At 55.9% G+C, this 55,247-nt stretch carries 61 protein-coding genes, 2 tRNA genes and 2 pseudogenes (2 of these 65 running past the window's edge); 35 read left to right on the forward strand and 30 right to left on the reverse strand.

The window, feature by feature from the left end:
* From N5098_RS10065 to N5098_RS10085, 5 genes are all read left to right on the forward strand, one after another.
* On the forward strand, positions 1-73 hold the 3' end of the coding sequence (locus N5098_RS10065) for an ABC transporter permease (RefSeq protein ID WP_267637740.1). 764 nt of this gene lie to the left of the window's left edge; the window shows 73 of its 837 coding nt (coding positions 765-837); the start codon falls outside the window, past its left edge; its stop codon occupies positions 71-73.
* 2 nt (positions 74-75) lie between these two features.
* Positions 76-951: an ABC transporter ATP-binding protein gene (locus N5098_RS10070; RefSeq protein ID WP_267637741.1), complete on the forward strand. Its 876-nt coding sequence runs from the start codon at positions 76-78 to the stop codon at positions 949-951.
* The gene (locus tag N5098_RS10075; protein WP_267637742.1) at positions 944-1,564 is read left to right on the forward strand and encodes a hypothetical protein; all 621 of its coding nucleotides are present in this window, start codon (positions 944-946) and stop codon (positions 1,562-1,564) included. Before N5098_RS10070 ends, N5098_RS10075 begins: the two co-directional genes overlap by 8 nt.
* A 2-nt stretch (positions 1,565-1,566) precedes the next feature.
* Positions 1,567-1,854, forward strand: a complete 288-nt coding sequence (locus N5098_RS10080; protein ID WP_267637743.1) for a transcriptional regulator — start codon at positions 1,567-1,569, stop codon at positions 1,852-1,854.
* 92 nt (positions 1,855-1,946) lie between these two features.
* Positions 1,947-2,573: a DUF309 domain-containing protein gene (locus tag N5098_RS10085; protein WP_267637744.1), complete on the forward strand. Its 627-nt coding sequence runs from the start codon at positions 1,947-1,949 to the stop codon at positions 2,571-2,573.
* A 1-nt stretch (position 2,574) separates the two neighbouring features.
* Here N5098_RS10085 and N5098_RS10090 read toward each other — a convergent pair whose 3' ends face one another.
* Positions 2,575-4,242 (reverse strand): GAF domain-containing sensor histidine kinase, encoded by a 1,668-nt coding sequence (locus tag N5098_RS10090; RefSeq protein WP_267637745.1) that lies wholly within the window; start codon positions 4,240-4,242, stop codon positions 2,575-2,577.
* Positions 4,243-4,565: 323 nt separating this feature from the next.
* Here N5098_RS10090 and N5098_RS10095 point away from each other — a divergent pair, with 323 nt between their 5' ends.
* The 3 genes from N5098_RS10095 to N5098_RS10105 all read left to right on the forward strand — a co-directional run bounded on the left by N5098_RS10095 (position 4,566) and on the right by N5098_RS10105 (position 10,045).
* Positions 4,566-7,091 carry a DNA topoisomerase I gene (locus N5098_RS10095; protein WP_267637746.1) on the forward strand — a complete coding sequence of 842 codons (2,526 nt, stop codon included), beginning with the start codon at positions 4,566-4,568 and terminating at the stop codon, positions 7,089-7,091.
* A gap of 123 nt (positions 7,092-7,214) precedes the next feature.
* Positions 7,215-9,152, forward strand: a complete 1,938-nt coding sequence (locus N5098_RS10100) for a HAMP domain-containing sensor histidine kinase (protein WP_267637747.1) — start codon at positions 7,215-7,217, stop codon at positions 9,150-9,152.
* A 26-nt stretch (positions 9,153-9,178) separates the two neighbouring features.
* Positions 9,179-10,045, forward strand: a complete 867-nt coding sequence (locus tag N5098_RS10105; RefSeq protein WP_267637748.1) for a transporter substrate-binding domain-containing protein — start codon at positions 9,179-9,181, stop codon at positions 10,043-10,045.
* A gap of 121 nt (positions 10,046-10,166) precedes the next feature.
* On the opposite strand, the gene N5098_RS10110 is transcribed toward N5098_RS10105, so the two are convergent.
* From N5098_RS10110 to N5098_RS17590, 4 genes and pseudogenes are all read right to left on the reverse strand, one after another.
* Positions 10,167-11,654 (reverse strand): MATE family efflux transporter, encoded by a 1,488-nt coding sequence (locus N5098_RS10110; protein WP_267637749.1) that lies wholly within the window; start codon positions 11,652-11,654, stop codon positions 10,167-10,169.
* A gap of 55 nt (positions 11,655-11,709) precedes the next feature.
* Positions 11,710-12,300, reverse strand: coding sequence for a TetR/AcrR family transcriptional regulator (locus N5098_RS10115; protein WP_267637750.1), 591 nt, complete (start codon positions 12,298-12,300; stop codon positions 11,710-11,712).
* A gap of 338 nt (positions 12,301-12,638) precedes the next feature.
* Positions 12,639-12,984 (reverse strand): annotated as a pseudogene (locus N5098_RS10120) (type II toxin-antitoxin system PemK/MazF family toxin).
* Between the two features lie 3 nt (positions 12,985-12,987).
* Positions 12,988-13,257, reverse strand: a complete 270-nt coding sequence (locus N5098_RS17590) for an AbrB/MazE/SpoVT family DNA-binding domain-containing protein (protein ID WP_368408015.1) — start codon at positions 13,255-13,257, stop codon at positions 12,988-12,990.
* 312 nt (positions 13,258-13,569) lie between these two features.
* Here N5098_RS17590 and N5098_RS10135 point away from each other — a divergent pair, with 312 nt between their 5' ends.
* The 5 genes from N5098_RS10135 to N5098_RS10155 all read left to right on the forward strand — a co-directional run bounded on the left by N5098_RS10135 (position 13,570) and on the right by N5098_RS10155 (position 16,825).
* Positions 13,570-14,022 carry an NUDIX hydrolase gene (locus N5098_RS10135; RefSeq protein WP_267637752.1) on the forward strand — a complete coding sequence of 151 codons (453 nt, stop codon included), beginning with the start codon at positions 13,570-13,572 and terminating at the stop codon, positions 14,020-14,022.
* A complete protein-coding gene (locus tag N5098_RS10140; RefSeq protein ID WP_267637753.1) occupies positions 14,019-14,444 on the forward strand; it encodes an adaptin protein in 426 nt (141 codons plus the stop codon). Before N5098_RS10135 ends, N5098_RS10140 begins: the two co-directional genes overlap by 4 nt.
* 132 nt (positions 14,445-14,576) lie before the next feature.
* Positions 14,577-14,807: a hypothetical protein gene (locus tag N5098_RS10145; RefSeq protein WP_267637754.1), complete on the forward strand. Its 231-nt coding sequence runs from the start codon at positions 14,577-14,579 to the stop codon at positions 14,805-14,807.
* 63 nt (positions 14,808-14,870) lie between these two features.
* Entirely contained in the window at positions 14,871-16,175 is a 1,305-nt protein-coding gene (gene aspS / locus N5098_RS10150; RefSeq protein WP_267637755.1) for an aspartate--tRNA(Asn) ligase, read from the forward strand.
* A 146-nt stretch (positions 16,176-16,321) separates the two neighbouring features.
* Positions 16,322-16,825, forward strand: coding sequence for a GNAT family N-acetyltransferase (locus tag N5098_RS10155; RefSeq protein ID WP_267637756.1), 504 nt, complete (start codon positions 16,322-16,324; stop codon positions 16,823-16,825).
* A 6-nt stretch (positions 16,826-16,831) separates the two neighbouring features.
* Here the strand turns inward: N5098_RS10155 and N5098_RS10160 are convergent, their stop codons facing one another.
* Entirely contained in the window at positions 16,832-17,338 is a 507-nt protein-coding gene (locus tag N5098_RS10160; protein WP_267637757.1) for a PIN domain-containing protein, read from the reverse strand.
* Positions 17,339-17,340: 2 nt separating this feature from the next.
* A complete protein-coding gene (locus N5098_RS10165) occupies positions 17,341-17,643 on the reverse strand; it encodes a ribbon-helix-helix protein, CopG family (RefSeq protein WP_267637758.1) in 303 nt (100 codons plus the stop codon).
* 200 nt (positions 17,644-17,843) lie between these two features.
* On the opposite strand from N5098_RS10165, the gene N5098_RS10170 reads away from it, so the two are divergent.
* The gene (locus N5098_RS10170) at positions 17,844-18,482 is read left to right on the forward strand and encodes a metal-dependent hydrolase (protein WP_267637759.1); all 639 of its coding nucleotides are present in this window, start codon (positions 17,844-17,846) and stop codon (positions 18,480-18,482) included.
* Positions 18,483-18,641: 159 nt separating this feature from the next.
* On the forward strand, positions 18,642-19,397 hold the full coding sequence (locus tag N5098_RS10175) for a creatininase family protein (RefSeq protein ID WP_267637760.1): 756 nt from the start codon (positions 18,642-18,644) through the stop codon (positions 19,395-19,397).
* 6 nt (positions 19,398-19,403) lie between these two features.
* On the opposite strand, the gene N5098_RS10180 is transcribed toward N5098_RS10175, so the two are convergent.
* From N5098_RS10180 to N5098_RS10190, 3 genes are all read right to left on the reverse strand, one after another.
* Positions 19,404-19,823 carry a DUF5790 family protein gene (locus tag N5098_RS10180; protein WP_267637761.1) on the reverse strand — a complete coding sequence of 140 codons (420 nt, stop codon included), beginning with the start codon at positions 19,821-19,823 and terminating at the stop codon, positions 19,404-19,406.
* Between the two features lie 67 nt (positions 19,824-19,890).
* On the reverse strand, positions 19,891-20,400 hold the full coding sequence (locus N5098_RS10185; RefSeq protein WP_267637762.1) for an Hsp20 family protein: 510 nt from the start codon (positions 20,398-20,400) through the stop codon (positions 19,891-19,893).
* Positions 20,397-20,555 carry a DUF7559 family protein gene (locus N5098_RS10190; RefSeq protein WP_267637763.1) on the reverse strand — a complete coding sequence of 53 codons (159 nt, stop codon included), beginning with the start codon at positions 20,553-20,555 and terminating at the stop codon, positions 20,397-20,399. The genes N5098_RS10185 and N5098_RS10190 overlap by 4 nt, the downstream gene beginning before the upstream one ends.
* 125 nt (positions 20,556-20,680) lie before the next feature.
* Here N5098_RS10190 and N5098_RS10195 point away from each other — a divergent pair, with 125 nt between their 5' ends.
* Both N5098_RS10195 and N5098_RS10200 read left to right on the forward strand, forming a co-directional pair.
* Complete coding sequence (locus tag N5098_RS10195; RefSeq protein WP_267637764.1) at positions 20,681-20,920, forward strand: PRC-barrel domain-containing protein; 240 nt, start codon at positions 20,681-20,683, stop codon at positions 20,918-20,920.
* Between the two features lie 4 nt (positions 20,921-20,924).
* Complete coding sequence (locus N5098_RS10200) at positions 20,925-21,383, forward strand: NOB1 family endonuclease (RefSeq protein ID WP_267637765.1); 459 nt, start codon at positions 20,925-20,927, stop codon at positions 21,381-21,383.
* A 24-nt stretch (positions 21,384-21,407) separates the two neighbouring features.
* Here N5098_RS10200 and N5098_RS10205 read toward each other — a convergent pair whose 3' ends face one another.
* The 5 genes from N5098_RS10205 to N5098_RS17595 all read right to left on the reverse strand — a co-directional run bounded on the left by N5098_RS10205 (position 21,408) and on the right by N5098_RS17595 (position 25,031).
* Entirely contained in the window at positions 21,408-21,560 is a 153-nt protein-coding gene (locus N5098_RS10205) for a CopG family transcriptional regulator (RefSeq protein WP_267637766.1), read from the reverse strand.
* Between the two features lie 57 nt (positions 21,561-21,617).
* Complete coding sequence (locus N5098_RS10210; RefSeq protein WP_267637767.1) at positions 21,618-22,397, reverse strand: CPBP family intramembrane glutamic endopeptidase; 780 nt, start codon at positions 22,395-22,397, stop codon at positions 21,618-21,620.
* A 120-nt stretch (positions 22,398-22,517) separates the two neighbouring features.
* On the reverse strand, positions 22,518-22,997 hold the full coding sequence (locus N5098_RS10215; protein WP_267637768.1) for a dihydrofolate reductase: 480 nt from the start codon (positions 22,995-22,997) through the stop codon (positions 22,518-22,520).
* Between the two features lie 59 nt (positions 22,998-23,056).
* The gene (locus N5098_RS10220) at positions 23,057-24,523 is read right to left on the reverse strand and encodes an MATE family efflux transporter (RefSeq protein WP_267637769.1); all 1,467 of its coding nucleotides are present in this window, start codon (positions 24,521-24,523) and stop codon (positions 23,057-23,059) included.
* A gap of 157 nt (positions 24,524-24,680) precedes the next feature.
* Positions 24,681-25,031 (reverse strand): YMGG-like glycine zipper-containing protein, encoded by a 351-nt coding sequence (locus N5098_RS17595; protein WP_497007451.1) that lies wholly within the window; start codon positions 25,029-25,031, stop codon positions 24,681-24,683.
* A 57-nt stretch (positions 25,032-25,088) separates the two neighbouring features.
* Here N5098_RS17595 and N5098_RS10230 point away from each other — a divergent pair.
* Positions 25,089-26,225 (forward strand): annotated as a pseudogene (locus tag N5098_RS10230) (prolyl oligopeptidase family protein); the annotation flags it as partial.
* Positions 26,226-26,381: 156 nt separating this feature from the next.
* Positions 26,382-27,122, forward strand: a complete 741-nt coding sequence (locus N5098_RS10235) for a prolyl oligopeptidase family serine peptidase (protein ID WP_267637886.1) — start codon at positions 26,382-26,384, stop codon at positions 27,120-27,122.
* A 15-nt stretch (positions 27,123-27,137) separates the two neighbouring features.
* Here the strand turns inward: N5098_RS10235 and N5098_RS10240 are convergent, their stop codons facing one another.
* Genes N5098_RS10240 through N5098_RS10250 form a run of 3 tightly spaced genes read right to left on the reverse strand, consistent with a single transcriptional unit; the run spans position 27,138 to position 28,260 of the window.
* Entirely contained in the window at positions 27,138-27,473 is a 336-nt protein-coding gene (locus tag N5098_RS10240) for a BsuPI-related putative proteinase inhibitor (protein WP_267637770.1), read from the reverse strand.
* A gap of 6 nt (positions 27,474-27,479) precedes the next feature.
* Positions 27,480-27,728: a hypothetical protein gene (locus N5098_RS10245; RefSeq protein WP_267637771.1), complete on the reverse strand. Its 249-nt coding sequence runs from the start codon at positions 27,726-27,728 to the stop codon at positions 27,480-27,482.
* A gap of 49 nt (positions 27,729-27,777) precedes the next feature.
* Positions 27,778-28,260 carry a GNAT family N-acetyltransferase gene (locus N5098_RS10250; protein WP_267637772.1) on the reverse strand — a complete coding sequence of 161 codons (483 nt, stop codon included), beginning with the start codon at positions 28,258-28,260 and terminating at the stop codon, positions 27,778-27,780.
* 177 nt (positions 28,261-28,437) lie between these two features.
* Between N5098_RS10250 and N5098_RS10255 the strand changes: the two genes are divergently transcribed.
* Both N5098_RS10255 and N5098_RS10260 read left to right on the forward strand, forming a co-directional pair.
* Positions 28,438-28,508: transfer RNA gene (locus tag N5098_RS10255), tRNA-Gly, on the forward strand.
* Between the two features lie 212 nt (positions 28,509-28,720).
* On the forward strand, positions 28,721-29,566 hold the full coding sequence (locus N5098_RS10260; RefSeq protein ID WP_267637773.1) for an RNA ligase family protein: 846 nt from the start codon (positions 28,721-28,723) through the stop codon (positions 29,564-29,566).
* 44 nt (positions 29,567-29,610) lie between these two features.
* Here the strand turns inward: N5098_RS10260 and N5098_RS10265 are convergent, their stop codons facing one another.
* Together N5098_RS10265 and N5098_RS10270 are read right to left on the reverse strand one after the other, a co-directional pair.
* Complete coding sequence (locus tag N5098_RS10265) at positions 29,611-29,820, reverse strand: DUF8015 family protein (protein WP_267637774.1); 210 nt, start codon at positions 29,818-29,820, stop codon at positions 29,611-29,613.
* Positions 29,821-29,822: 2 nt separating this feature from the next.
* Positions 29,823-30,023, reverse strand: a complete 201-nt coding sequence (locus tag N5098_RS10270) for a hypothetical protein (protein WP_267637775.1) — start codon at positions 30,021-30,023, stop codon at positions 29,823-29,825.
* Between the two features lie 143 nt (positions 30,024-30,166).
* Here N5098_RS10270 and N5098_RS10275 point away from each other — a divergent pair, with 143 nt between their 5' ends.
* Together N5098_RS10275 and N5098_RS10280 are read left to right on the forward strand one after the other, a co-directional pair.
* The gene (locus N5098_RS10275; RefSeq protein WP_267637776.1) at positions 30,167-31,198 is read left to right on the forward strand and encodes a type II glyceraldehyde-3-phosphate dehydrogenase; all 1,032 of its coding nucleotides are present in this window, start codon (positions 30,167-30,169) and stop codon (positions 31,196-31,198) included.
* A gap of 412 nt (positions 31,199-31,610) precedes the next feature.
* The gene (locus N5098_RS10280) at positions 31,611-32,540 is read left to right on the forward strand and encodes a sulfide-dependent adenosine diphosphate thiazole synthase (protein WP_267637777.1); all 930 of its coding nucleotides are present in this window, start codon (positions 31,611-31,613) and stop codon (positions 32,538-32,540) included.
* Between the two features lie 19 nt (positions 32,541-32,559).
* Here N5098_RS10280 and N5098_RS10285 read toward each other — a convergent pair whose 3' ends face one another.
* The gene (locus N5098_RS10285) at positions 32,560-35,067 is read right to left on the reverse strand and encodes a thermonuclease family protein (protein WP_267637778.1); all 2,508 of its coding nucleotides are present in this window, start codon (positions 35,065-35,067) and stop codon (positions 32,560-32,562) included.
* A 548-nt stretch (positions 35,068-35,615) separates the two neighbouring features.
* Between N5098_RS10285 and N5098_RS10290 the strand changes: the two genes are divergently transcribed.
* From N5098_RS10290 to N5098_RS10305, 4 genes are all read left to right on the forward strand, one after another.
* Positions 35,616-36,494, forward strand: a complete 879-nt coding sequence (locus tag N5098_RS10290) for a helix-turn-helix transcriptional regulator (RefSeq protein ID WP_267637779.1) — start codon at positions 35,616-35,618, stop codon at positions 36,492-36,494.
* Between the two features lie 108 nt (positions 36,495-36,602).
* Positions 36,603-37,793: an ABC transporter substrate-binding protein gene (locus N5098_RS10295; protein ID WP_267637780.1), complete on the forward strand. Its 1,191-nt coding sequence runs from the start codon at positions 36,603-36,605 to the stop codon at positions 37,791-37,793.
* 6 nt (positions 37,794-37,799) lie between these two features.
* On the forward strand, positions 37,800-38,909 hold the full coding sequence (locus N5098_RS10300; protein ID WP_267637781.1) for a FecCD family ABC transporter permease: 1,110 nt from the start codon (positions 37,800-37,802) through the stop codon (positions 38,907-38,909).
* Complete coding sequence (locus N5098_RS10305; protein ID WP_267637782.1) at positions 38,909-39,829, forward strand: ABC transporter ATP-binding protein; 921 nt, start codon at positions 38,909-38,911, stop codon at positions 39,827-39,829. The genes N5098_RS10300 and N5098_RS10305 overlap by 1 nt, the downstream gene beginning before the upstream one ends.
* 101 nt (positions 39,830-39,930) lie before the next feature.
* On the opposite strand, the gene fer is transcribed toward N5098_RS10305, so the two are convergent.
* The 3 genes from fer to pth2 form a co-directional block, all read right to left on the reverse strand.
* Positions 39,931-40,320 (reverse strand): ferredoxin Fer, encoded by a 390-nt coding sequence (gene fer, locus N5098_RS10310; RefSeq protein WP_267637783.1) that lies wholly within the window; start codon positions 40,318-40,320, stop codon positions 39,931-39,933.
* A gap of 126 nt (positions 40,321-40,446) precedes the next feature.
* Positions 40,447-40,623 carry a hypothetical protein gene (locus tag N5098_RS10315; protein WP_267637784.1) on the reverse strand — a complete coding sequence of 59 codons (177 nt, stop codon included), beginning with the start codon at positions 40,621-40,623 and terminating at the stop codon, positions 40,447-40,449.
* Between the two features lie 98 nt (positions 40,624-40,721).
* Positions 40,722-41,060, reverse strand: a complete 339-nt coding sequence (gene pth2 / locus N5098_RS10320) for a peptidyl-tRNA hydrolase Pth2 (protein ID WP_267637785.1) — start codon at positions 41,058-41,060, stop codon at positions 40,722-40,724.
* Positions 41,061-41,194: 134 nt separating this feature from the next.
* Here pth2 and N5098_RS10325 point away from each other — a divergent pair, with 134 nt between their 5' ends.
* Complete coding sequence (locus N5098_RS10325; protein ID WP_267637786.1) at positions 41,195-41,959, forward strand: hypothetical protein; 765 nt, start codon at positions 41,195-41,197, stop codon at positions 41,957-41,959.
* On the opposite strand, the gene cca is transcribed toward N5098_RS10325, so the two are convergent.
* A complete protein-coding gene (cca, locus tag N5098_RS10330) occupies positions 41,960-43,354 on the reverse strand; it encodes a CCA tRNA nucleotidyltransferase (RefSeq protein WP_267637787.1) in 1,395 nt (464 codons plus the stop codon).
* A 90-nt stretch (positions 43,355-43,444) separates the two neighbouring features.
* On the opposite strand from cca, the gene N5098_RS10335 reads away from it, so the two are divergent.
* Together N5098_RS10335 and pheA are read left to right on the forward strand one after the other, a co-directional pair.
* Positions 43,445-43,517: transfer RNA gene (locus tag N5098_RS10335), tRNA-Asn, on the forward strand.
* Positions 43,518-43,819: 302 nt separating this feature from the next.
* Positions 43,820-44,629: a prephenate dehydratase gene (gene pheA, locus N5098_RS10340; RefSeq protein WP_267637788.1), complete on the forward strand. Its 810-nt coding sequence runs from the start codon at positions 43,820-43,822 to the stop codon at positions 44,627-44,629.
* Here the strand turns inward: pheA and N5098_RS10345 are convergent.
* Complete coding sequence (locus N5098_RS10345; protein ID WP_267637789.1) at positions 44,626-46,329, reverse strand: sensor histidine kinase; 1,704 nt, start codon at positions 46,327-46,329, stop codon at positions 44,626-44,628. The genes pheA and N5098_RS10345 overlap by 4 nt on opposite strands.
* Positions 46,330-46,559: 230 nt before the next feature.
* On the opposite strand from N5098_RS10345, the gene thsA reads away from it, so the two are divergent.
* A complete protein-coding gene (gene thsA, locus N5098_RS10350) occupies positions 46,560-48,233 on the forward strand; it encodes a thermosome subunit alpha (RefSeq protein WP_267637887.1) in 1,674 nt (557 codons plus the stop codon).
* Between the two features lie 162 nt (positions 48,234-48,395).
* Here thsA and lrp read toward each other — a convergent pair whose 3' ends face one another.
* Entirely contained in the window at positions 48,396-48,851 is a 456-nt protein-coding gene (lrp, locus tag N5098_RS10355; RefSeq protein WP_267637790.1) for an HTH-type transcriptional regulator Lrp, read from the reverse strand.
* A gap of 125 nt (positions 48,852-48,976) precedes the next feature.
* Between lrp and glnA the strand changes: the two genes are divergently transcribed.
* Positions 48,977-50,332: a type I glutamate--ammonia ligase gene (glnA, locus tag N5098_RS10360; RefSeq protein ID WP_267637791.1), complete on the forward strand. Its 1,356-nt coding sequence runs from the start codon at positions 48,977-48,979 to the stop codon at positions 50,330-50,332.
* 13 nt (positions 50,333-50,345) lie between these two features.
* Here glnA and N5098_RS10365 read toward each other — a convergent pair whose 3' ends face one another.
* Positions 50,346-50,810, reverse strand: a complete 465-nt coding sequence (locus N5098_RS10365; RefSeq protein WP_267637792.1) for a ribonuclease BN — start codon at positions 50,808-50,810, stop codon at positions 50,346-50,348.
* 123 nt (positions 50,811-50,933) lie between these two features.
* On the opposite strand from N5098_RS10365, the gene N5098_RS10370 reads away from it, so the two are divergent.
* Positions 50,934-51,332: a hypothetical protein gene (locus N5098_RS10370; RefSeq protein WP_267637793.1), complete on the forward strand. Its 399-nt coding sequence runs from the start codon at positions 50,934-50,936 to the stop codon at positions 51,330-51,332.
* A gap of 18 nt (positions 51,333-51,350) precedes the next feature.
* Here N5098_RS10370 and N5098_RS10375 read toward each other — a convergent pair whose 3' ends face one another.
* Positions 51,351-52,451, reverse strand: a complete 1,101-nt coding sequence (locus tag N5098_RS10375) for a tRNA (guanine(26)-N(2))-dimethyltransferase (RefSeq protein WP_267637794.1) — start codon at positions 52,449-52,451, stop codon at positions 51,351-51,353.
* A gap of 216 nt (positions 52,452-52,667) precedes the next feature.
* Between N5098_RS10375 and N5098_RS17695 the strand changes: the two genes are divergently transcribed.
* Together N5098_RS17695 and N5098_RS10380 are read left to right on the forward strand one after the other, a co-directional pair.
* Positions 52,668-52,787, forward strand: a complete 120-nt coding sequence (locus tag N5098_RS17695; RefSeq protein ID WP_438267330.1) for a DUF7859 family protein — start codon at positions 52,668-52,670, stop codon at positions 52,785-52,787.
* A gap of 290 nt (positions 52,788-53,077) precedes the next feature.
* Positions 53,078-54,439, forward strand: coding sequence for an ABC transporter substrate-binding protein (locus N5098_RS10380; RefSeq protein ID WP_267637795.1), 1,362 nt, complete (start codon positions 53,078-53,080; stop codon positions 54,437-54,439).
* Positions 54,440-54,600: 161 nt separating this feature from the next.
* Here the strand turns inward: N5098_RS10380 and N5098_RS10385 are convergent, their stop codons facing one another.
* Positions 54,601-55,247: the 3' portion of an ABC transporter ATP-binding protein gene (locus tag N5098_RS10385; protein ID WP_267637796.1), read on the reverse strand. The gene runs 190 nt beyond the window's last position; 647 of the gene's 837 nt are visible here — the last part of the coding sequence; its start codon lies off the right edge, out of view; it ends in the stop codon at positions 54,601-54,603.

The raw sequence follows: 55,247 nt of genomic DNA on the forward strand, positions 1-55,247 counted from the left end.
GGCACTAGTGCTCGGTTCTCTCGCAACCTATCTCATGGATAGTGCCGTCTACCGCGGAGAGGGAGGTGAGTGACTGTGGCGACTCCTGCGGTCAGTGTCCGGGAGCTTCGGAAAGGGTTTGGCAACGGTGAGGTTCTTGCAGGTGTCGACCTCGATGTACCTGCAGGTGAGATTACGCTCCTCATGGGACCAAACGGTGTTGGTAAAACAATTCTTCTGTCGTGTATCGCGGGTGGGCTTTACGCTGATGCTGGCGACATCTCCGTTTTTGGTGACTCCCCCGACGCGGCCACTGAGCAACTGAGTTTCATGCTTCAGGACGCGATGCTCGTCGACGAACTGACCGGCCACGAGAATATCGCGTTCTTCCGTGACCTCCATCCCCGAACGACCGACCAGTATGAGGATATTCTCGCAACGCTTGATTTTGATATCGAGGCGCTGGAGATGGAAGTCGGGGACTATTCGGGCGGGATGAAACGAAAGCTCGAACTCGCCATCTCGTTGAGCGTCGAAGTCCCACTGTACTTGCTCGACGAGCCGACCGCTGCGCTGGATATGACGACTGTCAATCAGTTGCACTCGGTGCTTGCGTCTCGCCGTGAGGCGGGCGAGACACTACTCATCTCTAGCCACCTCCCTGCAGATGCCGAACTCGCCGATACAATCGCTTTCGTCGCCGAAAACGGGATCACTGCTATCGGCTCACCCGAGGAACTACTGGCGGCTGTACCATCGGTCGTACTCGCCGATGGGCCAGCCGATATCGCAAGCGCAGTCCGCGATGGCAGGCTGTTTGAAGACAAAGTTCATCGGCGTGGGTTCCTTCGTGAGGGTGTGAGCCCTGAGTCAGTCACCGGTGAGAAGGGGGCTGCTGTGCAGGTTCGGGAGCCAACCTACACCGATATGTTCAACTACTACGTCCATCTCAGAGAGGAACACGATGAGTGAGGATACCGAAATCGACCCGGACCTGCTCCGCGAGGAAGTGAGCCAGATTAAGGATGCAATGGGCATTCAAGAGCGGTATCCGAGCCGGTTCCGGTTCTGGCTTGTCACTGGGCTAGCTGTCTTGCTCGCGTCGAGTGCCTCACAGCTCATTGCACTCCGGGAGTTGTCGGGCTCGCTCCACGCCGTTGCGTGGTGGGTCCCACTCGGTGTTGCCGGACTCTACCAGTGGTGGTCCACAGATAACAGCGACGCCACAGTGACCGAAGCAAAACCGCGCATCGGCGTACTCTGGTTGTCCGTGTTCGCGCTGTATTTCGTGTTCTTGGTTACACTCACCCCAGTACTCGATGGGATGAACGGGGCAGCCGGTGAGATACTCTTGTTCAGCCTTATTGTCGGCCTCGTCGGCGTCGGCTACCTTGTCGTCGGCGAGGCACTGCGAGCGTACTACATCCGCCGTCGTGACCGCTGGGCGTTCTACATCGGTGGCGGCTGGATGCTGACCCTCGCAGCACTGATGCCAAACGTCGACATTTTCCAGACGTGGGGCTACGCGACCTTTGGTATCGCGTTCGCGATTCACGCAGTTGTCTCATATCTCGCACTCAAATAAGCATGGAATTCGACAAACTCGTCCACCAGCCGACACGGCTACAAATTTTCGCGTACCTCTACCGTCACGGCCGCTGCCCGTTTACCGAAATCGTCGACTCACTCGACGTGACCGAGGGGAACCTGTCGAGTCACCTACAGACAATGGAATCGGAGGAAGCAGTGCTGGTCGAAAAGGAGTTTGTCGACCGGAAACCACAGACGAGTTATGAACTTACCGACGAGGGGAAACAACTGTTTGAGAACCACATCGAAACCCTCGAAGCACTTATCGATGGGATTGGCGAGTGAGACGGTTGTGTCTGGGTGCCCTGATACTTTCAATCAGGTTTGTCTTGTCGTCGGAAACAGGAGTTTACTGTCTCCAACGGTGAATTGAAGCTATGGAGTCGTACCTACGCGCTGGCGTCGCTATCTACAATGCTGGCGAATACCATGCGGCCCACGACGCCTGGGAGAATCACTGGCTCAACCTGACACAGGGAACCGACGACGAGCAGTTCCTGCACGGACTCATCCAGTTTACAGCCGCAGTTTACCACGCCCACAACCGTAACTGGAGCGGCGCGACTGGTCTTGCCGCGAGCGCTACCGACTATCTTGCAGACCTGTCAGCAACCTATCGTGGTGTCGACCTCGGTTCGGTCAACCGCTATCTTGTTGCCCTCAACAACGACCCCGAGCGAGTCGAGCGACAACGGCCACTGCGACTCGCCTACAAGGGGAGCGTCGTTGGGTTCGGTGACCTGGATTTCAACGAAACAGCAATCGCTGCGGAGGTACTCGCCGAGGAGCATGGCTACGACGAGGCCATGGTCAGACAAGCAATCGACTTCGCACGAGCAGACCTCGACAGCGAGCAGACTGCCAGCCCATTCGTGACGTTCCTCTTTGATTTTGTTCGCGAACCCGACCAACGGGGGATTATTCTTCAGCGCCTCGAAGAACACGTTACGCGTCGAGTGCACAGAGAGAGCGATGTCTCTGGGCTGTTCGATGCCCGCGAGTGACTTACTCGTCGGTGAACGCCACGTCTCGGAACTCAAAGCGTGCGCCACCTGTATCGCTCTCGGAGAGCTGTAGCGACCAGCCATGTGCCTCGGCTATCCGTCTGACGACAGCTAATCCAAGACCGGTACCGTGTGGGAGATCGGATGTTCCAGTCGCAAACACTTCATCACGGTTTTCTGACGGGATACCCGCCCCATTGTCCTCGATATAGAATCCGTCCGATACGTCACCGACAGTTACTGTCACGTCAGTTCCAGCATGCTCGATTGCGTTGCGAAACAGGTTCGAAAACAGTTGATGGAGCTGTTTCTTGTCGGCACAGATACGCGCCTCAGTTTCGAGATTCAGGTTTGTATTGAGCGTTCGAACCGCTTGCCAGTTATCTTTGACACACTGGTCGAGTGCAACTGGTTCGGTTACGGTATCGAGAGACCCCTCTCGGGCCAGACTGAGCATGTCGTCGATAAGTCGGCTCATTCGGCGTATTGACCGGTCCATGTGGTCGAAATGTTCCGGGTCATCGGTTTCGCGGGCAAGAGTTGTTCGGGCTTTGAGGACACTGAGCGGGTTCCGCATCTCGTGGCTCAGTCGGCTTGCAAACTGATCCAGTTGCTTGGTCTGTTGTTCCAGTTGTTGTGCGCGCCGTTCGAGTTCGTTTTCGCGGTCGATGCGCTCCATAGCGGCATCCGCTCCATCAGCGAGCAACTCAATGAGGTGACGGTCAGTCTGGTCGAATACCGCACGTTCCTTTGTTGCGCCCTGAAAGACGCCCCAATCACCGAGTGGGACGCTGAGTAGCGAGCGGTACGTCGAGTTTGCCACACGATACTCCGTTTCAGACAGGTCGTCGATGATGTACGTCTCGCCGGATGTGTAAGTATCGACGGCGAGACTGTTATACTGGTCAAGAGGCGTCTCAGTGTAAAAATTATCGAACGACATTCCGGAGCCAACAGCCCGTGTCTTCAAGAGATCTCCCTCACGAGTATTCAGCGTACTGATACCGATATCCAAGACCTGTTCGACAGTCTCAACGAACAGGGAATAGATGTCGTCGGCTTTCGTCGCACGCTTCATCTCTGTCGAAACTTCGTGTATTGCCTCAATCTGTCTGTTCTGTTGTCTCAGTTCCTCGGTCCGCGTTTTGAGTGCTGTCTCTCGTTGGATTCGTTTGACTGTCGCTGCAAGCGGTGCGAGAAGCAACTCAAGCAGTCGCAGGTCTGTTTCATCAAAGACACCAGTTTCCCGCCCAAGTGCCTGGAACATACCCCAGTCACCGATCGGGACAGTCAACGCACTCTGAATGTGGTCGTCAATCGGCACAGCTTCATCGACTGTGTTAGTTTCGTTGTCAATTCGGGACTCACCGGCTGCAAACGCTGCCCCCAAAATGCCTTCATCGAGTGCAAACTGGCTGTCACCGGCACGAAGCGACGTGTCACCGCCAGCTGCGACGATGTTGAATCGTCCGCGTTTCTCGTCGGCTTCAGTGATAGCACACCGGTCGAACCCAATAATATCGAGTGCGACCGACACTGTCTGTTGGCTCCCCTCTTCGATGGTGTCAGCAGCGTACAGTTCATTTGTCGCTTGGTACAGCCGTTCGAGCGTCTGACTGTCGAGCGTCGGCGTGGTCTCCTCCGAATCAGTTGGTTTGTTTGTCTCCATCTGTAATTCGTATAGGCCTAACGGTCCGTCAGTCGTCTACTGAAACGTTTTTGTGAGAAGGTATATAAACATATTATACATCCATTTTTTGATATTTTTGCTGTACGAAAGAGGTGATCTCGCGATTTCACACGCTGTGAGTGTAGATTACCGTATCTCGCCATCAGCAGACAGACCAGCACGCTTCGGGAGGGACGTCTCAAACAGTGTCAGCCAATTTTTGTCGACACTATGCACAGCAGTCCGTGTACATGCTGCCAGTTGGATTCTCGAAAGCCTTTAGAAGGCAACCCGGCCTAACACCGATAACGAGGTGGCCTCCAGTGAGACTCATTATTACTGAAAAAGACAACGCCGCGCGCCGAATCGCAGACATCCTGAGCGACGGAAGTGCCGAGGCAGACAGGCAGAAAGGCGTGAACGTCTACCGCTGGGGAAAGACCCGTGTCGTCGGGCTTTCTGGCCACGTTGTCGGTCTAGATTTTCCCGAGGAGTACACCAACTGGCGCGATGTCGAGCCAGTCGAACTCATCGACGCCGACATCGTCACGGACCCCACACAGGAGAATATCGTTCGGACGCTCTCGGACCTGTCGGGACGTGCAGGCGAGGTGGTCATCGCGACGGACTACGACCGCGAGGGCGAACTTATCGGAAAGGAAGCATACGAACTCGTCCGTGAGGAGTTCGATGGCCCTATCGAACGGGTCCGCTTTTCGTCGATTACCGACCGCGAAGTACGCGAGGCCTTCGATAACCCCGACGAACTTGACTTTGACCTTGCTGCTGCCGGGGAGGCGCGACAGGTTATCGACCTCATCTGGGGAGCCGCACTTACTCGCTTTCTCTCATTATCGGCACGCCAGCTCGGTAACGACTTTATTTCCGTGGGCCGAGTCCAGTCGCCGACGCTGAAGCTTATCGTCGACCGCGAGCGCGAAATCGAGGCCTTCGACCCCGAGACGTACTGGGAACTCTTTGCAGACCTTACAACCGCAGAGGGTGGAGCAGACGAAACCTTCGAATCTCAATACTTCTACGACGACGACGGCAGCGAGGCCGAACGTGTCTGGGACGAAGACACTGCCACGTCGGCTCACAGCGCCCTCGAAGACGCGGATGCCGCGACAGTCGCCTCTGTCTCGCGTCGAACGCGGACAGACTCGCCGCCAGAACCGTTCAACACGACTGCCTTTATCAGCGCTGCCGGGTCACTTGGATACTCTGCACAGCGAGCGATGTCAGTTGCTGAGGACCTCTATACTGCGGGGTATCTCACCTACCCTCGAACAGACAACACAGTGTATCCCGACGATCTCGACCCCGAAGCGTTGCTTGATTCGTTTGTCGGTAGCGACGAGTTCGGAGAGGATGCCGAGTCACTGCTTGCACTTGACGAAATCGAGCCGACGCGTGGCGACAAAGAGACGACCGATCACCCACCAATTCACCCCACCGGAGAACTGCCTGCATGGGGCGACCTTGACGAGGATGAGTGGAATATCTACGAGCTTGTTGTCCGGCGATTTTTCGCAACAGTTGCTGAACCCGCAACGTGGGAACACCTTCGGGTTGTCGCCAAAGCAGGCGGCCACCAGCTCAAAGCAAACGGGAAACGTCTCGTCGAAGAGGGGTATCACGCAGTGTATCCATACAGCAGTGCCAGCGAGAACTTCGTGCCTGACGTATCCGAAGGCGAACAGCTCGCTATTGGCGATGTAGAACTCGCCGAGAAGGAGACACAACCGCCACGGCGCTACGGCCAGTCCCGGCTTATCAAAAAGATGGAGGAGATGGATATCGGGACAAAGGCAACCCGTCACCACATCATCGAAAAGCTGTACGACCGTGGCTACCTAGAGAACGACCCGCCGCGGCCAACGAAACTCGCCGAGGCCGTCGTTGATGCTGCCGAAGCCTTTGCCGACCATGTCGTCAGCGAGGAGATGACAGCCCAACTCGAAGAAGATATGACTGCCATCGCCGAGGGGGAAGCAACCTACGAGGAAGTGACAGAAGCATCTCGGGAGATGCTCCGGCGTGTTTTTGACGAGCTCCGGGACTCACAAGAAGAGATCGGCGAGCATCTCCAAGAGTCGCTCAAGGCTGACCGGCGCTTGGGTCAATGCCCGGATTGTGGTGATGAGTTGTTGGTCCGCCGGAGCAGACAGGGGTCGTACTTTGTCGGCTGTGATGGCTTCCCAGACTGTCGGTTCACGCTACCGCTGCCGAGTACAGGTGAACCACTTGTCCTTGATGAGCGCTGTGAGGAACACGACACCCACCACGTGAAGATGCTCGCCGGCCGAGATACGTTTGTCCACGGCTGTCCCCGGTGTGCCGCCGCCGAGGCAGACGAGAGTGAGGACCGCATCTTAGGAGCCTGTCCCGAGTGTGGAGCGGACGGTGCCGAAGAACAACAAAACGAAGACGGTGAGGGCGGCGGAAAGCTGGCTATCAAACAGCTTCGCTCTGGCTCGCGGCTGGCCGGCTGTACCCGATACCCGGACTGTGAGTACTCCTTGCCACTACCCCGGCGAGGCGACATCGAAATCACCGACGAACATTGCGACGAGCATGACCTGCCCGAGCTTGTCGTTCAGGACGGCGACGAGCCTTGGGAGCTTGGCTGTCCGGTCTGTAACTATCAGGAGTACCAGGCTCGCCAGGCAATCGACGACCTCGAAGACCTGAACGGCATCGGTCCGGCGACCGCCGAGAAACTCGCCGACGCCGGCGTCGACTCACCCGAGGACCTCACCGACATCGACCCTGATGACCTCGCACAGCGGACCCAAGGCGTGACCGCCGAAACGGTCCGAGAGTGGCAGTCACAGCTCGCGAGCTAGGCGTCTGTCTCGCCCAAAACCCCCATTCTCGGCAGTGTCTCTTACCGAGACCGCCACAGAGTATAATAGACTGCCCCAAAAAGTGTAGTAGTACAGACAGCTGGCATACGCTATACTCCGATCATGCTCGATATTCGAGGGAAAATAACAGGCCTACTATTCATTTTGCTTGTCGTTGCAGCAGTGAATGTAGGTGCTGTCTACTACGTCCAGCAGGGGATTCAAGAGACGACAACCACCATCGAGGTTACTAACAATCAAAGCGTGTTGAGCCAGGAGATAGCGTTTCACGCGTTCAGAAAGGCCGAGGGGACGAGCGACGGGACAGATCTTAGTGTGGCAATCGAGCAGTATGAACGGAATCTTGCGGCGCTTGAAAACGGAACCGACGACAACGAGGCCGTGGCAAACGGATTACAGACCGAGCCAGTTCCGACTGCGGCACGCCCGGAGCTCCGAACCCAGAAGCAAGTCTGGGCGAACTACTCGCAGAGTGCCAGCACAATTGCAGATCAAGAACCGTTTAAGCAGGCGTACCAGTCTGCTGTCGACTCGATTGTTGCTGGTGAGAATACACTCGAGACAGAGACGCGCCAGATTGTAGAGGGGTACCGGGAATTAAACGGAACGTACACGACGGAATTGGCTGTTGCGCGCGAGCTACAGTTTCACAGACAGGCTATCGAAACAGCCGTGTTACAGCATTCGCAGGCAGTCGCTACGACTGTCCGATTCGAAAACAGGATGGCTTCTCACATCGAGGACTATGAACGGCTGTTTTCGCTTCTCGAAGATGGAGGCACGTACGACGGACAGACTGTCGAGCCAGCGCCACGAGCAGTCCAAGACAGTATTACCAAGATTCGTGAGCGATGGCCTGCGTATCGAGACACCGTGAACACCGTGTCTGAGTTGGACCGACTCAACGAGGCGTTTTGGACAGCACTCCGGTACATCGAAACCCACAGTGAAGAGCTAAATAATGCGAGTGCAACGCTCGCAGCCACGATGAACGACGTCATCGCCGACCAACAGCAGACACTCCAGCGGCTGCTTGCCGGCCTCTTCGTGCTTGATGTCGTTGTTGTTCTTTTTTGTACCGCCTGGGTCCGTCGCCGTGTCACGACCCCACTGGAACTCGTTACTCGAAGGGCAGAGGATATTGCCAACCAAGATATCGATGTGACGCTTCCCGAGACGGACCGAGATGACGAAATCGGACGGCTTTTTGGGTCGTTCGAACAGATGCGTGCAAACATCCAGTCGAACATGCGGGACCTCCAAACTGCGCATGAGGACGCAGATACGGCCAGACAGATGGCAGAAGAGGCCCGCGACGAGGCCCAGCAAGCACGTGAGAACGCCGAACGTCTCAACGAACAGCTTCGAGTACTGGACCGACTGCTGCGCCATAACCTGAAAAACGATATGAACGTTGTTAAACTCGAAGCCAGACTCATCCAGAAAAACAGCTACGCCGACGAGATGGCACACGTTGAGACGATCCTGAAAAAAACTGACGAATTGCTCGAAAAAACAGACAAACAGCGACAGATAACGAGAACACTCACGACGGACCCCAACTATATGAAGTTTGATCTTGTTCGGGATATTCACTCTCTCGTCGACGAGCATCGGAGTCGGTTTTCGGATGCGACGATTACATTTGATTCGCCCGAGAGTGTCACTGTCATTGCGACTGGGACACTCAATTCGGCGTTCCGTGAGTTGATAGAAAACGCACTCATGCACAACGATTCGGTCACGCCAGTAGCTGAAATTACGATAACATGCACTGACACAACGGCGTCTGTCCGCATCGAAGACAATGGGCCACCATTGCCAGAGCAAGAACAAGACGTACTGGAAGGGATACAGGAGACAGACCCGCTCAACCACGCCAGCGGGATGGGCCTCTGGCTTGTGTTCTGGTCTCTGCAACAATCGAATGGCGCGGTTGCCTACGAGCGTCGGGAGCCACGTGGCAATGTTATTACTGTCACGATACCACGGACTGAGACACACATCCAGTCCGAACACGAGGATTATGACAAAGACTGATACTGGTGGGCGTGTTAGTTACTGTCGTGCACGGTAGCCCGAGCCGGCGGGAGTATCTTGCAGTTGCTGGAACAGCGATAGTTACCGGGACTGCAGGATGTATGGATGGCTCGGAGGCGGACCAAGAGATGTCCCCCAGTGAGACTGGAGGCGACACCAGCGGAGCAACATCCTCCAAAGCCAGTACAGACTCCGAGACGACGCCACTAGTGACGGGTGCCGACGCTCCCTTTGAACCGTTCGTCGTGAACACAGAGCCTGACAAACTCACGGGATTCGACGTCGAGATGCTTGAAACCGTCATCGAGACTATGCCAGCACACACCCACGACCGGTGGCTTGCACTCGACGAGTGGCCCGATGATTTCATCGACGCAATCAACGGCGGTGGAGCGGATGTCGGCGTTGGAGCGGTCACGATTCTGGACCAGCGCGAACAGGAGTGGGGAGTCCGGTTCACAGACTCGTATTTCGTTATCAACCAGGCGTTTTTCGTTTCAGCCGGAAGCCAGTACCAGCCCACTGCCCCGCCAGACCTGACAGCGCATACGATTGGCGCTAAGCAGGGAACAACAGGGGCTAGGGAAGTCACTGACCTCATCAAGAAGGGAATTCTCGATCCAGAAGCACTCGAAACGTTTCCACATATCGAGGATGCTATACAACAAGTCGTCGACGGCTCGCTTGATGTCGGCGTCATCGACCATCCGGTTGCACAGTCATACAGCGACGAGTTCGATATCGAAATCGCATTCGAGATATATACAGGAGAAGAGTATGGCTTTGTCGTTGACGAAAGCAGAGACACACTACTCAAAGCACTCAACGACGGGATAGCAACTGTCCGGAGCAACGACGCCCTGTTTGGTGGGCTCGTCTCCGAGTGGTTCTAGCTGTGCTCTGTCGATGGGTGGGACAACTCTCTCGTGGCCTGTGGTAGGTCCTCCGAAGTCGTTTCGAACACTTCCGGGGGCTGCGGTACTCCTTGAGAGAAGGCTTAGCGCCTGCACTCAGCTAATCATCTCCCGTCGCTGGATCGGGATCGTCTGTTTCGATGCTATCAGGAGTATCTGTCCCCCGGACATCGCCGGTACGCCAGGTACCGCGTCGGAACCACAGCCACGCGATGACTGCCCCGGCGACGTTCGATACGAAAAAGGCGAGCCAGATACCACGTGGATCCTGCTGGCCGAAAAACCACAGGTTCGTCGAGAAAAGACCCTGCGAGGCGACATAGGCGATTGGCAAGCGAATGCCGGCCAGCGTGAGCACCGATATCGCTGCGGCGATCAGCGTCTTTCCAGCACCACGAAAGCCCCCAGTGAACGCTCGCATAATTCCAATGAAGCCAAATGACAGCGCGACGTATCGAAGGAACTCCGCCCCGACATCCAAGACGGCTGGGTCGTCGGTAAATACGTTCACGATTGGTGTCGGGAACAGGAAAATAGCGAGCCCAGCAAGTGCCAAAACGAAGAACAGTCCCTTCGCAGCGACGTAGTTAGCCGCCTGTGCGCGGTCGTAGTTACCGGCACCGATGTTCTGGCCGCTCATCGTCTCGACCCCACGGGCGACGGCAATCGCCGGTAGGAAAATGACAGAGAACACACGAGTCCCGATTCCGAAGCCGGCGACGACTTCTTTCGAGAACAGGCCGACAACGAGCAACAGGGCGTTGATAGACAGTGCGCGCCCGGTCCCTTCAATCGACGCTGGGACGCCGATGGCGAGTATCTTCCGGAGATACTGAAAGTCCGGAATCATGTCCCGAATGTGGATCTGAATGCCGCGACGGCCGCCAAGCATGATGTAGATGCCGACGAGCATCGCGAGACTCCGCGAGAATACGGTCGCAATCGCTGCACCTTCGATGCCGAGTTCGGGGAAGGCAATCGTCCCAACAACTGGGGCATCCGAGATGAGCGTCCAGCCGTTGATGAGGAACGGGTCGAGAATCACGTTGACGATGACCGTCCCAAACATGACGAGCATCGGTGTGATGGTATCGCCCGCGCCCCGCATCAGCGAGATGAACACGAAAAACCCGAACATAAAGGGTAGGCCCAGTGCGACGACCTGCATATAGCCTGTCGCCCCTGGGAGAACAGCCGGCGACGCTCCGAGGAACGAGAGGAACGGTCGGACGAACGGATAGCCGATCAGACCGAGCGCCAACGAGCCAAAGAAGGCGAACGTGACCGTCTGTGAGGCGGCGTACTCGGCCTTGTGCTTCTCGTCGGCCCCGGTGTGTTGGGCGACGAGGACACTCCCGGCGACCGAGAGACCCATACCAAGCGAGATGAGCAAGAACACCATCGGGAACGCGAAAGAGATTGCTGCCAGTGCATCTGTCGAGTACTGGCCGAGCCAGAAGGTGTCCGCGAGGTTGTAGGCGGTCTGCATCAAGTTCGTGATGACAATCGGCAGTGAGAGGTACAGGAGTGGCTTGACGATCCCACCTTCGGTGAGATTCAGCTCCTCTTGTCCCTTGAACAAGTTCACGCGATCACCCCCGGATCGCCAGTTCGGTATAGTCGCGCTCGCTTACGCTGCACGTTCACACGACCACCTCCGATCCCGATTCAGGCTCCCACCCGAGTTGCAGTTCGAGATACTGCTCAACGAGAATGCGGGTGGCGTCGGCATCTTCACCGAGTGCAACCGTTCGAACGTGCGTGCCGTTGATCATCGTGACGACATGGCGCGCGACTTGCTTTGGCTCGGCATCTTCAAACTGGCCCGCATCGATACCGTCGCGGACGGCAGTCGCAACCACCGACCGCATCACCTCGTCGAGCGCGAGGAACCGCTCGCGAAACGAGTCCTGATACGGGGACTGCCCTTTCATTTCCATCAGAGCAACAGGGAATTCGTTGGGGTTCTGTGCGGTGAAGACGGCGTCAAAGAAGGTTTCGAGGCGCTCGCGTGGGTCCTCTGCGTCACAGGCCAACCACGCCTCGAACCGGTCGAGGAGGTCATCAAGGAAGGCGTTCAACAGCTCCGCCTTCGTGTCGTAGTGGTAGTGAATCGCTGCGCTCGTCATTGACGCTTCCTCAGCGATTCGCTGCATCGTGAGGTCAGCGTAGCCGTACTCGCACAGCGCCCGCCTTGTCGCTTCGATTATTTCGTCTTCGGTCTCCGTTTCCATTCTTGTTATTGCGTAGTGCCTGATTACTTAACCACTTTCTGACTAGTTAGTCAGTCAAATATCTGTTACTTTTGGATCGGTTTCACGCCACTGTAGCGATAGGGTACACTCGGCGTGTCGGTACCCGGACACACCGCTCTCCTCGAAATCTCGTGTTTCAATCCGACAGCGACCGTTGTACCGATATGGAACTCACGGACGGTCTGCTCGTGGCGCTTTGTCCCCGTGGTACCGTCGCCATCACTAATTACGAACGGAGACACAATCCCGGACGGACGAAACTCAAAACACTGTGATTGACTCTCTGATATCGCTCTTCGTAAGCAAATTTCGAGTCATTAAACACCGAGGCTGTTTTTGATCGCAGCATCGATCCTCGCCATACGCGTTGCTGGCACCGACCCGATGTTCTTTTTTACTCGTTTGCTGATATCGACGACGCGAATCTGACTGAGATCAGCCACGGAATCGTGATTGAGAGCGGTGTTCGACGCACAGACTTCCACCTCAAACGGGTAGATATCATTGGGGTCGTACTGTTTCGTCAAGGGCGATAATCGTCGTTGGGGAGTATTGGTTGCCAACATCGTTTTGAATGACGACACGGGGCCTATTCGAACCCTGTTGTTCGCTCCCCTCTGTTGGATTCTCGGTAGTGACGATGTCTCCGCGACATACCTGCACACGTCACTCGCCCCACTCTGGAGCATCCCCGAGTTGCTCGGTTGCTTCTGCCGACGTTCCGTGCATCTTTTCGGCCAGCTGCCGAGAGCGGTCGGCTCTGATCTTGTAACCTTCCGCTAAGCTCCCTTCATCCATCGGTGGCTTGATGATAATTTCATCGTTGACCTCAACGAATCGGATCTTGTCGCCACCTTCGATCTCGCGGCGGTCACGAATCTCTTTCGGAATGGTGACTTGACCTCTGTCACCGACTTTTCGGGTATGTTCTGTCAGACGAGTTTATACTTTTTTCATACTCATAGTGTTGTCAGTGCTACCGAGCGTTTTGCAGAAATGAGTCTGATAAAACCCTATTTGATCGACACCTTACCTGCTGAAACAGCCGTTAGGTAGGTGTGCGACCATATCGACAGTGTTCCAATAGAGTCCCTGTTCCCCAGATGATAAATCATAATAACCACTAGAGGGTAAGCGGTACAGTCAGCATCCATGTCTTTCGAAGACCGGAGTAAGAGAGAAGTCGATCGAAGGCTCTCACGACTCAGAGACGAATACGGAACCTTTCCCGTGGACGAAAAGACGGTCATGAACGATCCAGATTTCTTCAAGCACGGTCAGGACTTAGTGAAAGATGGCTGGGTTGGGGATGCTGGAGCGTGGGTCACGGACGATTCGAACAGAGTACTCCTGATTCAACACAGCGAAAGTGTAGATCAGTGGGGAACACCAGGTGGCGGCCACGAACCCGAGGAATCAATGGAAGAAACCGCACTTCGTGAGGTCCGAGAGGAAACTGGTATCGATTGTTCCATCACGAACGTCTTTTGGGCACGTCGCAAGACAGTAGTTCTGAAGGACGACCCCGACCAGCGGTACTACATGCTCACAGTGCAGTTCGAGGCTGGTTATGAAGGAGGTGAGATCTCGATCAGTGACGATGAGATCCTAGAGGCTAGATGGTTCTCCGAATCGCCGGACAACGTCGCTGACTTCCTCGAAGAAAAAGTACGGACGTGGAACAGTACGATCGATCCATGAAGGTATTTGCTTTCGACCGCGACTATACCGTCGACGTGAGCCCGCATCCCGAGCAAACAGTCGTCCCACTCGGGTGGGTTACGCATCTCGCTCAGGAAACTGAACACGAGGTGTGGGCGATCGGAAATCAGGATCTCAAGGCCGAGGCAGATATTCCGGGTATACAAGAACTCATTCGGCAGTTGGACAACGAGTGGTACGAGAAAATCGGTGACAGAGCGGACGAAGAGTGGTTCGATGAGTGGCCGACACGGAAAGAACGACTCCGCATGCTTGAGGAACAGTTCCCACGAGCATCAGAGTATATCGTGATCGACGACGCCGATCTTTCAGATATCGACAGGTGGACCCACTATTTCGCTTGGGACTTCGTCAAAGCGGTTGAGTCCGATACCATAGATACGAACTTTCCTGGTAGGTAACCGCGATTGTGGAAAGGCCTGCATCTATTCAGACGACCGATAGATGTGTAATTATCTGAGGATTTCAACAGAGCCCCAGAACTGAAAGAAGAGGTATGAATATTTACATTCACACAGACACTGGCAGTATGCATGGTCTCGTCAGTCGAGGACATCTTCTATGAGTACATCTATGGTGATTGGGATTCCCTCCAGCGGTGGGCTTGGATATACGTTCACGTCGGCATTTTGCTTGCGACGGTGTTGGTGGGATACACACTCGCCAATGAGCGATATCTGTTGACACTGCTTTTGCTTCCGTTCCCGACTGGGTTTCTGTACAGGCGGTACACGTACGCGCGACCCCGAGACGAGAGCAAGTGACATCCATCTGCCTCTACGCTCCGAAAGGCTGTATTTAAGTGACGGCGATTGAAATCAACCACCATGGAATCGCGCACGTACACGACAGACGCCACGCCGGGTGACGAGGCGACCGTCGCCGGATGGGTCCACGAGATTCGAGACCTTGGTGGTATCGCGTTCATCATTCTCCGGGACACGACCGGGAAGATTCAGATCAAATTCGAGAAAGACGAAATGGACGACGACCTTGTGGAAACAGGGCTGGGCGTTCATCGCGAGAGCGTCATCGCTGTCACTGGCGCAGTCGAAAAAGAAGAACGCGCCCCAACAGGTGTCGAAATCGTCCCCGAAAACGTCGACGTTGTTGCTGAGGCTGACCCCGAACTGCCACTTGACCCATCTGGGAAAGTCGACTCCGAACTCCCAACGCGACTGGACAACCGAACACTTGACCTCCGAAAAGACGAGGTCAAAGCAATTTTCGAGATTCGCGCCGAGTTGCTGCGGTCCGTCCGCGAACAGTTCCGTGAGCTTAACTGTACAGAGATTAACACGCCCAAAATCGTCGCAACTGGGACCGAGGGTGGAACCGAGCTGTTCCCCATTACGTACTTTGGCGAAGAAGCCTTCATGAACCAGAGCCCCCAGCTATTCAAGCAGTTGATGGTTGGCTCCGGGCTGGAGCGGGTCTTCGAAATCGGTCCAATCTTCCGTGCCGAAGAACACAACACGCCGCGACACCTCAACGAGGCGACCTCTATTGACTTCGAGTCCGCATTCTACGACGAGGCCGACGCGATGGATGCCTGTGAGTCAGTCGTTATTGCTGCCTACGAAGGAATTGCCGAGAACTGCCAGGAAGAACTCGAAGCACTCGGGCTGGCTGAGACCTTTGAGGTGCCTGATGAGGGGTTCCCACGTCTGAGTTACGAGGAAGCCATCGAGCGTATCAACGCAACAGGCGAACTCGACGAGCAACTTGTCTGGGGCGACGACCTGCCGACCGAAGGTGAGCGCGCGCTCGGCGATGAGATGGGTCAGCACTATTTCATCACCGAGTGGCCAAGCGAGATCAAGCCCTTTTACATCAAGGACATGGACGACGACGAGCAGCTCTCGACTGGCTTTGACCTGATGCACCCGAGCATGGAGCTTGTTTCGGGCGGACAGCGTGAACATCGGTTCGAGCACCTCGTCGAAGGCTTCGAGCAGCAGGGACTCGACCCCGAAGCCTTCGAGTACTATACGAAGATGTTCCGTTACGGCATGCCACCTCATGCCGGCTGGGGACTTGGCGGTGAGCGTCTCGTGATGACGATGCTTGGATTGGACAACATCCGCGAAGCCGTTCTCTTCCCGCGAGACCGCCAGCGGCTCTCGCCGTAGCTGAAACCGACCCCGTCGAGCAAGAACACAGAAGTTCTAGCCCGCGCAGCGAAGTGAGAACGACGATTGTGACTCTTGAAGCCGTGAGCCAAGCGGGTCGCTGCCGACAGAAAAACTACTATACTCCGACCCGCCGTCTCCCAAATATGTCGCTCATCGTTCGTGACGCGGCTCCCGAGGACGCCCCGGCGATTCGAGACGTTCATCTGGCGTCTATCGAGGGTCTGGCAGGGCAGAGCTACGCTGACGAACAGGTTGCTGCGTGGGCACACGACCGCGACCCCGACGAGTACCCCATCGACTCACCCGAGACTCGGTTTCTCGTCGCTGAGAAGGCCCCCCACATCGTCGGATTGGGCTGGATGAGAGTCGACGCAGACGACTATCTCCAGTGTGACGCCGATGGCGAGATTACTGCCGTATACGTCCATCCGACCGTGGCTCGTGAAGGCGTCGGCTCCCAGCTCTACAACGACCTCGAAGCAGCTGCACAGCTATGCGGGGTCGAATCACTCGGGCTCTGGGCCTCCCGGAACGCTGTCCCGTTTTACGCCAAAGAGGGGTACGAACGCGTCACGGAACACGTCCACGAGTTTGATGAGAGAGTTGAAGCAACCGTGGTAGAGATGTATAAGCCCCTCGACAAGTAGGCCGTGTTAGTCCATCTCACCAATTGCGCGCTCTCGCAGACGGCCAGTCATCTGGATCCCGTGGTGGTCGGTTCGGCGGATGACCCGCTTAGCCTGACTCGTCGGGAAATATTTATCTTCAAGCGACGCCCGCACGACGATACCAAAGGTGCTCGTGACGGTCCCACCAAGGCCGTCAGCGACGGCCCGGAGCCGGCGGTCGTCCGAGATAAGTGCGAACTCCTCGCCGCGGTCCCGAGACGCTAGCAGACCGGCCACAAGATAAACGTCGCTGGTCTGTTCGCTGGCGTCGAGTAACTGAGCGGCAGCGTCGAGCCACTCCTTGGCCTCTGACTCGGTATCGACCGCGTACTCGGTGAGAAAGCGGTCGAGGTTCGTCGCCGCCGGCTCGACCGTGAGCTCGTCAGCGACAGCTGTCGGAATCGCAAGGTCGCCATCGACTACATCAAACAGTTCGAGGTCGCCGATCTGGCCGAGGTTATAGAGAGGGGTCGCATCGACGTAGACATGCATGGTCACAGCTCCGTCGCGCGCTCGGCGTCGAAAGAAAGTTCAGTCTCTCCAAGTTGTGTTGTCAACCCGCGCTCCTGGGCAATCTCAAGCCACTCAGCAATCGAGACACCTGCTAGCCGGGCAGCCTCGTTGACGGACACGTCGTCACTTTGGTAGCGTTCGACTGCGTGTCTCGTTCGCAACGTCTCGACGCCCTCACGCAACGCTTGACGCATCGTCGTGCTCCGGTCCTGTTCGAGCAACTGCGCAACTTCATCCAGTTCTGCCTTATCATCGTCGCCAATTCGGACGCTTACTGTCGGCATGTATACGCACTGTTGAAACGTATACTCTTGTAGTTATGGGGTCCGGTGGATAGTTCCGCCTCTCTGTATCAACACCGTTGTCTCCGTCTCAGAGAAGTCATATCAGAGAGCTACTGTGTATTAAATAATAGTATTTGTGCTGTTCGTCTCGAATGTATGTATCCCCTGAACATATAATGGCCCGTATCCAACCGGGGAGTATGCCAAATTATCCGACCCACGCACGGTGGGGTCGCATCGGTGCAGTCGTGGTAGCTCTCGCAGTTGGGAGTGTATTATTCGGGGCCTTTGGCTCACCAGTGCTTGCACTCGCAGGCATGTTCGGTGCCGGCGCGGCGACGTTCGTTGGCGCGATTTTTCCCGACATTGACCACCACAAGTCGATACCGCGACGAAAGGCTGTCAAAGCGTTTCAATTTCTTGTCGCGTGTGGAATCATCGCGCTGGCGATTCTCTCATGGGACATACTCGTTGAGATGGTCGACACGGCTGTTGTCAGCCCTAGCGAGACAGCAGTCGCGGAGGGTCTTGGAAGCACGGTGGATATTCCACCTGCATTCGTCGCCACGCTGCTTGTCTTGCTGGTTGTCGCAGGTTTCACCACTATTGTTGACCCCTTCATCGGGCTGGTGACCCACCGTCACCGCGGCTGGACACACAGCGTTCCAGTGACGTTCGCCCTGACGACGGCTATCGCTGGGGCTCTCTGGCTGGCAACCAGTGACTTTGTTCTGTCGGGCGGGTTGGCGTTCGAACGGCAAGTAACGGCGGTCAGCGTCATCGGCACGTTCTTCGTTGGCATTCTCATTCATCTCAGCCTCGACGGAGAGATTGTCTGAGGGCGTGTTTTGACGAGCACCTGTGGTCTCGACAGTCGCACAATCGCCGACAGCCTCCTCAGTAGCAGAACAGTTGTGTTCTAGTACCTCAACAGCGAAGCCCTTCTGGTTCATCCGAGAGGGCGTGAATCTTTACCCCTGCCGCCCGCAGGCGCAGATATGAACCTCACAGAGCACGCCTGGACCGATGCCACAGGCCTCGATACAAATCTGGCAGTTCTACCCGTTGGAAGCACCGAACAACATGGCCCTCACGCACCACTTGGGACCGACACGCTGACTGCGAAGGCTGTCACACAGGCGGGCATCGACCGATATAATCAAGAGGTCATCGTTGGTCCGGCCATCCCTGTTGGCGTTGCCGCCGAACACCGGCAATTTCCCGGGACACTATGGGTAAGCGAGGAAACGTTCCGCCGGTATGTCCGAGAAACCATCGAGAGTCTGGTGAGCCACGGCTGGAACCGGGTAGTCCTCGTCAACGGCCACGGCGGAAACGTCGACGCGTTGCGGGAACTCTGTGGAACGCTTGTCCGTGAAGAAACTGCCTACGCAGTCCCGTTTACTTGGTTCGACGCCGCCATCTACGATGATGTCGAGCCAGACATTCACATGGGTCATGGCGGACCAGTCGAGACGAGCGTCGTCCAACATGTTGACTCCGAGCTCATTCGGGAAGAGCGCCTTGAGGCGGCCGCCGAGGGAGCAGCCGATGGCTGGGGCCAGTGGCAGTCTGGCGTCAACCTTGCCTACGATTCGGCAGAGTTCAGCGAGAACGGCGTTGTCGGCGACCCTCGTGAGGGTGGAGCCGACGTGGGCGAGCAACTGCTTGAGAGCACGGCGACGGCGCTGGCAGAACTGCTGGTTGCGGTTCGTGAACGGGACGTGACACGACCGGCCAAGCGCGACGAGTGAAAGCAATCAGGCTTCAGCGGCTTCTGCATCGGCTTCGTCGTCTGTTTTTTCGAGTGTGTTTTTGAGCTGTGGGACCGTGCTGGCGAGGTCACCGACCTGTTCGCTGGCGTCTTCGATGTCGCCAAGCAGTTCCTCGACTTCCTCGATTTCTGTGGCAAGGTCGTCGCTATCCTCGAAGGCGTCGGCTTTCTTGCCCATCGTAAACCATTTTTTTGCGTCGTGAAGGTCCTCCCGAGCGTCACCGACATCGAGTGCCGACCGGAGCGCGTTGAGGACACCAAGCGTGTTCTCGGAGTCGACATCCCAGACTGCTTCGGCCTCTGGCAGTGAGTCGCGTGCAGCTTCAAGCGAGGACTCAACGTCCTCACGCATCTCCGAGGCCGCCTCGGTGAACAGTTCGTCGTCGTCGAGTGTTGCCTGTGACATACTGGATGCTACGCTACCGGGTAGCTTAAAAGGCCGCCTGAAAGTGAAAGTGAAACGAGATGCCGTCTCAGGCGTCGTCGCCGGTGTGTTCGTCGCCCTCGATATCTTCGGGTTCCGCTTTATCGTCTTCATGATTGTCGGCCTCGTTGTGGCCTGTTTCGTTGTTTCCGGTCTTGTCGTGACTGAGAGCATCGTCACTCTCATCTGTCGCTTTCGGGACGTGGACGTGAAGTGTGCCATTGTCTTTGAGTGTCGCACTCGCAGCAACCGCCTCAACAGAAGCATCGGAAGGGACGTTGACGTGTCCGTCGAGAGTGAGACCACGACCGGGGAACTGCATTTCGAACCCATCGTAGAAGTCCCTGAATCGGTCGACACGAACGACGACAGCACCGTCCTCATATTTGACTTGCACGTCGGCAGGATGTGCGCCGGGCGCGTCGAAGACAGCGAGGAACGCGTTATCGCTCTCATAAAGGTCGGCCGGCAGCGGACGCTGTTCCTGTGCACGCCCGAACACTCGCCCAACGGTCTCGAATACAGTCGACCCAACAGAACTGCCAATGTCCTGAATCATAGCTCGACCTCCGAGAGACAGTCAGTCCCACAACAGTACGGACACTGGAAATCCGTCACACCGACCTCCTCTGGCATGTCGTAGGTGTAATGAAGCTCGAACATGTCGACTTCGCAGTCGTTGGCCGTACAGACGACTTCGAGCGTTGCTGGCATGTCTCTGCGTTAGGTTGGAAGCGTAATCAATTGCCGGGTATGGCTCCAAAGAGCGAAACAGTGTACAGATTAATCACCATATCAACAATAAGATTCAATTAGGCGGGGTTTGAATAGAGAGAGTAATGGCAGAAATACTTGCAGAAAACCTCTCCGGTAAAGCAGTCATGGGCTCGGACGGAGCCGAAATCGGCATGTTGTACAACGTCACGATGGATATGGACACTGGGAATCTCAAGAATCTCGTTATTACGCCCGATGAAGGAGCCGACCCAACGGAGTTCGAGAAAGACGAACAGGGCCGAGCGTTGGTTCCTGTCCGGCGTGTACAGGCTGTTAAAGACCACATGATTATCGAGCGCTAGTTGAATGTATATTCTCGACTCCTCCGCATTTATTCACGAGTATCACACTGACGAGCCGATTGCTTCGATCCCCCTCGTCCGCGAAGAGCTCGAAGATGAGAGTGCCTACCGATTCGACGCACTCGAAGGGTCGGGCATGCACCTCCACCTCCCCGACGAAGAGACAGTTCTCCGCATCGAGCGAGCTGCAGACGAGACGGGAGACCTTGAGGAGCTTTCAGACCCCGATATCCGGCTTGTTGCCGCTGCCTTCGAACTCGATGGCCGACTTGTTACCGACGACTACGCGATGCAAAATGTCGCCGAGAAGCTGAACGTCACCGTCGAGGTTATTGCCCGCGATGGCATCGAAGAGCAACGCGAGTGGCTATTCCAGTGTCAGGGCTGTGGCCGCGAATTCGACGAACACCACGACCGCTGTCCCATCTGTGGGAGCGACCTCTCCAGAAAGAATCCCGCCTGAGCGCCGTTTGGATACGACCGGTACTTACGCAAACGGTTCCTCTTCAGTGATTGTGTCGAGCCCAATGTCGACGAGTTGGCGTAACACCTCTTCCTCTGTTACTCCGTGCTCTCGGGCCAGTGCACTGACCTGCTGTGAGACATCGTCATCACACACCAGCGTGTACCGAACGTCCATAAATCATGCTAGTACGTAGCACATATTAAGAGTGTGTCAGACAGACAGCAGACACACTCAAAGTAGGTTGGTCGCGCCAACGTAGAGGTTGAGATAGATAACGACGTTCCAGCAGGCATGGACAGAAACCGGAACGAGGAGGTTCTCAGTGTACTCATGGAGCGCTCCGAGTACCAGCCCGGAAACAAACGCAACGAGAACGTACGCGATGCGGCTTCCAGTGCCGACGAGGGCAACGTAGTGAACTGCCCCAAAGATAACCGCTGCCCCGATGATACCAGGGATAACGCCGTAAGAGGTTCGGAGAACCCCCTGAACGACGCCCCGGAACAGCAGCTCCTCACCGGGTGCGTTCAGCAAGATAACTAGTGGAATATAGTAGAGAAACAGCTCGGGTTGGTCGTTGCCAATCTCGACAGATGTGTTCTGAGCTGGTTCAAGCCCAAGCTGTGAGAGCACGAATTCAAGAGTAACCAGAGAGGCGACGAGCACTGCAAAGCCAAGCAGAATCCAGCGCACGTCGTGGCTGGTGGGGAACCTAAATGGAACGAGGCCACGGTCGTTACGCCAGAGGAGATAGCTGGTGCCAACGAGAATGAACGTAGCAAAATGAAGCGCCATCGGGACGAGTTGTGTAAGCAGCGGTGCGCTCTCCTCAGTCAGTCCGAGTCCGTCTAGCGCCAAAAGACCAAACTGCTGGACAACGCCTGCTGCCAAGAATGCGCCAGCGACTAGCAATAACGCGTGGGTGAGACTCTGGAGACGCTGGTTTGGGTCGGCAACCTGCACAAGGTCCGGGTCATCTCTTGGAGGGTCTTCTTGGGCTGTTGTCGGCATACACTGGGTCTGGCTAGTGGCTTCAGTGTCATCATTGCACCGGTTATCGGTACTAGTGGGAGAGGCGGCGTCGAAGCAGACAGAACAGAATAGGCGGTCGCTACGGATGTGTGTCTCCAGTCACTCCACACGGACCCATTCTTCGAGCGTGAATCGGTCGAATAAGGTCTCATCGACGAGGTTCCATTCTCTCTCATTCCAGTCCGGGTAAAAAGAGTCGCCCTCGTAGTCACCGTGAACGCGGCTGAGTACCATTCTAGTGACAGTAGGCTGAAACAGCGCGTAGATAGCGCCACCCCCGATGACGTATATGGTCTCGGCCTCGGCACGGTTTGCTTGCTTGAGTGTCTCTTCGACACCCTCTACGTGGGTTGCTGTTTCTACATCAAACTCGCGCTCGGTCCGACTCAAAACGAACTGTTTCGAGCCGGGGAGGTCGTCACGCATCGCGTCGAAGGTACGTCGACCAAGGACGATTGGATTGTCAGCAATCCGGTTCCGATACTGCTGTTTATCTTTGGGGATGCTCGGCCAGGGCAGTTCACCATCATCTCCGATGACACCGTTTTCTGCAACGGCGGCTACCGAGACAAGTTCCATACGTCAGGGAACGGGTGGGTTTCGGATAGCAGTTTCTCTCGACAGCGCAGGACTCGGTTTCAGTCATCGATGTTCGGGCCGGAGTCAGTTTGCCGTTCGGAGTCAGGGACTGTTTTGGAGACGGTATCACCGACCACCTCGCTTTCATCGTCGTCGATGACGCCCTCGGTCCAGCGCCCGAGACGGAACCAAGCGGCCGCCATGACGAACGTTATCGACGCGCCGATAGCGTACGAGACCCAGATGCCGACGATGCCGATATCAAGCGCTCTGAACTCGATACCAAGAATAGGTATCGGGACAGTAAACGCAAACGCTAGTGCGAGCGCAACAGGGATTCGGAACACCCAGCGTGCGAGAAAAGAGAGTCCCATGGCGACTTTGGTCTGCCCAGCGCCACGGAACGCTCCCTGAATGACCATCGTTCCCCCGAAAAGGGCCCAGAATGGAGCGACGATGCGCAGAAACGTTCGGCCCTCAGCAACTGTGTCGGGATTGTCATCAAAAAGGCCAATAAGAAAATCGGGGAACAAGACACAGATACCGCCCGCAACGAACAGGAACACCATTGTCCCGGCGGTGGCGACCCACGTCACGGTGCTGGCACGGTCGGGCGTACCAGCGCCAAGATTCTGTCCAACGCCGGTAGACGTAGCCTGTCCAACAGCGCCAGCAACGGACCACGAAACAGACATCAGCCTGACACCGATACCGTAAGCGGCGACAGCAGCTGTGCCAAATGGGGTGACGAATGCAGCCATCGTAACCGAGGCGAAACTGCGTGCCCAACCATCGAGCGTTGCGGGATACCCGATACCGACGAGTTTCCGAAGAATCGCCAAATCAGGAACGAGGTCGCGCAGGTAGAGTTTTACGCCGAACCGACCGTCAAGTAAGATGGCGATACCCACAACAGTGGCGAACGCGCGGGAGATGAACGTTGCCCAAGCGGCACCGCTGGTTCCCATTGCGGGGAACGGACCCCAGCCGAGGATGAAAAAGGGGTCGATGAGTACGTTCAGACCCGCCGAAAGGAACACAAGCCACATCGCTGTCATCGTGTCGCCTGCACCCTGCAGAGACGCGCGAAAGGCAAAAAACAGGAACGTGAAGGGCAAAACAAGGAAGATTACCTCGATGTACTGAAGTGCTGCATCGAAGACACCGTCTTTGGCCCCCATGAGAGTCAACAAATCGTGGCGGAATGTGTATCCAAGTGTCGCGAGTACCAGCGAGACACCAAGCGCAAGTAAGAGCGTCTGGGCGACGATATGGTCTGCCTTCCGTCGGTTGTCAGCACCGACGTGTTGTGAGACAAGTGCGATAGTCGCCGCTGTCAGCCCCATTGCTGTCGAGACAAACATCCACGACAGCGGAAACATCAGCGAAACACCGGCGACGGCATCAGAATTGAGGCGGCCTACCCAGAAGATATCCGCCAAATTGTAGGCGGTCTGAAGCAGGTTCCCTAGCACAAGAGGCAACGATAGTGCGAGAAGCTTCGGGGCAATCGCCCCTGTTGTCATATCCACTCCTTTACGATTTGTTGGCACTGTCTATCCGTTGTCGAGAAACAATATCAAGGCGACGATATGTCGCAACTCGCCTACCCGCTCGGGGAGTTTGAACCGATCTGTTGTCGAGAAGCAATATCACGGCGATACCTCTCGCTGTCGGATACAGCTATTCGTCCGTATTCGTACTGCCTCGCAGCTGCGAAATCCGTCCCTTGCTTTCCGAAGACTGGCTGTCTTCATCGTCTCCAATCGTGGGTATTCGGCCCCCAGTCTCGCCTTCCTTGACATCTTGAACCATGTTGTCAAGCTCATGTCGTTTCTCCCCGATAACTGCGCCGACAAGCGCGCCGGTCGCGGCACCTGTACTCGCGGCGTTTCGGCTCAGGATACCGCCGAGGAACCCACCGAGAGCAGCCCCGATAGCTGCGTACTGTGCTCGACTAAACGCTCGCTTGATTCGTTCTTTCATAGTTGAATACACGATGAGAGTGAATAAAAGAATTGTCACGATGTTCATACTGTGAGACAGAGAGAAATCACAACAGCAAAGAGCGTTCTCTCGTCAGCAATATATGTGCCAACATACCCCGAGACTGAACGAGAGACAGTCACTGAGACCCTCCATGGAGAGAGTATCGAGGACCCCTATCGATGGCTCGAAGACAACAATGGGCGCGTCAAGGAGTAGGAACAGCGACAGAACGAATTTACCGACACGCTCATCGAGACCGACCGTCGGGACTCGCTCGAACCGGCATTCGAAGAGCTTGGCTGGCGTGAAAACTACTTCCTGCCAACGGTCCGAGGAGACCGCTACTTTCAGCGCATCGAGCCAGCAGAGGCCGAACAGCCACGGCTGACCGTCAGAGACAGCCCTGACGCCGACGCGCGGACGCTCGTCGACCCAACGTCACTCGATGAGACAACCTCGCTCCAGTGGTTCGAACCAAACTGGGAGAGTTCACTCGTCGTCTATGGCCTGATGGACGCTGGAACTGAGCAGTACGACCTTCAAGTGCTCGATGTCGAAACCGGTGACGTTGTTGAGGAAATCGACGCTGTCGGTCGCTGTAACGGTGCGTCGTGGGACGCTAATGGATTCTATTACAGCGCGACCGGCGCTGCAACCGAAGGTGGCCAACTCGACAAAGAACTTCGATACCACGAACTCAGCGGAGAGGACCGCCTCATCACTGCAGACTTCGACCCCGAGCGGTGGCCCGGTGTCCAGGTGGGGCCAGATTCGGGTGTTGTTCTCGTTACCGTCGGGGAACTCGGAACTGACAGCGACCTGTTTGTCGTTGTCGACGGCGAACTCGAACCGGTGCTCACCGATCTTGATGCGCCACTCATCCCAACAATCCACAGTGGTACCGTCTACGTCCATACGACGCATGACGCACCGCGTGGACAGGTGTTTGCTCTCGATATATCTGACATTGCGGACGCATCCGGCATTGCGGATTTCGAGACGCTCATCCCAGAAGGCAGTGACGTGATTCAGCAGATTGCGCCTGTCGGCGACGGGCTTGCGATCCACTCGATTCGCGACGCATACTCGGTTGTCTCGCTGTACGACACCGATGGGACCAAGCGATATGAACTCTCTCTCCCGGAGTTCTCGGGGATACCAAGAGGTGGCATCGGAGCCAACCGTGGGTCTAACGAGTTGTTCCTGTTCGTTCAGGGGCTTGACCAGCCCACAAGTATCGTCTACGCCAACACCGGAGCCAATGCAGGCCCCGACAACTGGACTGTACTTCAGTCTCCAACACTCCCCGCAGAGCTTGACCCACAAGATGGCCTCGATTTGACCGTCGAACAACACTGGGTCGATTCGAGTGACGCCGCCAGTCTCCCAGTTTACGTGGTCCACCGGGCAGATATCGACCCCGACGGGACCGCGCCAACGATTCTTTCCGGGTACGGCGGGTTCCGAATACCAAATCTTCCAAGCCTCGACCCGTACCGGCTCCCGTTTCTCGCTGACGGTGGTGTCTTTGCTCTGGCGTGCCTGCGTGGTGGCTCAGAGTTCGGCGAGGAGTGGCACGAGGACGGCTCACGAGAGCACAAAGAGCACACATTTGACGACTTCGAAGCCGCCGCAGAGAAGCTCGTCGACGCCGGATACACAACACCAGACCGGCTCGCGGCCTGGGGAGGCAGCAACGGGGGACTCACCGTCGGCGCAGCTCTTACTCGTCGTCCAGAACTGTTCGGCGCTATGGTCTGTAATGTTCCCTTGCTCGATATGCTTCGATTTCAGCGATTTCTGCTCGGCCAGGCATGGACCGGAGAGTACGGTACCCCAGAAAAAGAAGAGGAGTTCAATTGGCTCCAATCGTACTCACCGTACCATCACGTCACAGAACGGGAGTACCCGGCGACACTGTTCGCCACCGCGGCGGGCGATACACGAGTTCACCCCGCTCATGCACGCAAGATGACCGCTCGCGTCCAGCAGGCGACGACCAGCGATGACCCAATCTGCTATCACAGCGTCCAAGAGACAGGCCACGGAACGGGGACGCCAACCTCAGTAGCAATCGAGCAGGCCCTCGACAAGTGGAGCTTCATCTACGAGACACTCGATATCAACCGCGAGTAGTAAGCCCCGACAGCCTTACACCGAAAACGTCGTCTCTGCTGTCGGCCGTGCGTCTGCGGTAAGCGTCCCGTGAGCGACATAATCACCCGCCTGTGGAGTCTCCCAGCGAACCGTTTCCCGTATTGTCTCACCCGGTCTGACTGTCTGCTCTCGGAGCGTTTGCGCGAATAGTTGTCCATCACTCCATCGCCAGACGAGGGTTTCGCTGTCTGCCTCGCGGACGGTAACATCAACCGTCTGTCCGGTCGGAAACTGCACCGTAGCTGCTGTGTCGCCAGTATTCTCGGCGTGCAGTTCGAAGACAGCAACCCCATCAACGATGTCGACATCGAGTGTCGCGGTGAGAGTCATTGGACGTTAGCCGCGATAGCGAAACGAAACCACAGTGGTCAACTCATTTTGGCTCTCCGAGGACGCTGTCGAGATATCTAACCCGAGCACGTCAGATTCATCGACAACATCATAGGTAATCTTGCGGAGGTCTTCGGCACTGGCCTCGTCGTCGAGTAACTCGACTCGCAGTTGCTTTCGATTGTGGCTAATCTCGGCGACATCGTACCCGCTCGATTCGTATGCCGATTCAAGTTCTGCATCAATCTCTGCCATATGTGGGTGTTCGATGGGTGGCTACTAAAAGCTCGCTCCCGAATGGGCGTTACAACTCTCGGGCAACCATCTCACCCCAGTGGTCGAAACCCCAGCGCTCGTAGAACGCCTGCGCCCGGTCGTTGTTCTGGTCCACGTCAAGCACCAGCCTGTTGAGTGGAAGGGACTGTTCGCGCGCGGCCTCAAGGGCAGCATCCATCAATTCATCACCACATCCAGAGCCGCGATATGCTGGCCGGAGGTAAAGTTCGTTCAGTACAGCAGCGTCCCAGATGTACGCCAACGATTCTGGCAGAATGAAGACGTAACCGGCAAGCGTACCACTGCGTTCGACGACCTGAACGCTCCGTTTACTGTCCTCGACACAACGCGTGACCCATGCGAGGTATTCGTCTCTGTACTCCGCATCGAGCTTTCCGTTATAGACCTCGGCTTTCGCCTCGCCGCCGGTCGACTCCCCCAGTTCGCGTTCGAACGCCTGCTTGAGTTCCCAGAGTTCGTCGCCATCGTCCACACGATAGGGTCTGACCATATCAGCTTCTTGACTCGGACGACTAAGAGTGTTCGTGCTTTTTCTCAGTCAGGGAACTCTCGGCAAAACGGACAGAGAGACATGCTCTCGGGTAGTCACGTCGAGAGTGTGCGCAAGTGGGACACGGCGTCGGTAAACAGAAATTCCCTTAAAGGTGGAACTGGTATGGACAAATGCGCGTGGTTGGTCTAGTGGTAGGACCTGAGCCTTCCAAGCTCATGGCCCGGGTTCAAATCCCGGACCGCGCATACCATTTTCCGCCCTCAGATATCCTCGCGAGCCGGTGGGTCGCTACGGAAACTCTCGGTCCCAAAACGCGGGGCAGCCGTTCTCGGCGCAGATACGCTGTTCCAGACTGCCCACAGTTCCGGACCACGCATTTTTCAGACACGCCATCGAAGCTGAACCGTGACACGGTCGCGTTCACTGAGGCGGTCGGCATCTCCGCGGAGGTAATTCGATGAAAACGCACCCATCTATTCCACAGATAAAGAACGCACCAGATGGTCTCTTCGACGGGGGCCATCTGTGGGTTCTCGAAAAAATCGACGGCGCACAGTTTCGTGTCCAGTTGCAGGAATCAGGACGCCTCCGCTTTGGTGGTCGGACCCATGTCTACAACGACGCGACAGATGTTCCCGCGCCGTACCAGCATGCCGTTCGCCACGTCCAGGAACGGTTTGACCGTCAAGCACTTCGCAAAGCCGTCGACGATGTCGAAACTATTGTTTTCTTCGGCGAGGCCACGCATAAACAGACACTCGACTACGACTGGGCAACTATCCCCTCGTTTCTTGGCTTCGATATCTGGTCGGCCACAGACGAGAGGTTTGTACAGCCTGATACCGCCGAGCAAATCTTTGAGCGTATCGGACTCTCGCCTGTCCCTGCGGTCGAACGTGAACTGCCCGCTCGCGATTTTGATCATAAAGAGTACACTGTTCCCCAGTCTGCGTGGTACGACGGTCCAGCGGCGGGTGTTGTCATCCGTGACAAGCGGGGCCACTGTGCGCTGCAGTACCATCCGGACTTCGAGGCAGATACAGAACCAAAACCAGCCGACGACTCCACAACAGCACTGACCGAGCGATACGCAACCGACCAGCGATTCGAGCGGGTCGCAGCTTCTATTACCGAAAACGGGCAGTCTGTCACGTTTGAACGCCTCTATGAACGGATGTTAGAGGATATTACGCGTGAGGCACACAAACACCTCTATCAGGCCCGAACAGATATCGAGATGGGGGAGTTTCGAGACGAGGTCGCTGCACGGACACGCACATTTCTCGACACAGAGATTCAGTAAAAACCAACGAAACGTGAGCGAGTACCCCGAACAACGAGAGCGGGTTAGCGACGCGTTGGTGGCCGGACAAAGAGACCATCAACGACGAGAAGCGAGGCACAGAGGGCCGCAGAGATAAGCGCAACCGATTGCGCTCCAACAACAAGGAAACAGAGCAAGTATGTCCCAAAGAACACTAACGGAATCAAGAGTAAAACCCAGTCCGAGTGCGCAAGGTCAGTGACTGACCGGCCAAGCGAGTTAGATACCGACATGGCTACTCCATATACCCGAGATCTCGGAGTTTCTGTGCCATCTGCCGGGCCTCTTCGTCGGAGATGCTGTCTTCTCGTTCCATCTCCTGTATCACAAGATGTTTCATGAACTCCTTGACTGAATCGAATGGCTCATCCTCGATGTAGGCCTCGACATCGCTAACAAACTCCTTGCGCAGTGAAACCGTCGTATACTCACTCATCTTGGTCCCGAATACAGTGGGCACGGTTATAAAATTTAATTATATGTAATTACAGCAAATTGGACGACGAAGGGTCAAATATTCCCGTCCCCGAACAGCGCCCTTCGTGAGGTATATACAGTGACCTTGTGAAAACTCAACCAATGATTCACGTAGGCATCAACGGCTACGGAACCATCGGCAAGCGCGTCGCAGATGCGGTTCGGGCCCAGCCCGATATGGAAGTCGTCGGTGTAGCAAAGACACGACCAAACTTCGAGGCACAGACTGCCGTCGAGAAAGGGTTTGACCTGTACGCCGCAATCGAGGAGCGAAAGCCACAATTCGAAGAAGCAGGTATCGACCTCGCCGGCGATGTCGAGGAGTTGGTTGAGGCGAGCGATATTGTGGTCGACGCCTGTCCCTCGGGCATCGGTGCCGACAACGCCGAGATGTACCGCGAGTACGACACACCCGCACTCCTCCAAGGTGGTGAAGATAGCGAGGTTGTCGACGGAAGTTTCAATGCTCGCTCGAACTACGACACCGTTGAAGATGCCGACATCGTACGTGTTGTCTCTTGTAACACGACGGGACTCTCTCGGCTGATTGCCCCGCTTCAGGAGGCCTACGGTATCGAGAAGGTTCGAACAACGCTCGTCCGGCGAGGCGGCGACCCCGCTCAGTCCGGTCGTGGTCCAATCAACGATATCCTCCCGAACCCGGTCAGCCTCCCATCACACCACGGGCCAGACGTGAACACCATCTTCCCCGACCTCGATATCGACACCCTCGGGCTGAAAGTGCCAGCCACGCTTATGCACATGCACAGCGTGAACATCACACTTGAGGACGAACCGACCGCCGAGGCTGTTCGCTCCCTGCTTGAAGACGAGCGCCGTACGTTCGTAATTCCAGAGTGGATTGGTCTCGACGGCGCGGGAGCCATCAAAGAGCTTGCACAGGACGCTGGCCGCCCGCGGGCGGATATCTGGGAGAACTGCATCTGGGGCGAATCCATCTCGATGGAAGGGTCAGATCTCTACCTGTTCCAGGCAATCCATCAAGAGTCAGATGTTATCCCCGAGAATATCGACGCAATCCGTGCCGTCCTCGGCGAGGCCAAGCAAGAAGAGAGTGTCGTGATGACCAACGAAGCGATGGGGCTAGATACCTCTCTTGGACAGATATCATAGGGCATAGCAGCGACAGTTCACAATAATACAGTCCGCAGTCGACTGCGGGGCCGGACAGAGACGGTTTTTTGCCGTATCAAGCGGCGGTAAGCAACAGGAAAAGACCCCTCGCTGTTGTTGCGAGGACACTCTTTATCAGTAATCTCGCACAATGTACACGACAACGCGAGTGTTCTGACAGCCAAAGAGTTCCCTACCCCCGCAACGAGAGTGTGTGAGTTAGGGTGTAGCAGTGTTTCTCGGTCCATCGTCATATGTGGCGCTCAATCGGATCGAAGAACTCAGCAACGACCTCCGTCCCCTCTTGAAGATCGGAAAAGATCGTCGACACGGTAAAACGTCAAGCGGATGCACTGTCCACGCTCTCAGAAGCAGAACTCATATCAACCACCAAGTAATACAACGTAGTGTTATGGAAGAGTTCGACCAGTTCAGCAACGTCGGCGAAGCGGATGTAACGCGTGCAATCGGGCAGGAATGGACCGAAGAGTTCATGGACTTCTCAGATTCGGATGTCATCATCGTTGGGGGCGGCCCGTCGGGGCTGATGGCAGCAAAAGAGCTGTCCGAGCGAGGCGTCCAGACGATGGTCGTCGAAAAGAACAATTACCTCGGTGGGGGCTTCTGGCTCGGTGGCTTCCTGATGAACAAGGTTACCGTCCGAGACCCGGCCCAGAAAGTGCTCGACGATCTTGATGTCGATTTCAAGCGGTCACAGGACAGCGAAGGGCTGTACGTCGCCAACGGTCCGGAAGCCTGTTCGGGTCTTATCAAGGCAGCCTGCGATGCGGGTGCAAAGATGCAAAACATGACCGAGTTCACCGATATCGTCATTCGTGAAGACCACCGCGTCGGCGGTATCGTGATGAACTGGACGCCAGTTCACGCGCTCCCACGTGAAATTACGTGTGTTGACCCCATTGCCGTTGAGGCAGACCTTGTCATCGACGCAACCGGGCACGATGCGATGGCTATCAAGAAACTTGACGAGCGCGGCGTTCTCGACGCGCCGGGTGTCGGCGACGCTCAGGCAGACGCCACAGGTATGGACCAGACCGGTGACGATTCCTACGGCGCACCCGGGCACGACTCGCCCGGCCACGACTCCATGTGGGTCGGACAGAGCGAAGATGCAGTCGTCGAACATACTGGCCTCGTCCACGACGGCCTCGTTGTCACGGGCATGGCAACAGCAACGACCTACGGGCTGCCCCGTATGGGACCAACCTTCGGTGCGATGCTCGTCTCTGGCAAACGGGCCGCACAGGCCGCACTCGACGAACTCGGAGTCGACGCAGACCCTGTTGAAATGACGTCGCGCGCGACGCCGGCAGACGACTAACGTCTACACGGAGTCACGCTCAGTTTTCTGAGAATGGTGTGAACAGGTCCGGATAGCTGCTCTCTTCGAAGTTGCTCGTCGTCGGGACCGTCGGATCACCGGCAAGGTTGTTGCTCTCGTCAGTGACCGCATTGGTTGTAAACCCAACAGCCGCTCCAAGATCCGAAAGCAACGAATCGAAGTTCCCGAGCGCGTCAACGTCAGCACTGGTTCCAAGGAGGATAACCGAACCACCCACAGCAGCGTAGTCGGCAATTGCCGTCCGCTCGTCGGCAGTCAATTCTGTCACCGGTGTCGAGAGAATCAACGCGCTTGCAGCCGGCTCACCATCCTCAAGCAACTGTGGCCCGGCGTCGCTGGTCACATCGTTGACGCCTTCGAAGCCAATCGCGGTGTTGGCCGTGGATAGCTGGCCTTCGAGATAACGGAGATAGTAGGCAGCATCCTCGGCAGAGACGGCGTAATCGGCACCGAACTGGCCGTGGCCGCCATCGATTAACACAGGACCGACACCATCGCCGAGAGTATCGAGAACATTCGTCAAGAACGGGTAGACCCCGAAGCTGTCGATACCGGGACCGCCTTCGCCGCTCTCGAAGTTCTCTTCGATGAATGGTCCACCAACAACCGCCACATTCGCATCGGTGTCGAGGGCGACAAGTGCCTCGCCACTCTCGGATTTGACCGGGACATCAGGACCTGTTACTTCGACAGGCTCCGGGAAGAACAGGGAGTTGACTGGGTCGTCACCAACCGCAGGCGTTGAGGCGGGGTCAGAAATCTCCCAGATACCGTCATCAGCATCGCGTGCCGTCGCCTCGAGGTCGAGATACTCGTCGTGAGTCCCGAGCCCAGAGTCGTACACCCGCGCCCACCCGTCTTCGATAACCGACTCGTTGTAGACACTCCCGTCAGAGAGTTCAAGGAACCCAAGCAGTCGGCCGAAGTTCCCTCGAAGCGGCTCGTTCTCGTCAAACGAGAGTGTGACTGTCTCGTCGGCGAGTTGGTCGCCCGCGTACGCCGCCGCGTCGTCGGCCTTGTCTTTGAGTGCTGGGCCGTCGTCGATACCTTCGTACTCCTGTAGTCGTTCGTCCGTGCTACCAGTTTCGGGGGTGTCGATGCCGACAATTCGGACCGTTTCGACAGTTCCCTCCGAAAACTGGACGTTAGCCGTATCACCATCAGTCACGTCGACAACGTCAACCTCGTAACTTTTCGAAGGATCTAGTTCGAGGCCGAGTCCGTCACGGTTCGGAAAAAAATCGGGGAACCCTGTCTCGTTGAAGTTTGTCGTCGTCGGGACAAAGGGAACACCATCGTTGTTTTCGCTATCGGTCACCTGGTCGTCGTTGAATCGGAAAGAAGCTCCGATAGCTTCGGCAATCTCGTTGTGGTTGACCGTCTCGTCGAAGTTGTTGTAGTCTGCCTGGTCGTGGAGGAACACCGCGCCACCGTTATCGACGAAGTCAGCGAGTGCGGTGAGTTCACTGTCGGTGAAGGCTTCGGTAGGTGAGGTGATTGTGAGACCATCAGCGTTTGCGAGGTCATTTTCGATATCAGTCGTGGCTTCGTAGGTGTAGCCGTTGTCCCCGACGTAGTCCGCGAACGCCTGGAAGTCATCGCCGCCGTTTGGTGACAGCGTGTAGAACTGGCCGTGCCCTTCGTCGTGAAGGATAGTTCCGCTGCCGTCAAGGAGTTGGTCGTAGGCGTTCAGCATGAACTCCTCGTTACCGTACGACCCAAAGTCAGTACTGGTCGTGATGAATGGTCCTGTCACGCCGAGGACAGAGCCATCGACCGCCGCGACCGGGATGTCGGTGTCGCTAGGATAGTCGACAGCGTCTCCGTTGCCGTCCTCGTCTGCGTTCTCTGCCGTCGACTCGGCCCAGATTGCAACCGGCCCGTCGTCGGTAAGGGGCTGTTCGTTCTCATCGAGCAAACTCGCAACCGAATCAAGCACCACGGATGGGATTGTCTCTTCAGGAGGGTCAGTTGGGTCGCCCGGTGAGCCACCGGGTGCGTCCGGGTCTTCATCGGCTGCCTCGACAGTCAATGTTGGACTGTAGTCGCCACTTTCCAAGCCAGTAGTATCAAGATACAGACCGACTGAGACCGATTCGCCGGCGGCGAGTTCAACTGCCGCGGCGTCCGAAAGCGGGGTGTTCGGGTCGTCAGCATACATGTACAGGCTGTCGTCGTCGAAAGCAGCACTGGACACGCCTGTCCAGATGTATTTCGAGTCCGTTCCCTGGTTGCCAATTTCGACGATTCCGTCAAACGTGTACTCTGTATCGACGCCAGCGCCGATATCGCCGTCGCTAATGCTAATGACGAGTGCGTCGCCGCTCGTATCTGTGTATTCGCCATTCTCGTCGCCGGGTGTGAGTGAGACAAACGCGTTTGCGTCGTCTGCTACCTGTACGCTAATCTGTCGTTCCGCCGATGCCGTCGAAAAAGCTCCGCTACCGAGAAGCGTGCCGGCACCTGCTGTTGCACCAAGTCCGATGATGAGTGTACGTCGTTTCATGGTTATATACTGCCAGTGACATCTCGCGTCGAGTGTGCGTTCGGGTGACGACATCGAGTATTCGGGGGCACTGAGTAACCTCGATTGTCTGTATTTGCTCACTGACTGCCGTGACGTCCCTGGCCTATCAGTAGATATATTCCGTATGTGTGTAGTAATACGGAGCCAGAGGTATCGGAGTAAAAGACAGAAAAATTATATGTTGTATCATGCCAAGCCTGAAATCAGAAAAACAGTTCCAGACCAGAATTATGAGGTGATATAATGGCGAAAAATAACGGAATTGTATGTGACACAGAATGTAATAGAACACAACAATAGTGTATATATCTCTATATTGTCAAGGAGTGTACAGATGTATAGTTTTACCGTCAGTTTGTACACAAAAAATGACAAATAAAATAGGGTAGAGAGAGTCAGTAATTAGCAATCGGCACTAATAGTAATATATCAAACAATTATGCGTGACAAGGTACGCTCACTGTCAGGCGATAATTACTGAGAGTAGAAACTGTTTTAGGTAAGCCTAAACTATTGAGAGCAGACAGATGGGTGCAATAAGTTCGGAGAAGCGTTCGACAGAAACCGTATCGAGTGACGCAGTCGAAGCTATCTCGTTTCTTGTTCGGTCGGAACATCGTGTTCGTGTGTTGGCACAGTTACAGACAGGAGACTGTTCGAGAGAGCAGCTGAACGAGGTTCTGGATGTAAGCCGTGTGACGCTCAGCCGCGTCTTGGGTGACCTAGAGGAGCGAGAATGGATTCGAAAGTCTCCCTCAGACCACCGGTACAGGTTGACTAGCTTCGGCGAGCGCATCTTCGGAGATTTGAGTCGCCTGATGCAGACCGTCTCAGTTGGACAACAGTACCCGGACATTATCAAGCGGCTACCCGCTGAGTGGTTCGGGTTCGACCTCCGCTGTCTGACAGAAGGAGAGCATATCGCCGGGAACGATGCAGACCCGTTAGCTGCTGCCCGAGTTGTCGCCGACGAGATTCAACACGGATCGACGTGTCGGTCCCTCCTTGGGACGTTCATTGCCCTGCCGATGTACACGTTCGAGGCTTCGCTCCAGACCGGTACCGAACCGACGACAACCGTCATGTTTGACCCGGACCTGACCGAATCAATGCTTACTGACCAGTCCCTGCTGAATCGGTGGCAAAGCATCGAAGCCAAAAGCGAAAAGCTAGTCTACTACAGCGTCGAAACACCGATTCCGTGTAGTATCGATCTCATCGATGAGAGTACCGTCTTTCTAACTGTAGAACAGGAGGGAGGGAGCGGTTTCGATATCATCAAAAGTACCCACCCAGACGTTATTCGATGGGCAAAAGACACAATTGACGACCACTACGTGGCTGCGACGCCGCTAAAACAGTGCGCAGACGACAACTCGGGCTTGTCTGTCACGTGCGAGACATAATCTAAAAGCCAGACGTTTATTCGACAGTAACACACCGTGTTCACTGTTCAAGGTGTGTTACACTGAAAGAGAAGAATTACTAATACGAATTCGGCCCGCCTAAATTACATGGTACGAAGACGCCGATTACTTACTAGTGGCGCAACGCTAATCGCAGCAGGGCTAGCTGGCTGTATCGGAGGGGACTCAGACTCGGGCTCGGACTCGGAGACACCGAAAGCAACTGACCAAACGGATTCCAGTGCGGAGACAGACAAAAGCGGGGATGATGAGTCGTATACAGTCACCGTCAAGCCGAACCCACCGTACACGTTCGAACAGGTTCCCGAAACGTACGCAGTCATCCCGAGCGTCTGGATGGATATTGGGATGGCTCTCGGGAAACAACCGACTGCAACGGCAAGTCTCGGACGCGCACCGTCGAAGTTCTACAAGTGGTTGCCAGATGTGAGTTTCAACGAAGACGAAATAACGAAACTCGCATCGGACTCCGAGGCGGGATTCGACAAGGAGAATTTCTACAAGGCTGACTGTGATGTGCATCTTATTGACCCGCAGATGTTGAAGTTCTATGCTGATTGGAACGATGCTGATATCGAAGAAATCACGAACGGAGCGGGACCGTTTCTTGGTTCGAGTATCCGGTTTGCATCCTCCTCAGTTACAGAAGACAGCCCGAGCTATGACCTCTATGATGTCTTTGAGAAGGCTGCAAAGATTTTCCAGCGAACAGAGCGGTTCCACGCGTGGGAATCGTTCCATTCGGATGTTATGGACAGTATCGAAGCAAAGCTGCCGCCCGAAGACGAGCGGCCGACTGTTGCTGCGGTTTGGCGTGGTGTGAACCCAGATTCAGGCCAGTTCCGTATCGCAGAACTGCATCCGCTGCAGAATAACACAGTTACCTACCGACGGCTCGGGATGAAAGACGCCTTCGCGGGGAACATTCCTGATGGCCCAATCGGCTACGAAGAGTTGCTACGTGTAGACCCTGACTATATCGGGGCAGTTGGTGGGCTTACCTCGCTTTCACAACAAGAGTTCATCGACACAGTTGTTGAGCCATTCGAGAATAACGCAAACGGACAGGATCTGACAGCTGTTCAGGAAGGGAATCTCGTCCGAACAGGTGGCCAGTTCATGGGTCCGATTGTCGACCTTTTCTCGACGGAAGCCCTCGCCAAGATGGTCTATCCGGAGAAATTCGGCGACTGGCCGGGCTCATCCAACGATGTCCCTAATTCCGAGCAGCTGTTTGACCGCCAAGCTCTCGCAGACATTATCAACGGTAATCGCTAGCTACCGATGGGGAAGTTACTCGATACAGTCGCCGGAGTCCGGACAGCAGAGCCCAAAAGAGTTGATTCGAAGCTCACTGCGCTTGCCATCGCTAGCGTTGTCGTTCTTATCGGTGCAACACTTGTACAGGTGAGTTTTGGTGCCTTTCCGCTGACGCTACAGGAGGCATGGTCGACAGTATTTGACCCAACAGTGCTTTTCAGCCAAGAGGTCTGGAACGCATTTCTTCTGGGAGGCGAGATTCCGGACTGGTTCTCACGTCGACAGCTCATTGTGTGGAATATTCGGCTGCCCCGAATTCTCGTCGGCATTCTCGTCGGTGCAAATCTCGCAGTCTCAGGAGCGATCTTCCAGATTGTGACACGGAACGAGCTTGCAAGCCCCTATATTCTCGGTGTGAGCGACGGTGCTGGTCTTGTCGTCCTTTTAACTCTCACGACATTTTCTGGATACCTCCCGTTCATGCCAATACTGGCAGCACTCGGCGGCGGCGCGGCGTTTTTGCTCGTCTATGCTATCGCGTGGAAAAACGGCACAAGCCCCGTACGACTCGTGCTCGCCGGTGTGGTCGTGGGAACAATCTTTGGCTCCGTCCAGCGAGCATTGTTTTTCTTTATCGACAATATTGCCGTGGTGATGTCTGCCCAAACGTGGCTATCTGGGTCGCTGATGGGTACAGACTGGGCACAGGTCAGAATTGCGCTTCCGTTTACTGTACTCGCGCTGGGCCTTGCGTTCGTCGTCACACAGGAATTAGACGTGTTGCTTCTCGGTGAAGACACTGCAGACTCACTCGGTATGCCCGTCGAGAAAGTTCGGTTCGCTGTCGCGGGTATCGCAATTATTTCGACGGCCGCAGCGATTGCCGTGGCGGGGCTTATCGGCTTCGTCGGGCTAATTGTCCCTCATATGGTTCGTAATATCATCGGCAGCGACTCCAAGCGTCTGCTTATTGGCTGTCTCTTTCTTGGCCCGGCGCTCCTCGTCGGTGCAGATATTGGTGCTCGACTTGCACTCAGCCCGGTGCAACTTCCGGTTGGTATCATCACCGGGATTGTGGGTGGTCCGTACTTCCTCTACTTGATGCGAAAAAAGGAGAATCTCGGTGAAGTCTAATGAGTGACCAACAGCCATCTACAAGCAAACAGACACGGGCAACGACACAGCGACAAAACGGAGCTGCAGACAATGTGCTGGCCGATGACACCGCAATATCGCCAGCAGAGTTCAGTGGCACTGACCTCGTTGTCGGCTATCCGGGCAACGACGAGCCAGTTATCGATGGGGAGTCGGTGACTGTGTCCCCTGGAGAGGTAACAGCACTCATCGGCCCGAATGGAAGCGGAAAGAGTACGTTGCTGAAAGGTCTGGCTGATAAGATTACGCCGGAGAGTGGCACTGTGTTACTGGACGGCGATGTGATTGACTCGCTCGGCTCGAAAGAGCTTGCGCGGAAGCTTGGCATACTCTCACAGCAAAATGTAGCGCCAGCGGGGATCTCTGTCGAAGACCTCGTCGAGCGTGGCCGGTATCCGTACTGTGGATTTTTCGAATCACTGACAGATGATGACCGGGCCGCCGTAGAGGAAGCAATCGAGTTAGCGGGCGTCGAACATCTCCGTGACCGAGAGGTCGGAAGTCTCAGTGGTGGACAAAAACAACTCGTCTGGATTGCAATGGCGCTCGCCCAGAACACAGACGTGGTGCTCCTTGATGAGCCGACGACGTTTCTGGACCCACATCATCAACTTGAGGTAATGGAGATTGTAGAGGCGCTTCGCGACGAAAATAACATAACCGTCGTTGTTGTGTTACACGATATCGTCCAAGCAGCCCGCCACGCTGATTATATCGTCGCACTCAGAGACGGGTCAGTTTACGATTGTGGCCCGCCAGAACAGATAATTACTGAGCAACTGCTCGCTGAAGTCTTCGAAATCGAAGCAGTGGTGACCGAGACTGAGCGTGGCCTACAGGTGGAACCGCTTGAACCGATTAACGAGCCAGTGTCACGAGACGAAGAGGGAACCGGCTGAACGAATCATCACGTGGGTAAGGTATAGCCGGCAACATGTCTAGCAAGCTGAACGCAAAACGAGGGAATACGCGGAATCTGGTCCGCGAGATGCCCCGGTAATCAGATGACGCGGTTCTGCAGGTAGTCGAGGTGTTTCGCGTTGTAGACGATTTTTACCTCGTCAGTTTCGGCGGAGCCGATACAAGTCAGGCGAACATTCTTCTCTTCGACTTCCTCGTCGGAGAGAATCTGCTGCATGTCCATGTTGATTTCGCCCTCAATGACGATCGCAGCACAGTTTGCACACGCACCGGCACGACACGAGAACGGCCAGTCGTACCCTTGTGCTTCTGCAGCTTCGAGGATGTATTCTCCCTGGTTGACCTCAAGGGTCCCGTAATCTTCGTCGCTAAGACCTTCCTCAGCCGCGGTCTCGAAGACTTCGGGATCGTACATATCCCAACCTTTGTCGTCGACAACGTCGTAGTTGAGGTATTCTACTGTAGGCATCATTCATTTGTTTTTACCGGCGCCGGTTAGACTTTGCTATTGCGACCGATAACAATAGACAATTGTGAGGAATACAGGGCGACGCCAGAAGACGCCTGAAACAGCCAGTTATCGGGCAAACTGCGCTCAGAGTTCGACGAGGTCTTTGACTGGAACAATGCGGTGTTTCATCAGCGGCCTCGTATATCCTGGCGTCTCTTCGTCGACTCCTGATGTGTAGACTTTCATCTTTTGTTGGAGGACATGTGGTTCCCCGTTTTTGTTTTGCATGACGGATATCGATTTCCAGGCTTCCTCTTCCATATCTGCTGAATAGAGTTCCTATTGCTTATTTGTTAGTGCTGGTTCGCTCTCTGTACTCAAAAGCGGCTGTGTGTCACTCCAGAATAGCCCGCATGGCGTCAGTATAGCTGGAGGTCACCAGTAACGGTGTCAACAGCGTCTTCGGGAGCTGGCCCGACTGCCAGTGCTGTGACCGTTCCCGGTTCGAGTTGGGTGTGGCCAGCGTCGCGGATAATCGCATTCGGAACTCCCTCGACACGAGCAGTGTCCGCAAGCTCAAACAGGTCCGACTCGCTGTTTGCCTGCAACACGACTTTCTTTTGTCCGCCCCCTTTCCACTCGCGCTGGTCGGGTGGAGCGGCTTCTTCGTACGCCTGCAAAGAGGCGTGGGCGACCTGTGCGGCGAGTTTTCCTTCTCCCATCCCAATATCTGCCCGCGCAACGATTACTTGTTTCATGCCCATTCCTCCGATTTCCTGGCACAAGAACGTATGGAGATTGAGTCAACAAAAAGAGAGTCGTCAGTTAGAGACCGGGAAACTGCTTCAGACGACACGTTTAGTTGTGGTGCCGTCGAACTCGTAGGAAAACCGTGTCCGAAAACGATAAACAAGAGCAGACAGCCACGGACAGCGATGAGAACGGGCACGTCAGAGACGCCAAGGAACAATCCTTGGCAGACAGAACACAGGGCGATGCCACAGACTCACCTCTCACAGCCGAGCAGGGACTCGACAGGATGAGTGAAGGGATGCAAATTCGGGGACGGACTGTCGATGTTGAACAGATTCCAGCCGGTGAGGTTCCAGACGGGTATCCCGACGATGTCGGTCAAGATGACGTACTGTTACTCACGCTTGAAGTTGAGGGAATCGCGGATAAAACGGTGACAACATACGTTGGCTGGCCCGGCGAGGAGGCGGACGAACATCTTGAAACGCTTTTTGATTTGCATGACATACCACTGGGCGAACTCGGGAAGCTCCACGGCGAGGAGCTGCTGTTAGAAGTCAAAGCCGGTCATTTCGTGCCGGTCCTCCCCACCGAAGAGCCACGCGGTGACGCGCGGGCGTACTGGGGTATCATCGCTGGAGTGTTCCCGAGCCTGCTCATCTTCGTCGGGGGGATGATGCAGGCTGGGAATACCCTGTTTACCCAGTCATTCATCGTGGTCTGGCTGCTCGCAACCGTCGTCGTGTTGCCTCTCTCGGTCTATCTCGACGCCTTGGACCTGCGAACGACAACAAACTGGGGAGGGAGTCCACTGTTTTGGGCATTTCTGTCGATACTACCAGCAATGAACGTCGTCACTGTCGCGGGCTATCTCATCGTCCGCCAGAACGCCGAGCCATTTTAGCTACCACTGGCGGACAGTCGGAGAGAGATAGCGGGTCAACGCCTGTCCAAACTGGTCGGTGAGTGTCGCCATCTCGTCGCTATCAAGCAGCTCGTACTCATCCGCCATCGCGTCGTCGATATGAACGCCAAGAGAAACATCGAAGAGCGCATCGCTTTCGAGGAACGACCGCGCACTCGTGACTGAGCGCTCGCGCTCGACGACGTACCGGTCATCCTCGATAAACGGCCCGGACGCATCACCGTCGGCATAGGCGTCGTGGAACCGTTGGGCGTGTTTCCGGACCTGAACCGGCGGTCCAGTGTGGCGTTCAACCTGTGGCCGTTCGGCGACAGCTAATTCAAACAACAAAAGCAGGTCTTGCTCGGCAGCGAACGCGGCAGTCCGAAACACGTCGAAACCACAACGGTCGAGTTCGTCCGCAATCCCCTCACGGGACCGCTCTAGCTGGGGCCACAACTGGTCATCGACAATATCGGGCCGCTCAAACCGCAATGCCAGTGCCGTTGTCCCGCGGGCGTCAAACTCCGCGCGAATCTCGGTTGTCGAAAGTTGCTCGCGCTTTCGTGGAAAAAACAGGCTCTCGTGAGGGGTATCGACAACTTCGCGTGCAAAATGCTGAAATCGGGCGACATTGGCCCGAGAAAGGACGGCCGCGACGTTCCGGTCGGGGTCAGTCGGGTCGATGACGACAACCGGGTCGTCAAACTGGTCGCCAGCAGCAGCAACTGTTTCACCACCGTGGTTTTCAGGGTCGAACGCAATCGGCGGTGACCAGTCGGCAGCGGCCTCGACAAGCGGTCGAAAGCCGTCGTATTCGAGGACGAGCAGTTCCGTCAGATAGCCCGAAAAACCCTCAGTTTTCAGGTCACTGCCATAGACGCCACTTCCACGCATGAACTGTTTGCAAATCCGGACATCTCTGGCGAGTTCAGGCGTCATTCGTTCACGCAGGTACCGCGTGTGAAACGGGGTTCGGTCGACTGACGACTGAATGTCGGCTGCCTCCTCGACAGCGTAGCACGGGACAAGGTCGACAGCAAACCCCTCGAATTCACCGACAACGTACGGATGTTCCGCGAACTCCTCGCGGCCCTCGGGGAGGACAGCGTGGCCAATCTCGAGACCATATTTCTCCAACTCGTCTGAATCGAGCGTCGGAGAAAAACAGACGAACAAATCGATATCCCGCCCGCCGGCGAGCCAGGTTCCGCGAGCAGTCGAGCCGGCCTGCATTACTTCAGCGTCAACTGGAAGAGTAGACAGTGCTTCGATAGTCCGTTCGGTGAGCCTCTCGACGGCAACGTCGAGGGCGGCGCGTTCATTCTCGTCTGGCACGACTTTGTCGGCGACACTGGCGACGACAGCGTCGAAATCGGTGTCCTCGTCGCTCATACAGTGGCGTTGCCCACAAGTACGTGAAAGCGTGTCGATGCGTCCTCAAAGCGAAACGCCTATTTTACTCATGCGACTACCGAAGAGTAAGCCGCCGTAGCTCAGTTGGTAGAGCACCACGCTGTTAACGTGGTTGTCCCAGGTTCGAATCCTGGCGGTGGCGCTTTTTGCTTCCAACGAAGATGTGTGTAGAACTACTCTCATCGAGCAGTAATAGCCCAATCCGGCGAGATTCGGGCAAATAGGTCCCAAGATCGCAACGACGTGAGCACCCCGGAACGTCTCGGCAAGTTCGAGTCCGGGCAGCGACGTAATTTTTCGGGAGTGACTAACGCAACTTCTGACTGAATCCGTCGAGGTACTGTTCGATCCACGAGACTGTGAAGCTCAGCTGTTCAATCAATAACCTGAAAATCGTATCGAGCCACCACGAGCCTTTTGTCGTCGCCACCAGAACACGGCGGTATGGAAACACTCACGCTGGGGCCGGCAGGGACATATTCTCACAGGGCGGCGCGTGCCGTTTCCGACGAGGACGCAATCCAGTTTACCGAATCTGTGACCGGTATCGTCGAGACGGTCGCACAAGAGAAGACAGCCCGCGGAGTCGTTCCGGTCGAAAACAGCATCGAGGGACCAGTGACTGAGACACTCGACGCCTTCACTGAACACGAAATTGCGGTCATCCGAGAAGTTGTGACGCCGATACGCCACGCGTTACTCGCACAGAACGAGGAGTTCGAGATTATCGCCAGCCACGCGCAGGCGCTTGCGCAGTGTCGATCCGTGCTCGAAGAGAACTATCCGGAGGCTGAACTCGAAGCCGTTACCAGCACCGCGCGGGGCGTCGAGCGCGCACACGAAGACCCATCGGTTGCCGCAATTGGGCACCCAGACAACGCCAAGGAACCGTTACAGACACTCGCCGAAGATATTCAGGACCGCTCCTCGAACGCCACGCGCTTTCTCGTCGTTGCACCGCGGGCCGACTTAGCTAAGGCCGGGAGCAAGACATCGCTCATCGTCTACCCGAACCGCGATTATCCGGGCCTTTTGCTTGAGTTGCTCAACCCGCTCGCCGAGCAGGATATCAACCTTACCCGGGTCGAGTCTCGACCCAGTGGCGAGCGACTCGGCGACTATGTCTTCCACGTAGATATCGCGGCTGGACTCTATGAAGACCGAACAGTCGAAGCGCTTCGGGAGATTGAGGAGTTGGCAGATGCCGGCTGGGTCCGGCGACTCGGCTCTTATGATACCGAAACTATCGTTTAGTTGATTTGAGCGTTCGGTACGGTATCGTCTTGCTCTGTTTCATCGGCGGCCGGAAACTGGAGCGTAACGACAGTGCCTCGTGGTTCGTTGTGTTCGAACTCGATTGTGCCATCTGTCGCAGAGACAAGCCAGTATGTGAGCCACAGTCCTAAACTGCTTCCGTGCTGGAGTGGGGTTTCCGACGGTTTACCCAGTATTTCATGCTCTTCAGGCGGGATGCCAGGCCCGTCATCACTCACACGCACAGTGACTATCTCAGCGTCGATGGCGACGGTCACGACAACAGTCGGGTTATCACTGTCGTTGTGTTCAAGCGCGTTCTCGACAATGTTCCGAACTATTGTCTTCAACGGGTCGCCACCAGCAACGAAGACCATCGCAGTCGACGGTCCCTCTTGCCGTATCTCGGCATCGGGGTACAACGTCCGGTACTGTTCGATGACATCGTCAGTAATGTCGACTACATCGATAGCACGGCGATCATCTGCGCCGAGAGTCAGGGATGTCTGGATGTGACGTGCCTTTTGACCAACGTCGTTTAGGCGAGTCGCAGCCGAAAGAATTCGCTGGAGTGATTCCCGGTCCGTCTGGTTGTTTACTTTCGCTTCCAGCACGTCAGCTTCGCCAAGAATTATATTGATTTCGTTCCGAAGGTTGTGGCGTAAGACGCGGTTTGTGACGCTCAACCGTTGCTGGTGTTCCTTGAGAGCGGTCACCTCACGTAGCGCCAGCGCGTGGCCAACCCGCTCATCTCGCTTGTTGCAAAGCGGTGAGTACCGAACGGTGTACATACGCTGGGAGTTTTTATCTGCCGTCAGAACCGTCCCATCAAGTTCGTCGAACGGTGCATTAAACAGCTCCGTAACGTGGGTTCCTATCGATAACGGTGTCCCGAGAACGTCCGAAGCGTGGTCGTTTGCCTCGATCAGATGCTCGTTCTCATCAAAGACCAGTACCCCATCCGCGAACAGGTCCGGGACACTCCGATACGCTGCGGGCGTCAAGCCAAGCAAATTATACCGGAATAGTGCCACAGCGAACGCAGCTCCCGAGATTGCAAGCGAAGATGAGGTCAGGTCAATCGACGGAAATGGGCCGATGCCGAGGTTGAACAGGAAATTAAACAGAGTTGGCACAATGCCGCCACTGAGCATCAGAGCGGCCTGGCGTCTGTGCATTGGGCCATCACGCAGGATGACGCCGATGAAAATCAGCCATGTGAGTCCAATGAGGAGGTACGAAAAGAGCATATTCAGCAAGAATACCGGTCCCCGAGAAAACGAGATCGTTGCTGCGTTACCAACGTACTGAACATCGACAGACTGATAGAAGAGACCGGGGGCTGGGTCTACCCACGCGGTAACTGCGGAGATAAACGGCACGACACAGAGGACAGCGTACAACTGCCAAGAGAGCCACCGTTCATAGCCTGCATACCGAAGCGCGAAGACCAAATACGCAACCGGGACAAGTGATGCACTCGGGTAGACGAGCTTGTTCCAGAACACCACCTGTTCGAGGCCAGAGACCCCAAAACTGATCGCATGTGGAGTGGCCCACAGGAACCCCATAAATGTCAGTACTGCGAGAGGCCACGCCATCGGATCCGGACGATTTCGGAGCGCAAAGACAGTGATGCCAGCACAGAGAAGTGCGCTCATGAACACGACAACCGATACAACCGACACCGTCCACCCCATGGAGGAAACTATTACAGTAGCCTATTTACATATCACGGACAACCATCCAGCTATCGGAAGATGGTATAACACAAAAATGGGCCCATCCGGAGCTAATAGAGACACTTAAACACCAGCTGTATGTTATCTAATACCACAAGCAGGCATCGCTTACACGCATCTCACTACTACCGCAATAGAAACCTTTATATAGAATCACATTCAATCTTCGAGTGACTATGTCTCAGCAGATGGGTAACCAGCCCCTTATCGTTCTCTCGGAGGAGAGTCAGCGAACGTCTGGAAAAGATGCACAGTCGATGAACATCACGGCCGGGACGGCCGTTGCAGAGGCTGTACGTACAACACTCGGCCCGAAAGGGATGGACAAGATGCTCGTCGGTTCGACGGGCAGCGTTGTTGTCACGAACGACGGCGTCACTATTCTTGACGAGATGGACATCGAGCACCCGGCCGCAAACATGGTGGTCGAGGTTGCCCAGACTCAAGAAGACGAAGTTGGCGACGGGACGACTACTGCAGTCGTCATCGCCGGTGAACTTCTCTCGAAGGCAGAAGACCTGCTGGACCAGGATATCCACGCAACTATCCTCGCACAGGGATACCGTCAGGCAGCTGAGGAAGCCAAGAACATCGTCGAAGAGATCGCTATCGAGGTTGACGAAGACGATACTGAGATCCTCGAAAGCGTTGCTCGCACCGCCATGACTGGCAAGGGTGCCGAGAGCGCCAAAGAACAGCTCGGCGAGCTTGTCGTGCGCTCGGTCCAGTCAGTCGCCGACGATGAAGGAATCGACACCGACAACGTTCAGATCGAGACGGTTGTCGGCTCCTCAATCGACGAGTCCAGTCTCGTCGAGGGCGTTATCGTGGGCAAAGACCGTGTTCACGAGAACATGCCTAAATTCAAGGAAGACGCAGACATCGCGCTGCTGGACACCGCTATCGAAGTCCCCGAAACCGAACTCGACACCGAAGTCAACGTTTCTGACCCCGACCAGCTTCAGGAGTTCCTCGACCAGGAAGAAGAGCAGCTCCGCAACCTCGTCGACAACATCGTCGACTCCGGTGCTGATGTCGTCTTCTGCCAGAAAGGTATTGACGACATGGCACAGCACTACCTCGCCGAAGAAGGCATTCTCGCAGCCCGACGCGCGAAGAAATCTGACATGCAGGCGCTTGCTCGCTCGACGGGTGCGCGTGCTATTTCGAACATCGAAGATATCAGCGAGGACGACCTTGGCTTTGCTGGCTCGGTCACCGAAAAGGAACTCGCCGGCGACGAGAAGATTTTCGTCGAAGATGTCGACGACGCTCGTGCTGTCTCGCTCATCCTTCGTGGCGGTACCGACCACGTTGTCGACGAAGTCGAGCGCGCAATCGAAGACTCTCTGGGCGTTGTCGCCGCGACGCTTGAAGACGGCAAAGTCGTCCCCGGTGCCGGTGCACCGGAAACAGAGCTCTCGCTCCAGCTGCGTGACTTCGCTGACAGTGTTGGCGGCCGTGAGCAACTCGCTATCGAAGCCTTCGCCGACGCAATCGACGTCATCCCGCGCACGCTCGCAGAGAACGCCGGGCTTGACCCGATCGACTCGCTCGTCGAGCTCCGTAGCGAGCACGACAGCGACAACACGTCCTACGGACTTGACGCTGATAGCGGATCCGTTGACGACATGAGCGACGTGGCAGTCGAACCGCTGCGCGTCAAAACGCAGGCTATCGAGTCCGCGACAGAAGCTGCCGTTATGCTGCTGCGCATCGACGACGTCATCGCTGCTGGTGACCTCAAGGGTGGCCAGGGCGACGACGATGATGACGAGCCCGCAGGCGGCCCAGGCGGCATGGGCGGCGGCATGGGTGGCGGCATGGGCGGTATGGGTGGCGGCATGGGCGGCATGATGTAAATTCGGCGACGACCCACTTGCCACCTGACTATCGTCTCGATTGCTGACACGAAATCCGAATCTTTTCCGTTCTCGTTTCGTCCGCGTTGGACGCTGTTTTGAGTTGCTGTGAGCGAAAGCTATCGCTGTTGGCAGTTGAGTGTCGTCAAAAACGAGACTGGCTTAGGCGATATCGAGTTCGAACTGTTCGTGTTCCTTGGCGGGGTTAAGAACAACACTAGTATTGGACCCTTTAATTTCGGGGTCTGTAAGCAGGTTCTTGATTGTCTCGTTCATATCGTCTGTGTTACGGAACTTTCCAATAGCAATGATATCGTGGTCACCGGTTGTCTCGTAGACGCTGACCATCTGGTGGTGCTCACTGAGGGTTTCGGTTACTTCAACAAGAGAGCTTCCCTCAACCTTTAGTTGGAGGATGGCAGTTACATCGTATCCGACCGCGTCATAATCAATTTTCGGCGTGTACCCTTGGATGATTCCCTCGTCTTCAAGTTCCGATAAGTGGTTCGAAATGGTCGTGACTGACACGTCAAGGTCTTCAGCGAGGCTTCGGAGACTTGCTCGTCCATCACCAAGAAGCTCATTCACCAATTTCTCGTCTAAATTTTCGTACGTCATCAACCAGAAAAACGAACGCTACCCATTAGAATTTTACGAATATACAGTTCTCACGGATTCATGCAAGGATTGCTAAAGATGAGAGGGTTTTTGTAGTAGTAGCACGCTGAAACACGTGTTGAAAGATGACAAGCGAAAACCTATCAAGGGAGGCGGAGACGGTACTCGACCGCATCGACGAAGAGGACGTAGATTTCCTGCGGTTGCAGTTCACCGACATTCTGGGGACAGTCAAGAACGTCTCGGTTCCGGCCGATCAGGCCGAGAAAGCGTTCGCCGAGGGAATCTACTTCGATGGCTCGTCCATCGACGGCTTCGTCCGGATTCAGGAGTCAGACATGCGCCTCGAACCGGACCCAAGTACGTTTGCGGTCCTTCCATGGCGGAACAACGGTCGTGTCACGAGCGCGCGGCTCATCTGTGACGTAATCGATACAACATCGGGAGAGCCATTCTCGGGGGACCCACGGCGGGTCTTGAAAAACGCTATTGACCGTGCTCACGAGATGGGCTATAAAATTAACGCGGGTCCAGAGCCGGAGTTCTTCCTTTTCCAGGAAGATGAAGACGGTACCGCAACAACCGAAACCCACGACAGGGGAGGTTACTTCGATATGGCCCCCAAAGACCTCGCTCAGGACGTCCGGAGCGACATCGTCTACGGGCTTGACGAGATGGGATTCGAGGTTGAAGCGAGCCACCACGAGGTTGCTGAAGGCCAACACGAGATTGACTTCAAGTACGAAGACGCGCTGACAACGGCTGACAACATTGCTACGTTCCGTGTCGCTGTCCGTGCGCTTGCGGCTCAACACGACCTGCACGCAACGTTCATGCCAAAGCCGATTCCGCGCATCAACGGCTCCGGGATGCATACTCACCTCTCGCTTTTCACCGAGGACGGTGAAAACGTGTTCCACGATGACGACGACGAGTTCAATCTCAGCGCGATTGCAAAGAAGTTCCTTGCAGGCATCCTCGAACACGCGCCGGCGCTCACGGCGGTCTGTAACCCAACGGTAAATTCGTATAAACGCCTTGTTCCCGGATACGAAGCTCCCGTCTACATCGCTTGGAGTGATGTCAACCGCTCGGCACTGGTTCGGAAGCCTGCGGCGCGTGTCCCAGCCGCCTCACGCATCGAACTCCGTTCGCCGGACCCGTCGGGCAACCCATACCTCGCGCTAGCAGCGATGATTCAGGCGGGTCTCGACGGCATCGAGAACGATCTCGACTGTCCCGACCCAGTCCGCGAAAACATCTACGAGTTCGACGAGGAAAAACGCGAGGAGTATGGCATCGAAACCCTTCCTGCGAACCTCGGCGAAGCCGTCGACGCGCTCGAAGCTGACGAAGTTGTCATGGACGCGCTTGGCCCACACACTTCCGAGAAGTTCGTCGAAGCGAAACGTCAGGAGTTCCAGGATTACCTCGTCGACGTCTCGCAGTGGGAAATCGACCGGTATCTCGAAACGTTCTAACTGCGTCTTTCGTTTATCGAAGACTCCGTACCTTATCCAGTATTCGTCCCGGTGTGTGGACTGCCTTTACTGTCACGCCAACCAACACCATTAGCGTATACAAGCCAAGCGTCGACAGCCAGATGACGAACATCGCGAGAATTGCCCAGCCACCGGCAAGGAAATAGAACGCACTAACAGTCATTACAGTTCCATAAAGCAAGACAAGATATGGCCCCCAGCCAGTGGCGTGGCCGCGTCGAAGGCGGGTCCGAATATACTGCTTGAGGTCGTGTTCAAGCTCATCACGGTGGACCGTTCGCTCATTGATATCTGACTCGAAGTCGTCGAGTCGCTGCTCCATGTCACGTAGCTCCTCACGCGTGACTCTCTGGCGTTCGCGCTGTGCTTGACTCGTTGGTTCATCGCTCTCTGCCGGCTGCCGGTTGCTATCCCTCTTTGTCATGTCATCGTCTGTCGGCCCATCAGCTTCACCCATAGTCGCTCGTTGTGTAAGCTGTTAACGCGATACCTGTTGTAGTTGCCGGTCTTCTGTCCACGCTTGGTCCGGTACTGAGAGTCCAGACAAAAGTGCTTAAACACTCCACGAGTACGAACGTATATGGACCGGCATCGAGTAGCAATACGACGGATAACCGCCGTCCTACTGGTGACCAGTGCGTTCCTCATCGCGCCAAGTCTTGTCGGTATCGGCGCGTCACTCCTGTTGACTGTCAGTTTTGGTGTTGCCAGCATAGCCCTGTTTATCGTTCGTGACAGTCTGTCTGCTGTCCCGACAGTCGCCAGCTACAACCTTGGCCAGTACGCGTCCGATTTCTGGGTTGCCGGCGCACTCACGACTGTCTTTCTCGTTGCATTTCCCACTGCCACAGCAGTCGAGTTACAGACATTGGGCGGTGTTTCTGGCTTTGTCGCAATGTTGAACTACTTTCTGACGCCTGTCTATGCCATCGCCTACACGCTCGTAGTCGGCCTGCGTCGGACACTAAAGAGAGTCTGACTGGGACTGGTGGGATGGTTACTCGGCGGTCGCCGCGCGTATCTCGTCGACGGTTGCGGTCGTCTTGAATGTCGTCCCACCGTAGTGTGTTCGGGAAACATCGTGGCCGGCTTCGCTGAGTTTGTCGAGGAAGTCGTCCATCGCTGGTGCCGACCGAGTCCACCGTTTACAGAGCCGGTGTTGGTCGTAGTGTGTTGGCACCGACAGTTCAGCACCCAGCGTCTCCAGCAAGTCGGTTGCCTTGTCGGCTGTCCCCATCTCTTCAGTCACAGAGTCAGCTACTGTGGACACAAACTCGGGGTTACAGGTTGAGCCGAGGAAGACTGGTCCTGCCGTCTCGATTCCGTGGTCGCAGTTCGGACACGACGATGGTGCGTCGGCAATGAGCCCGGCTTCATTCTCGCGGTACAGGCAGTGCTCACAGTGATAAATATACCCCAACTCGTCGACAGCCTTGTTTGCGACGGTCGCGCCACGGTCGAGTTCGAGATAGGTACGGACGTAGTGATTCGTCGCGTGAGTCACGAGCGGTCGCGGGGCGATATCGTAACGCGCCCCGGTCCTAATGAGTGCCGACAGCAACACACGGACGCCCATCTCGGCGTGGTACTCGGTGTTACGCGGAATGGTACTGTAGCTCCGGACGCCGCTCTCAAAATGTGCCCCACACAGCGGAGCGGTGTCCGTCGCGGTGACACATAGGAGATTCCGCGTACCCTGAAACGCGGCGTCAGCGAACGGAATTGGCGTCCCGAACGGGTCGAGGTCCACAACATCGAAGTAGTCGTCGTGTAACAAAGCATTGACATCCCGCTGGCGAACGTCGCCATCGAGGTCGTTGCGAGTGAGATTTTCCTGACAAAGGTCGATGGCGTCAGCATCGACATCACAGCAGGTTACATCCCAGCCATCAGCAGCGGCACGGACACCACGGACGCCACTTGCGGTCATTGCATCGAGGTATGTCTCTACACGCGGTTCACGGTCACGATATGCACGCATAACGGCGACAGTGAGATCCCGGTTGAGTTCCTGAACCGGATTGAAAAATACCTCGTCGCCGGCACCTTCACCCTGTTCGGGGACGACGAGATCAACTGCGCCTTCCCGGACGTTCATACGCTCACGATGGTGGCAACGCCGAAAAGGGGTGTGGTTTTCAGGTCAGCGAGTGAACAACCGACACGAGTCGGTGTCTTCGGGGCGACCTATCGGGCGTTCAACCCGCCCTGTGGCTGCTCATCAGATCAGACGGACGCCGGCTAGCTGCTTGTATATAAACGAGCGAGAGTAAGCGGTCGAAAACTCTATTGACGTGCCAGTAAATGTCCATATATGAACACAGCTATTGTCGTTTCGGTCCTGGCACTTATTTTGGGATTTATTTTCTTCGTGTTTTTGTTGCTTCGCCGGAGTGCACAGGGGTTCAAAGAAGGAATGGAAGGCGGTCGATAACGCAGTCACGGGATATCTGACACTCTCTTCTTTCGTGTGGTTACTGCGCCGACAAACTGCTGTCGGTATTGCTTGCTATAGCGGCTGTAATCGTCGATATGGGATATTTCTCCGCAGGACAGTTGGCTATGTCAGCTCCTTCATGATATCTGTTACAGGATTTGAGGTGGCTCTCTGGATAGCGCCACTGTACTGTTTTGTACTTACGCATTGGGCCGATAGATAGACGTGGTTTATTGCCGGAAGTGGTAGGTTATTTATACTATGCGCTCGGTATGTATCAACACACCATGAGTGACAAAATAGATAGACGCAAACTTCTCAAACTTCTCGGGGCATCAGGGGCCACTGCAGCACTTGCTGGCTGTTCCGGTGGCGATGGCGATGATGGCGGTGATGGAGACAGTGACGGCGGTGATGGAGACAGTGATGGCGGCAGTGATGGTGGCAGTGATGGTGGCAGTGATGGTGGCAGTGATGGTGGCAGTGATGGCGGCAGTGATGGCGGTGATGGTGGTGGCGGTCGTGAGATTAGGTACGGTGTGTTGATGCCGGAAACTGGTGACCTCGGCTCACTTGGTGGACCTATCGGCGACGGTGCCAGACTCGTGGGCCGCCAACTGGAGGGGCAGACAGAGTTCACATTTGATGTCAAATCCGCCGACACGCAGACTGACCCACAAGCAGGTATCAGCGAGGCCAATTCGCTGGTCGATGGGGGCTATCCGGCAGTGGTCGGCTCGGCATCATCGAACGTCAACCTGCAGGTGACACGCCAATCGTTCATTCCGAACGAGGTTGTCGGTATCTCGCCGTCCTCAACGGCACCGTCAGTGAGCCAGCTCGACGACAATGATTACATCTTCAGAACGGCACCGTCGGATGCACTGCAGGGACCGGTCATCGCACAGGTTGCAGTTGAGGAGTTCGACGCCAGTACGGTTTCGACGATGTTCCTTAATGACAATTACGGGCAGGCCCTCGAAAGCGCCTTTGTCGATGCCTTCGAAAACGAGCAAGGTGGCGAGGTGCTCGAACAGGTGTCCTTCGAGCCTGAGCAGCCCTCGTACTCATCACAGCTCAATACCGCGATGAGTGCCGACCCTGACTTCTTGTGGATTGTCGGCTTCCCGCAGTCGGGTATCCAGCTGTTCCGTGACTACTACAACAGCTACAGCGAGGACTTCCCGATTATCGTCCCTGACGGACTTATCGACGATACGCTTCCCGGTGAAGTCGGTAACTCGATGAACAACGTCTGGGGAACCGCACCGGCAGCCGGTGGTCCCGGTGCAGACCGATTTGCCGAACTGTACCAAGAGGAGTGGGGACGTGAGCCCGGCGTCTTCAACGCTCACGCCTACGACGCCGCCGCGTGTGTTGTCCTCGCGAATGCACGTGCCGGCGAGAACGATGGCACTGCAATCCGGGACAACATGCGCAATGTTGCTAACCCACCGGGAACGGAAGTCACTGCGAGCAACCTCGCCGAGGGACTCGAGATGGCTGCCGCCGGCGACGAGATACAGTACACCGGTGCCTCATCGGCAGTCGACTTCAACGATACCGGTGACATGCAGGCAGTCTCCTACGATGTCCTCCGGTATATGGAGGGAGAGGCCCAAGTGCAGCGGACAATCGACTTCAGCTAAGCACTACTAACGACTCGCTTTTTTTCGCGCTGGAGTGACTCACAGTGGCAAAGCTAGCTTGGTTTTGGTTTCACAGTTGTGTTACTCCGTCTGGTTCGTTCGCCTGCAGGCGTGTTCGCGTCTACGTGTTGATAAAAGAGTTGAGGGGGCGTACGATCCGGTTATCCGCCGAGGAACTGCTGGCGGACTTCTTCGTCGGCGAGAAGTCGGTCACCGGTATCGACGTAGCCGTTTTGTCCCTGTGCGAGCACGTACCCTCGGTCACACCGTCGTAACGCCTCCTTGGCGTTTTGCTCGACCATCAGTATCGCTGTCCCGTCGTCGTTGATGCGGTCGATGCGGTCAAACATCTCGTCGACAAGGTCCGGGGCGAGCCCGGCAGAAGGCTCGTCAAGCAACAGCAGGTCGGGGTCAAGCATAAGAGCCCGGCCCATCGCAACCATCTGTCGCTGCCCGCCGGACATCGAACCTGCGTTCTGTGATTTTCGGTCTTCGAGAATTGGGAACCGGTCATAGACATCCTGAAGCCGCTCTGGGGGAACCTCGTCAAGGATGTACGCACCCATCTCAAGGTTCTCTTGAACCGAGAGGTTCGGAAAGACGTTATCATTCTGTGGGACGTAACTGATGCCCTTGTAGATAATGTCTTCGGGCCGAAGTCCATGAATATCTTCGCCGTCGAAGATGACCGTGCCGCCCATGTACGTCGTGAGGCCGAACACAGATTTCATTACCGTCGACTTGCCCGCCCCGTTGGGTCCGACAATTGTGACGTACTCACCGCCGCCGACATTGAGATCAACGTCTT

The organism is Halovenus rubra (assembly GCF_026586665.1).
GTDB lineage: Archaea > Halobacteriota > Halobacteria > Halobacteriales > Haloarculaceae > Halovenus > Halovenus rubra.

Excerpts from the sequence above, each read along its gene's own strand:
- N5098_RS10075 (WP_267637742.1), top strand. The coding sequence starts at position 944 with ATGAGTGAGGATACCGAAATCGACCCGGACCTGCTCCGCGAGGAAGTG.
- N5098_RS10080 (WP_267637743.1), top strand. The coding sequence starts at position 1,567 with ATGGAATTCGACAAACTCGTCCACCAGCCGACACGGCTACAAATTTTC.
- N5098_RS10085 (WP_267637744.1), top strand. The coding sequence starts at position 1,947 with ATGGAGTCGTACCTACGCGCTGGCGTCGCTATCTACAATGCTGGCGAA.
- N5098_RS10090 (WP_267637745.1), bottom strand. The coding sequence starts at position 4,242 with ATGGAGACAAACAAACCAACTGATTCGGAGGAGACCACGCCGACGCTC.
- N5098_RS10100 (WP_267637747.1), top strand. The coding sequence starts at position 7,215 with ATGCTCGATATTCGAGGGAAAATAACAGGCCTACTATTCATTTTGCTT.
- N5098_RS10115 (WP_267637750.1), bottom strand. The coding sequence starts at position 12,300 with ATGGAAACGGAGACCGAAGACGAAATAATCGAAGCGACAAGGCGGGCG.
- N5098_RS10135 (WP_267637752.1), top strand. The coding sequence starts at position 13,570 with ATGAACGATCCAGATTTCTTCAAGCACGGTCAGGACTTAGTGAAAGAT.
- N5098_RS10140 (WP_267637753.1), top strand. The coding sequence starts at position 14,019 with ATGAAGGTATTTGCTTTCGACCGCGACTATACCGTCGACGTGAGCCCG.
- N5098_RS10145 (WP_267637754.1), top strand. The coding sequence starts at position 14,577 with ATGGTCTCGTCAGTCGAGGACATCTTCTATGAGTACATCTATGGTGAT.
- aspS (WP_267637755.1), top strand. The coding sequence starts at position 14,871 with ATGGAATCGCGCACGTACACGACAGACGCCACGCCGGGTGACGAGGCG.
- N5098_RS10155 (WP_267637756.1), top strand. The coding sequence starts at position 16,322 with ATGTCGCTCATCGTTCGTGACGCGGCTCCCGAGGACGCCCCGGCGATT.
- N5098_RS10160 (WP_267637757.1), bottom strand. The coding sequence starts at position 17,338 with ATGCATGTCTACGTCGATGCGACCCCTCTCTATAACCTCGGCCAGATC.
- N5098_RS10165 (WP_267637758.1), bottom strand. The coding sequence starts at position 17,643 with ATGCCGACAGTAAGCGTCCGAATTGGCGACGATGATAAGGCAGAACTG.
- N5098_RS10170 (WP_267637759.1), top strand. The coding sequence starts at position 17,844 with ATGCCAAATTATCCGACCCACGCACGGTGGGGTCGCATCGGTGCAGTC.
- N5098_RS10175 (WP_267637760.1), top strand. The coding sequence starts at position 18,642 with ATGAACCTCACAGAGCACGCCTGGACCGATGCCACAGGCCTCGATACA.
- N5098_RS10180 (WP_267637761.1), bottom strand. The coding sequence starts at position 19,823 with ATGTCACAGGCAACACTCGACGACGACGAACTGTTCACCGAGGCGGCC.
- N5098_RS10185 (WP_267637762.1), bottom strand. The coding sequence starts at position 20,400 with ATGATTCAGGACATTGGCAGTTCTGTTGGGTCGACTGTATTCGAGACC.
- N5098_RS10190 (WP_267637763.1), bottom strand. The coding sequence starts at position 20,555 with ATGCCAGCAACGCTCGAAGTCGTCTGTACGGCCAACGACTGCGAAGTC.
- N5098_RS10195 (WP_267637764.1), top strand. The coding sequence starts at position 20,681 with ATGGCAGAAATACTTGCAGAAAACCTCTCCGGTAAAGCAGTCATGGGC.
- N5098_RS10200 (WP_267637765.1), top strand. The coding sequence starts at position 20,925 with ATGTATATTCTCGACTCCTCCGCATTTATTCACGAGTATCACACTGAC.
- N5098_RS10205 (WP_267637766.1), bottom strand. The coding sequence starts at position 21,560 with ATGGACGTTCGGTACACGCTGGTGTGTGATGACGATGTCTCACAGCAG.
- N5098_RS10210 (WP_267637767.1), bottom strand. The coding sequence starts at position 22,397 with ATGCCGACAACAGCCCAAGAAGACCCTCCAAGAGATGACCCGGACCTT.
- N5098_RS10215 (WP_267637768.1), bottom strand. The coding sequence starts at position 22,997 with ATGGAACTTGTCTCGGTAGCCGCCGTTGCAGAAAACGGTGTCATCGGA.
- N5098_RS10220 (WP_267637769.1), bottom strand. The coding sequence starts at position 24,523 with ATGACAACAGGGGCGATTGCCCCGAAGCTTCTCGCACTATCGTTGCCT.
- N5098_RS17595 (WP_497007451.1), bottom strand. The coding sequence starts at position 25,031 with ATGAACATCGTGACAATTCTTTTATTCACTCTCATCGTGTATTCAACT.
- N5098_RS10240 (WP_267637770.1), bottom strand. The coding sequence starts at position 27,473 with ATGACTCTCACCGCGACACTCGATGTCGACATCGTTGATGGGGTTGCT.
- N5098_RS10245 (WP_267637771.1), bottom strand. The coding sequence starts at position 27,728 with ATGGCAGAGATTGATGCAGAACTTGAATCGGCATACGAATCGAGCGGG.
- N5098_RS10250 (WP_267637772.1), bottom strand. The coding sequence starts at position 28,260 with ATGGTCAGACCCTATCGTGTGGACGATGGCGACGAACTCTGGGAACTC.
- N5098_RS10260 (WP_267637773.1), top strand. The coding sequence starts at position 28,721 with ATGAAAACGCACCCATCTATTCCACAGATAAAGAACGCACCAGATGGT.
- N5098_RS10265 (WP_267637774.1), bottom strand. The coding sequence starts at position 29,820 with ATGTCGGTATCTAACTCGCTTGGCCGGTCAGTCACTGACCTTGCGCAC.
- N5098_RS10270 (WP_267637775.1), bottom strand. The coding sequence starts at position 30,023 with ATGAGTGAGTATACGACGGTTTCACTGCGCAAGGAGTTTGTTAGCGAT.
- N5098_RS10275 (WP_267637776.1), top strand. The coding sequence starts at position 30,167 with ATGATTCACGTAGGCATCAACGGCTACGGAACCATCGGCAAGCGCGTC.
- N5098_RS10280 (WP_267637777.1), top strand. The coding sequence starts at position 31,611 with ATGGAAGAGTTCGACCAGTTCAGCAACGTCGGCGAAGCGGATGTAACG.
- N5098_RS10285 (WP_267637778.1), bottom strand. The coding sequence starts at position 35,067 with ATGAAACGACGTACACTCATCATCGGACTTGGTGCAACAGCAGGTGCC.
- N5098_RS10290 (WP_267637779.1), top strand. The coding sequence starts at position 35,616 with ATGGGTGCAATAAGTTCGGAGAAGCGTTCGACAGAAACCGTATCGAGT.
- N5098_RS10295 (WP_267637780.1), top strand. The coding sequence starts at position 36,603 with ATGGTACGAAGACGCCGATTACTTACTAGTGGCGCAACGCTAATCGCA.
- N5098_RS10300 (WP_267637781.1), top strand. The coding sequence starts at position 37,800 with ATGGGGAAGTTACTCGATACAGTCGCCGGAGTCCGGACAGCAGAGCCC.
- N5098_RS10305 (WP_267637782.1), top strand. The coding sequence starts at position 38,909 with ATGAGTGACCAACAGCCATCTACAAGCAAACAGACACGGGCAACGACA.
- fer (WP_267637783.1), bottom strand. The coding sequence starts at position 40,320 with ATGCCTACAGTAGAATACCTCAACTACGACGTTGTCGACGACAAAGGT.
- N5098_RS10315 (WP_267637784.1), bottom strand. The coding sequence starts at position 40,623 with ATGGAAGAGGAAGCCTGGAAATCGATATCCGTCATGCAAAACAAAAAC.
- pth2 (WP_267637785.1), bottom strand. The coding sequence starts at position 41,060 with ATGAAACAAGTAATCGTTGCGCGGGCAGATATTGGGATGGGAGAAGGA.
- cca (WP_267637787.1), bottom strand. The coding sequence starts at position 43,354 with ATGAGCGACGAGGACACCGATTTCGACGCTGTCGTCGCCAGTGTCGCC.
- pheA (WP_267637788.1), top strand. The coding sequence starts at position 43,820 with ATGGAAACACTCACGCTGGGGCCGGCAGGGACATATTCTCACAGGGCG.
- N5098_RS10345 (WP_267637789.1), bottom strand. The coding sequence starts at position 46,329 with ATGGGGTGGACGGTGTCGGTTGTATCGGTTGTCGTGTTCATGAGCGCA.
- thsA (WP_267637887.1), top strand. The coding sequence starts at position 46,560 with ATGGGTAACCAGCCCCTTATCGTTCTCTCGGAGGAGAGTCAGCGAACG.
- lrp (WP_267637790.1), bottom strand. The coding sequence starts at position 48,851 with ATGACGTACGAAAATTTAGACGAGAAATTGGTGAATGAGCTTCTTGGT.
- glnA (WP_267637791.1), top strand. The coding sequence starts at position 48,977 with ATGACAAGCGAAAACCTATCAAGGGAGGCGGAGACGGTACTCGACCGC.
- N5098_RS10365 (WP_267637792.1), bottom strand. The coding sequence starts at position 50,810 with ATGGGTGAAGCTGATGGGCCGACAGACGATGACATGACAAAGAGGGAT.
- N5098_RS10370 (WP_267637793.1), top strand. The coding sequence starts at position 50,934 with ATGGACCGGCATCGAGTAGCAATACGACGGATAACCGCCGTCCTACTG.
- N5098_RS10375 (WP_267637794.1), bottom strand. The coding sequence starts at position 52,451 with ATGAACGTCCGGGAAGGCGCAGTTGATCTCGTCGTCCCCGAACAGGGT.
- N5098_RS17695 (WP_438267330.1), top strand. The coding sequence starts at position 52,668 with ATGAACACAGCTATTGTCGTTTCGGTCCTGGCACTTATTTTGGGATTT.
- N5098_RS10380 (WP_267637795.1), top strand. The coding sequence starts at position 53,078 with ATGAGTGACAAAATAGATAGACGCAAACTTCTCAAACTTCTCGGGGCA.